General features: G+C 50.5%; 58 protein-coding genes. 18 read left to right on the plus strand and 40 right to left on the minus strand.

Translation table 11 applies throughout. The features are described from left to right. Positions 1–10 precede the first annotated feature (10 nt). Both I6E24_RS02860 and groL read left to right on the plus strand, forming a co-directional pair. On the plus strand, positions 11–283 hold the full coding sequence (locus tag I6E24_RS02860) for a co-chaperone GroES (RefSeq protein WP_154043459.1): 273 nt from the start codon (positions 11–13) through the stop codon (positions 281–283). Positions 284–319: 36 nt separating this feature from the next. Then, positions 320–1,957: a chaperonin GroEL gene (groL, locus tag I6E24_RS02865; protein ID WP_235326067.1), complete on the plus strand. Its 1,638-nt coding sequence runs from the start codon at positions 320–322 to the stop codon at positions 1,955–1,957. Between the two features lie 172 nt (positions 1,958–2,129). Here the strand turns inward: groL and I6E24_RS02870 are convergent, their stop codons facing one another. Continuing rightward, the gene (locus I6E24_RS02870) at positions 2,130–2,351 is read right to left on the minus strand and encodes a winged helix-turn-helix domain-containing protein (protein ID WP_235326069.1); all 222 of its coding nucleotides are present in this window, start codon (positions 2,349–2,351) and stop codon (positions 2,130–2,132) included. 1 nt (position 2,352) lies between these two features. Beyond that, complete coding sequence (locus tag I6E24_RS02875) at positions 2,353–2,580, minus strand: winged helix-turn-helix domain-containing protein (protein ID WP_204401657.1); 228 nt, start codon at positions 2,578–2,580, stop codon at positions 2,353–2,355. Positions 2,581–2,893: 313 nt separating this feature from the next. Here I6E24_RS02875 and I6E24_RS02880 point away from each other — a divergent pair, with 313 nt between their 5' ends. Continuing rightward, a complete protein-coding gene (locus I6E24_RS02880) occupies positions 2,894–4,423 on the plus strand; it encodes a Gfo/Idh/MocA family protein (RefSeq protein ID WP_235326071.1) in 1,530 nt (509 codons plus the stop codon). Between the two features lie 100 nt (positions 4,424–4,523). Then, positions 4,524–5,735 carry a glucose/galactose MFS transporter gene (gluP, locus tag I6E24_RS02885; protein WP_235326073.1) on the plus strand — a complete coding sequence of 404 codons (1,212 nt, stop codon included), beginning with the start codon at positions 4,524–4,526 and terminating at the stop codon, positions 5,733–5,735. 62 nt (positions 5,736–5,797) lie between these two features. On the opposite strand, the gene I6E24_RS02890 is transcribed toward gluP, so the two are convergent. Continuing rightward, the gene (locus tag I6E24_RS02890; protein WP_235326075.1) at positions 5,798–7,564 is read right to left on the minus strand and encodes a gamma-glutamyl-gamma-aminobutyrate hydrolase family protein; all 1,767 of its coding nucleotides are present in this window, start codon (positions 7,562–7,564) and stop codon (positions 5,798–5,800) included. A 79-nt stretch (positions 7,565–7,643) separates the two neighbouring features. On the opposite strand from I6E24_RS02890, the gene I6E24_RS02895 reads away from it, so the two are divergent. The 11 genes from I6E24_RS02895 to I6E24_RS02945 all read left to right on the plus strand — a co-directional run bounded on the left by I6E24_RS02895 (position 7,644) and on the right by I6E24_RS02945 (position 14,271). Continuing rightward, the gene (locus I6E24_RS02895) at positions 7,644–8,555 is read left to right on the plus strand and encodes a phosphate acyltransferase (protein WP_235326077.1); all 912 of its coding nucleotides are present in this window, start codon (positions 7,644–7,646) and stop codon (positions 8,553–8,555) included. 13 nt (positions 8,556–8,568) lie between these two features. Next, entirely contained in the window at positions 8,569–9,633 is a 1,065-nt protein-coding gene (gene buk / locus I6E24_RS02900; protein WP_235326079.1) for a butyrate kinase, read from the plus strand. 542 nt (positions 9,634–10,175) lie between these two features. After that, positions 10,176–10,424 (plus strand): hypothetical protein, encoded by a 249-nt coding sequence (locus I6E24_RS02905; RefSeq protein WP_235326081.1) that lies wholly within the window; start codon positions 10,176–10,178, stop codon positions 10,422–10,424. Between the two features lie 455 nt (positions 10,425–10,879). Beyond that, positions 10,880–11,263 carry a hypothetical protein gene (locus I6E24_RS02910; RefSeq protein ID WP_394800352.1) on the plus strand — a complete coding sequence of 128 codons (384 nt, stop codon included), beginning with the start codon at positions 10,880–10,882 and terminating at the stop codon, positions 11,261–11,263. A 22-nt stretch (positions 11,264–11,285) separates the two neighbouring features. Continuing rightward, positions 11,286–11,534 carry a DUF6926 domain-containing protein gene (locus I6E24_RS02915; RefSeq protein WP_235326085.1) on the plus strand — a complete coding sequence of 83 codons (249 nt, stop codon included), beginning with the start codon at positions 11,286–11,288 and terminating at the stop codon, positions 11,532–11,534. Positions 11,535–11,545: 11 nt separating this feature from the next. Further along, positions 11,546–11,971, plus strand: coding sequence for a PcfK-like family protein (locus tag I6E24_RS02920; RefSeq protein ID WP_235326087.1), 426 nt, complete (start codon positions 11,546–11,548; stop codon positions 11,969–11,971). A 2-nt stretch (positions 11,972–11,973) separates the two neighbouring features. Beyond that, the gene (locus I6E24_RS02925) at positions 11,974–13,251 is read left to right on the plus strand and encodes a PcfJ domain-containing protein (protein WP_235326089.1); all 1,278 of its coding nucleotides are present in this window, start codon (positions 11,974–11,976) and stop codon (positions 13,249–13,251) included. A gap of 27 nt (positions 13,252–13,278) precedes the next feature. After that, a complete protein-coding gene (locus I6E24_RS02930) occupies positions 13,279–13,536 on the plus strand; it encodes a hypothetical protein (protein ID WP_217718188.1) in 258 nt (85 codons plus the stop codon). Between the two features lie 11 nt (positions 13,537–13,547). Continuing rightward, positions 13,548–13,769: a DUF3873 domain-containing protein gene (locus I6E24_RS02935; RefSeq protein ID WP_087247986.1), complete on the plus strand. Its 222-nt coding sequence runs from the start codon at positions 13,548–13,550 to the stop codon at positions 13,767–13,769. Next, the gene (locus I6E24_RS02940; RefSeq protein ID WP_235326091.1) at positions 13,766–14,011 is read left to right on the plus strand and encodes a DUF6956 domain-containing protein; all 246 of its coding nucleotides are present in this window, start codon (positions 13,766–13,768) and stop codon (positions 14,009–14,011) included. Before I6E24_RS02935 ends, I6E24_RS02940 begins: the two co-directional genes overlap by 4 nt. Positions 14,012–14,064: 53 nt before the next feature. After that, positions 14,065–14,271 carry a hypothetical protein gene (locus I6E24_RS02945; protein ID WP_235326093.1) on the plus strand — a complete coding sequence of 69 codons (207 nt, stop codon included), beginning with the start codon at positions 14,065–14,067 and terminating at the stop codon, positions 14,269–14,271. A 172-nt stretch (positions 14,272–14,443) separates the two neighbouring features. On the opposite strand, the gene I6E24_RS02950 is transcribed toward I6E24_RS02945, so the two are convergent. From I6E24_RS02950 to I6E24_RS03040, 19 genes are all read right to left on the minus strand, one after another. Next, positions 14,444–14,965 carry a glycoside hydrolase family protein gene (locus tag I6E24_RS02950; RefSeq protein WP_072542212.1) on the minus strand — a complete coding sequence of 174 codons (522 nt, stop codon included), beginning with the start codon at positions 14,963–14,965 and terminating at the stop codon, positions 14,444–14,446. Beyond that, positions 14,962–15,453: a DUF3872 domain-containing protein gene (locus I6E24_RS02955; protein ID WP_235326095.1), complete on the minus strand. Its 492-nt coding sequence runs from the start codon at positions 15,451–15,453 to the stop codon at positions 14,962–14,964. The genes I6E24_RS02950 and I6E24_RS02955 overlap by 4 nt, the downstream gene beginning before the upstream one ends. A gap of 6 nt (positions 15,454–15,459) precedes the next feature. Next, positions 15,460–16,371 carry a toprim domain-containing protein gene (locus I6E24_RS02960; RefSeq protein WP_235326097.1) on the minus strand — a complete coding sequence of 304 codons (912 nt, stop codon included), beginning with the start codon at positions 16,369–16,371 and terminating at the stop codon, positions 15,460–15,462. A 3-nt stretch (positions 16,372–16,374) separates the two neighbouring features. After that, positions 16,375–16,932, minus strand: a complete 558-nt coding sequence (locus I6E24_RS02965; protein ID WP_087247980.1) for a conjugal transfer protein TraO — start codon at positions 16,930–16,932, stop codon at positions 16,375–16,377. Further along, positions 16,929–17,927 carry a conjugative transposon protein TraN gene (gene traN, locus I6E24_RS02970; RefSeq protein ID WP_262911874.1) on the minus strand — a complete coding sequence of 333 codons (999 nt, stop codon included), beginning with the start codon at positions 17,925–17,927 and terminating at the stop codon, positions 16,929–16,931. The genes I6E24_RS02965 and traN overlap by 4 nt, the downstream gene beginning before the upstream one ends. Positions 17,928–18,006: 79 nt before the next feature. Next, positions 18,007–19,335, minus strand: coding sequence for a conjugative transposon protein TraM (gene traM, locus I6E24_RS02975; RefSeq protein ID WP_235326098.1), 1,329 nt, complete (start codon positions 19,333–19,335; stop codon positions 18,007–18,009). Further along, a complete protein-coding gene (locus tag I6E24_RS02980) occupies positions 19,304–19,567 on the minus strand; it encodes a TraL conjugative transposon family protein (protein WP_235326145.1) in 264 nt (87 codons plus the stop codon). The genes traM and I6E24_RS02980 overlap by 32 nt, the downstream gene beginning before the upstream one ends. Before the next feature lie 16 nt (positions 19,568–19,583). Beyond that, a complete protein-coding gene (gene traK, locus I6E24_RS02985; RefSeq protein WP_235326100.1) occupies positions 19,584–20,207 on the minus strand; it encodes a conjugative transposon protein TraK in 624 nt (207 codons plus the stop codon). Between the two features lie 128 nt (positions 20,208–20,335). Further along, entirely contained in the window at positions 20,336–21,361 is a 1,026-nt protein-coding gene (gene traJ / locus I6E24_RS02990; RefSeq protein ID WP_072542206.1) for a conjugative transposon protein TraJ, read from the minus strand. A 3-nt stretch (positions 21,362–21,364) separates the two neighbouring features. Next, positions 21,365–22,003, minus strand: coding sequence for a DUF4141 domain-containing protein (locus I6E24_RS02995; RefSeq protein WP_235326147.1), 639 nt, complete (start codon positions 22,001–22,003; stop codon positions 21,365–21,367). Between the two features lie 39 nt (positions 22,004–22,042). Next, a complete protein-coding gene (locus I6E24_RS03000; RefSeq protein WP_072542205.1) occupies positions 22,043–22,453 on the minus strand; it encodes a DUF3876 domain-containing protein in 411 nt (136 codons plus the stop codon). 37 nt (positions 22,454–22,490) lie between these two features. Continuing rightward, entirely contained in the window at positions 22,491–25,001 is a 2,511-nt protein-coding gene (locus I6E24_RS03005) for a TraG family conjugative transposon ATPase (RefSeq protein ID WP_235326102.1), read from the minus strand. Next, a complete protein-coding gene (locus I6E24_RS03010; protein ID WP_235326104.1) occupies positions 24,998–25,333 on the minus strand; it encodes a DUF4133 domain-containing protein in 336 nt (111 codons plus the stop codon). Before I6E24_RS03010 ends, I6E24_RS03005 begins: the two co-directional genes overlap by 4 nt. A 42-nt stretch (positions 25,334–25,375) precedes the next feature. Further along, positions 25,376–25,687: a DUF4134 domain-containing protein gene (locus I6E24_RS03015; protein WP_072541323.1), complete on the minus strand. Its 312-nt coding sequence runs from the start codon at positions 25,685–25,687 to the stop codon at positions 25,376–25,378. A gap of 171 nt (positions 25,688–25,858) precedes the next feature. Beyond that, positions 25,859–26,575: a conjugal transfer protein TraD gene (locus I6E24_RS03020; protein WP_235326106.1), complete on the minus strand. Its 717-nt coding sequence runs from the start codon at positions 26,573–26,575 to the stop codon at positions 25,859–25,861. After that, positions 26,569–26,865: a DUF3408 domain-containing protein gene (locus tag I6E24_RS03025; RefSeq protein ID WP_072541325.1), complete on the minus strand. Its 297-nt coding sequence runs from the start codon at positions 26,863–26,865 to the stop codon at positions 26,569–26,571. Before I6E24_RS03025 ends, I6E24_RS03020 begins: the two co-directional genes overlap by 7 nt. A 17-nt stretch (positions 26,866–26,882) precedes the next feature. After that, a complete protein-coding gene (locus I6E24_RS03030) occupies positions 26,883–27,185 on the minus strand; it encodes a DUF3408 domain-containing protein (RefSeq protein WP_072541326.1) in 303 nt (100 codons plus the stop codon). A 20-nt stretch (positions 27,186–27,205) separates the two neighbouring features. Continuing rightward, complete coding sequence (locus tag I6E24_RS03035; RefSeq protein WP_072541327.1) at positions 27,206–27,616, minus strand: DUF3408 domain-containing protein; 411 nt, start codon at positions 27,614–27,616, stop codon at positions 27,206–27,208. Further along, on the minus strand, positions 27,609–28,382 hold the full coding sequence (locus I6E24_RS03040) for a ParA family protein (RefSeq protein WP_072541328.1): 774 nt from the start codon (positions 28,380–28,382) through the stop codon (positions 27,609–27,611). The genes I6E24_RS03035 and I6E24_RS03040 overlap by 8 nt, the downstream gene beginning before the upstream one ends. 727 nt (positions 28,383–29,109) lie before the next feature. On the opposite strand from I6E24_RS03040, the gene mobA reads away from it, so the two are divergent. The 3 genes from mobA to mobC all read left to right on the plus strand — a co-directional run bounded on the left by mobA (position 29,110) and on the right by mobC (position 32,922). Beyond that, complete coding sequence (mobA, locus tag I6E24_RS03045; protein ID WP_235326108.1) at positions 29,110–29,535, plus strand: conjugal transfer protein MobA; 426 nt, start codon at positions 29,110–29,112, stop codon at positions 29,533–29,535. Then, a complete protein-coding gene (gene mobB / locus I6E24_RS03050; protein WP_235326110.1) occupies positions 29,514–30,761 on the plus strand; it encodes a conjugal transfer protein MobB in 1,248 nt (415 codons plus the stop codon). Before mobA ends, mobB begins: the two co-directional genes overlap by 22 nt. Positions 30,762–30,912: 151 nt before the next feature. Beyond that, positions 30,913–32,922, plus strand: coding sequence for a conjugal transfer protein MobC (mobC, locus tag I6E24_RS03055; protein ID WP_235326112.1), 2,010 nt, complete (start codon positions 30,913–30,915; stop codon positions 32,920–32,922). Between the two features lie 34 nt (positions 32,923–32,956). On the opposite strand, the gene I6E24_RS03060 is transcribed toward mobC, so the two are convergent. From I6E24_RS03060 to I6E24_RS03140, 18 genes are all read right to left on the minus strand, one after another. Next, positions 32,957–33,721, minus strand: coding sequence for a hypothetical protein (locus tag I6E24_RS03060; protein WP_235326114.1), 765 nt, complete (start codon positions 33,719–33,721; stop codon positions 32,957–32,959). 108 nt (positions 33,722–33,829) lie between these two features. Beyond that, positions 33,830–34,435 carry a GNAT family N-acetyltransferase gene (locus I6E24_RS03065; protein ID WP_235326116.1) on the minus strand — a complete coding sequence of 202 codons (606 nt, stop codon included), beginning with the start codon at positions 34,433–34,435 and terminating at the stop codon, positions 33,830–33,832. A gap of 6 nt (positions 34,436–34,441) precedes the next feature. Further along, entirely contained in the window at positions 34,442–34,672 is a 231-nt protein-coding gene (locus I6E24_RS03070; RefSeq protein ID WP_235326118.1) for a hypothetical protein, read from the minus strand. Positions 34,673–34,710: 38 nt separating this feature from the next. Next, positions 34,711–35,337, minus strand: coding sequence for an RteC domain-containing protein (locus I6E24_RS03075; protein ID WP_235326120.1), 627 nt, complete (start codon positions 35,335–35,337; stop codon positions 34,711–34,713). A gap of 196 nt (positions 35,338–35,533) precedes the next feature. Beyond that, entirely contained in the window at positions 35,534–35,998 is a 465-nt protein-coding gene (locus tag I6E24_RS03080; protein ID WP_235326122.1) for a hypothetical protein, read from the minus strand. Positions 35,999–36,391: 393 nt separating this feature from the next. After that, positions 36,392–37,678: a sigma-54-dependent transcriptional regulator gene (locus tag I6E24_RS03085; RefSeq protein ID WP_235326124.1), complete on the minus strand. Its 1,287-nt coding sequence runs from the start codon at positions 37,676–37,678 to the stop codon at positions 36,392–36,394. Beyond that, a complete protein-coding gene (locus tag I6E24_RS03090) occupies positions 37,666–39,975 on the minus strand; it encodes a hybrid sensor histidine kinase/response regulator (protein WP_235326125.1) in 2,310 nt (769 codons plus the stop codon). Before I6E24_RS03090 ends, I6E24_RS03085 begins: the two co-directional genes overlap by 13 nt. Positions 39,976–40,011: 36 nt before the next feature. Beyond that, positions 40,012–40,476, minus strand: a complete 465-nt coding sequence (locus I6E24_RS03095) for an HU family DNA-binding protein (RefSeq protein ID WP_235326127.1) — start codon at positions 40,474–40,476, stop codon at positions 40,012–40,014. 108 nt (positions 40,477–40,584) lie between these two features. Then, on the minus strand, positions 40,585–42,147 hold the full coding sequence (locus tag I6E24_RS03100) for a M26 family metallopeptidase (RefSeq protein ID WP_235326129.1): 1,563 nt from the start codon (positions 42,145–42,147) through the stop codon (positions 40,585–40,587). Between the two features lie 16 nt (positions 42,148–42,163). After that, on the minus strand, positions 42,164–42,943 hold the full coding sequence (locus tag I6E24_RS03105; protein ID WP_235326131.1) for a fimbrillin family protein: 780 nt from the start codon (positions 42,941–42,943) through the stop codon (positions 42,164–42,166). Between the two features lie 181 nt (positions 42,944–43,124). Next, a complete protein-coding gene (locus tag I6E24_RS17335) occupies positions 43,125–43,385 on the minus strand; it encodes a PIN domain-containing protein (RefSeq protein ID WP_317218721.1) in 261 nt (86 codons plus the stop codon). Positions 43,386–43,390: 5 nt separating this feature from the next. After that, positions 43,391–43,525: a hypothetical protein gene (locus I6E24_RS17340; RefSeq protein ID WP_317218722.1), complete on the minus strand. Its 135-nt coding sequence runs from the start codon at positions 43,523–43,525 to the stop codon at positions 43,391–43,393. 14 nt (positions 43,526–43,539) lie between these two features. Continuing rightward, positions 43,540–43,761, minus strand: a complete 222-nt coding sequence (locus I6E24_RS03115; RefSeq protein ID WP_235326133.1) for a dephospho-CoA kinase — start codon at positions 43,759–43,761, stop codon at positions 43,540–43,542. Positions 43,762–43,911: 150 nt separating this feature from the next. Then, entirely contained in the window at positions 43,912–44,880 is a 969-nt protein-coding gene (locus tag I6E24_RS03120) for a fimbrillin family protein (protein WP_235326135.1), read from the minus strand. Between the two features lie 133 nt (positions 44,881–45,013). After that, positions 45,014–45,835 carry a fimbrillin family protein gene (locus tag I6E24_RS03125; RefSeq protein ID WP_235326137.1) on the minus strand — a complete coding sequence of 274 codons (822 nt, stop codon included), beginning with the start codon at positions 45,833–45,835 and terminating at the stop codon, positions 45,014–45,016. 226 nt (positions 45,836–46,061) lie between these two features. Next, a complete protein-coding gene (locus I6E24_RS03130) occupies positions 46,062–47,018 on the minus strand; it encodes a fimbrillin family protein (RefSeq protein WP_235326139.1) in 957 nt (318 codons plus the stop codon). A 53-nt stretch (positions 47,019–47,071) separates the two neighbouring features. Beyond that, a complete protein-coding gene (locus I6E24_RS03135) occupies positions 47,072–47,926 on the minus strand; it encodes a FimB/Mfa2 family fimbrial subunit (protein ID WP_235326141.1) in 855 nt (284 codons plus the stop codon). Between the two features lie 21 nt (positions 47,927–47,947). Beyond that, positions 47,948–48,861: M43 family zinc metalloprotease (locus tag I6E24_RS03140; RefSeq protein WP_262911875.1), on the minus strand; the 914-nt coding region annotated here is incomplete at its 5' end.

Consider the following 48,861-nt stretch of genomic DNA (forward strand, 5'->3'; position numbering starts at 1 on the left):
ATATACGATTATGACTATTAAACCATTAGCAGACAGAGTTCTGATCCTTCCTGCTCCGGCAGAAGAAAAAACTATAGGTGGTATCATCATTCCTGATACAGCAAAAGAAAAACCATTGCAGGGTAAAGTGATTGCAGTTGGTAACGGTACTAAAGATGAAGAAATGGTATTGAAAGTTAATGATACTGTTTTGTACGGAAAGTATTCTGGTACTGAAATCGAACATGAAGGTGTAAAATACCTGATGATGCGTCAGAGTGACGTTCTAGCTGTAGTGGAATAATATTAATAATCAACAATCTTAAAAATTTAGACAATTATGGCAAAAGATATTCTCTTCAACATCGACGCTCGCGATCAGTTGAAAAAAGGTGTAGACGAACTTGCTAACGCAGTGAAAGTAACACTTGGTCCTAAAGGACGTAACGTAATAATTGAAAAGAAATTCGGTGCTCCTCATATCACTAAAGACGGTGTGACAGTAGCAAAAGAAATAGAATTGGCAGACGCATTCCAGAACACAGGTGCACAGCTTGTAAAATCTGTAGCTTCAAAGACTGGTGATGATGCAGGTGACGGTACTACTACTGCAACTGTATTGGCTCAGGCTATCGTTGGTGTAGGTTTGAAGAACGTTACAGCAGGTGCTAACCCAATGGATTTGAAACGTGGTATCGACAAGGCTGTTGCTAAAGTTGTAGAATCTATCAAGTCACAGGCTGAAACTGTTGGTGACAACTATGACAAGATTGAACAGGTTGCTACTATTTCTGCTAACAATGACCCTGTTATCGGTAAACTTATTGCAGATGCTATGCGTAAGGTTTCTAAAGATGGTGTTATCACTATCGAAGAAGCTAAGGGTACTGACACTACAATCGGTGTAGTAGAAGGTATGCAGTTCGACCGCGGTTACTTGTCTGCTTACTTCGTAACTGATACAGAAAAAATGGAATGCGTAATGGAACATCCATACGTGTTGATTTACGATAAGAAGATTTCTAATCTTAAAGACTTCTTGCCTATCCTTGAACCTGCAGTTCAGAGCGGACGTCCTTTGTTGGTTATTGCAGAAGATGTTGACAGCGAAGCATTGACTACACTTGTAGTTAACCGTCTGCGCGGACAGTTGAAGATCTGTGCTGTAAAGGCTCCGGGCTTCGGTGACCGTCGTAAGGCAATGCTTGAAGATATCGCTGTATTGACAGGTGGTATCGTGATAAGCGAAGAAAAGGGCTTGAAACTTGAACAGGCTACTCTTGAAATGCTTGGTACTTGCGATAAGATTACAGTTTCTAAGGAAAATACTACTATCGTAAACGGTGCAGGAAACAAGGAACTTATTCAGGAACGTATCAACCAGATTAAGGCTGAAATCAAGAACTCTACTTCTGACTACGATAAGGAAAAACTTCAGGAACGTCTAGCTAAATTGTCAGGTGGTGTAGCAGTTCTTTATGTAGGTGCTGCCAGCGAGGTTGAAATGAAAGAAAAGAAAGACCGTGTTGACGATGCTTTGTGCGCAACCCGTGCCGCTATCGAAGAAGGTATCGTACCTGGAGGTGGTGTAACTTATATCCGTGCTATCGATGCATTGGAAGGCATGAAGGGTGACAATGCTGACGAAACAACAGGTATCGAAATCATCAAACGTGCTATTGAGGAACCTCTTCGCCAGATTGTAGCTAACGCAGGTAAGGAAGGTGCTGTAGTGGTACAGAAAGTACGTGAAGGTGAAGGTGACTTCGGTTACAATGCACGTACTGACGTTTACGAACATTTGCATGCTGCCGGTGTAGTAGATCCTGCAAAAGTAACTCGTGTTGCTCTTGAAAATGCAGCTTCAATAGCAGGTATGTTCTTGACTACTGAATGTGTAATTGTTGAAAAGAAAGAAGACAAACCTGAAATGCCAATGGGTGCTCCAGGAATGGGCGGCATGGGTGGCATGATGTAATCTTCCCCTTTTAATCACATAAAATATTGATATTAGACTCCTGTCGGACTGATGTTTGGCAGGAGTCTTATATTTAATATAACATATGCATTCTGGAGTAAAGACAAAAACAACGCATGAATTTCATAAAGATGTTATTCATGCGTTGTTTTTTATATTAGACAATATTGTCTTAAAAGTACAAATCTAGTGATAAATACAGATATTCCTTGTTGTCATCCTTATTCCTTTCAAAGAATATCTTGTCTTCCCTAGCCAGCCATCCTATGGCCAGATTAAGGTCTCTGTCGGACATACCGGAAACTGCTTTAAGCTTATCGTATTCCCAACGTTCGCCGTTGTTCAGTAGTTTCCATATAATACCGGCATTTTCTCCAATAATGTGTTTATCCATATTATCCAATAAAAAAATTCAGTTCTACGTAAAGTATGTTTCTTTTACCAACCTGGGTTTCCTCAATGTTGAGTTTCCCTTCTCTTGCCAGCCATCCTATGGCTGCATTTAATTCTCTGTCTGACAATCCAGAAGTTTTTTTGATCTCACTGTAAGACCATTTACGGTGTTCGCCATTAAGTAATTGCCATACTTCACCTGCGCATTTTCCTATACTTTGTACATCCATATCTTTAATTATTTAGGTTAAGAAATACAGTTATCGCACATAGTCCAATAAAAATAAAGTCATGCTTTTCCCCAAATATATGTTTTTTTTAAATATGTTGTAATCTTTATCTGATATTTTTTAGTACTATATAATAAAATAGTATGTTTTTGTCAACTATATTTCTATAATATTTACATTCTTGTTGATTTAAAACATTAGAACATTTGATAAAATATTACTACCTTTACACCCGAATTCGTTTCTGTAGGTGAACCCCTCCGTAACCTTGCGGAAATTTGTTTTATTAATGTGAGGGTTAAATTATAATACGATGAAAAAAATTTTATTCTTAATCTTGTGCGTGGCTTTTTGTGCCTGTACTACAGACACCAGTAAGGTTAATGTCAATGAACATGGAACCGAATGGAAATGGGATGGTGGTACCATTGTTGTGAAAACTCCTGAACGTGAATCCGGTCAAAAGAGTGTTTTAGGTCTTACAGCTCCTAAAATGGAAGTTGTCAGAGTTGGTTTTGTTGGATTGGGTATGCGTGGCCCTGGTGCTGTTGAGCGTTTCACTCACATACCGGGAACACACATTGTAGCCTTATGCGATTATGAAGCTTCGCGCGCTGAAGCTTGTCAAAAATATCTGAAGAATGCTTCTTTGCCTAAGGCAGAGATCTATTCAGGTGAAAAAGGATATGAGGAGTTGTGTAAAAGGGAAGATATTGATTTGGTTTATATAGCTACAGACTGGTTACATCATTTCCCTGTTGCTAAATGTGCTCTTGAAAATGGTAAGCACGTTGCTATTGAGGTTCCTTCTGCAATGAATCTTAATGAGTGTTGGAGTTTGGTGAACTTGAGCGAAAAATATCAGAAACACTGTATGATTCTTGAGAACTGCTGCTATGACTGGTTTGAAATGAATACATTGAACATGGCACAACAGGGAGTTTTCGGTGAGGTTATACGTGCTCAGGGTGCTTACATTCATGATTTAAGTCCATTCTGGGAGTATTACTGGAAGGACGGTGAGTCTGATAAGTTGGGATGGCGCTTGGATTATAATATGCGTCATCGTGGTGACGTTTACGCCACTCACGGACTTGGTCCTGTTGCTCAGGCTTTGGATATCCATCGTGGAGACAGAATGAAGACTCTTGTGGCAATGGATACTAAATCAGTAAACGGTAAGGCATGGGTGAAAGCTGCTGCTGATTCTGTATGTGAGAATTTCAGAAATGGAGACCACACTACTACTCTGATACGTACTGAGAACGGCAAGGTGATAGAAATCCAACATAATGTAATGACTCCTCAGCCATACAACAGACTTTATCAACTTACAGGTACAAAAGGTTTTGCAAACAAATATCCTATCGAAGGATATGCTGTTGGTGGTGATCAGCTTGAGGCTTCAGGCCTTCAACCGGAAGTTGATAATTTGAATGCCCATAGTTTCTTGCCTGAAAAGGAAATGAATGCTTTGGTAGATAAATACAGACATCCTATATTGAAAAAGTATGGTGAGATGGCTAAGGAAGTAGGTGGCCATGGAGGTATGGACTTCATTATGGATGCCCGTTTGGTTTACTGTCTGCAGAACGGTTTGCCGCTGGATATGGATGTTTACGACCTAGCAGAATGGTGTTGTCTTGCAGAACTTGGTGAGTTATCAATGGATAATAATTGTGCTCCTGTAGAGTTTCCGGATTTCACACGTGGTGACTGGAATAAGATTAATGGATACAGACATGCTTATGCTTCTCCTGAAGATGAGGCTGTTTCAATCGAAAAGGCTAAGGCTTATACAGCCAAGCTGAAAGAAGCCGGAGCAAAAGAGTGGGCAGAATAATCTGTAAAATTTTTAAATAAAATATATTTGGTGTAGGTCCCGTTATATTTTATGCGGAACCTACACTCGTTTTATTTCTTTACCTAAATAATATATCATTATGTCTTTCAATAGAAATAATACAATAATACCTTTGTCATTTATAGGAATAATGTTTTTTGCCATAGGTTTTGCTTTAGGTATAAATTCATTGCTTGTTCCTGTATTGCAGGGCTCTTTGGAGATATCCAATGCAGCTTCGTACCTGATAATTGCCGCTACTTTTATACCATTCCTTATATTTGGTTATCCCGCAGGATTGACAATAAAGGCTATAGGGTATAAGAAGACTATGTCATTGTCTTTTTTCATATTTGCAATTGCTTTTTATCTTTTTATTTTATCTGCCAATGACAGCAGTTTTACTTTGTTTCTTTTGGCTTCTTTTGTGAGTGGAGCAGCCAATGCCTATCTGCAGGCATCGGTAAATCCTTACATTACAATTCTTGGTCCTTTGGAGAGTGCTGCAAAGAGAATCAGTATTATGGGAATATGTAATAAGCTGGCCTGGCCTATTCCTTCAATATTCATTGTGTGGCTTATCGGTAAGGATGTCAGCGCTATCGGAATTTCCGACCTTGAGTCTCCATTTAGAATAATTATATTTGCTTTTATATTTCTTGGCATCATAGCGCTCTTGGCTCCATTGCCTGAAGTAAAGGCTGAAGGAGAAGATTCTTCATCATCCGAAACGGCAGATGATTCGTGCACTTCATCTAAAAGCTCCGTATTCCAATTCCCTCATCTGCTGTTAGGCTGTGTTGCATTGTTTCTATATGTAGGTGTTGAGACGGTATCACTGGGAACGCTTGTCGATTATGCTAATTCCATTGGCCTTTCAGGCGCTGCTAATTATGCTTGGATAGCACCTATAGGAATTGTTATCGGATATATCTGTGGTATAATTCTTATACCGCGTTATATAAATCAGGCTACAGCATTGAAAATCTGTTCTATTATTGCCATAGCGGGTTCATTGCTGGTTGTTATGACTCCTTCTCACATATCCATCTATTTTGTATCACTTATGGCATTGGGATGTTCTCTGATGTGGCCTGCTTTATGGCCTTTGGCAATAGCAGATCTTGGTCCTTTCACAAAGACTGGTTCTTCACTTCTTATAATGGCTATGTTTGGAGGAGCTGTAATACCGACCGTTTATGGATGGTTGAAGGATTCTTATGGTCCACAACAGGCATATTGGTTGTGCTTACCTTGTTTTTTGTTTATATTGTATTATGCAATGTATGGCTGTAAGATACGTACTAAGTAATTAATATTCAAAAAGCCTTTTGAAAACTCTTTGCAAACGGTTTTCAAAAGGCTTTTTTGATTTTATAAAGAAGAGTGTTTTTGAACTTCTTCCATTACGCGCAGGAAGTTGCCTCCCCATATTCTTCTGATGTCTTCTTCGTTATATCTTTCTTTCATCAGTCTTCGGGTAAAGTTAATCAGTTCTGAAGAATCATTGCAACCTATGATGCCGCCGTCACCATCGAAATCGGTTCCTATTCCCACGTGGTCTGTACCTGCCAGATTTACAATGTGATTAAGATGTTCTATTGCATCAAGGATATTAGCTTCGCGGTCAGAGCGGAGGAAACCGCTGTAAAGACAAACCTGTATCACTCCACCTTTGCGGGTAATGGCCTTTATCTGTTCGTCGGTCAGATTTCGTGGATGGTCACATAGCGAGCGGCATGACGAGTGTGAGCATACAACAGGCACCTGGCTTATCTCCAAAGTGTCGTAAAAACTTCTTTCACCGCTGTGTGACAGGTCTATCATCATTCCCGTGCGGTTCATTTCGCGTATAACATCTTCGCCGAACTTGCTTACACCGAGATTTTCGTCATTATATCTTGCCGAGCCGCATATGTTGTTGTTCCCGTTGTGGCATAGAGTCATATACACCACACCTCTCCTTCTGAAACGTTCCACGTTGGTGATGTCCTTGCCTATGGCATAACCGTTTTCTATACCGAGCATAATAGCTTTTTTACCTTCCATTTTCAGACGGTAGAGGTCTGACGGGGTATAGGCAATATCTACTGCCGTACAGTTTTCAGCCACCATTTTCTCCATTTCGTTCAGCAGTCTGTCAGCTTTTGCTGTCGCTGCAAGCAGAGCCTCGTCCGTACGTTCTTTCTGAGGAATGTATGCCACCATGATTGTGGCATCCTGTCTTCCTTCAGTCATTTTATGCAGGTCTACTTTTATCTTTTTGTCCCTAGTGGCAAAGTTTATTCCCTGACCGAAAAACATAGGGGTGTCGCAATGGGTATCTAGTGTCAGAATCCTCTGATGAATCCTTTTCGCTTCCTTGAATGATGATGATTCTTTTATCAGCCATTCAAATAGAGGCATCATACTTCTGTCCCCGTTAAGGATAAAACATTCCGGATGCCATTGAACTCCGAGCATCGATTTGTATTCAGTGCTTTCCACAGCTTCTATGATTCCGTCGTTTGAACGTGCACATACCCTGAATCCTGGAGCCGGTTCCTTGACTGCCTGGTGGTGGAAAGAATTTACGGGCAATACTGTTTGACCCATAATTTCGGCAAGCAGACTGTCTTCATCTATATTTACTGTGTGCGATGCGTATGATCTGTCAAGGTCTTGGCTGTGTTTTATCAGTTTGCCATCGGCCTGTGAGTAGATATCCTGATATAGAGTACCTCCCAATGCGGCAGTCATTGTCTGGATTCCTCTGCAAATACCGAGAACCGGAATCTGTCTGTCGGCAGCCATTTTCACAATCATCAGTTCCTGGCGGTCACGGTAAGGATTGATATTGTGGAGTTCCCTCACCGGGTCTTCTCCCAGAAATAGCGGATTGATATCTGCGCCTCCGCTGAGAAGTATTCCGTCTAAAGAATCAAGCAGATTTGGCAGAATGGTCAAGTCATCAGAAGGAGGGATAACCAGAGGAATACCTCCTGCTTCGTATATTGATTTGAAATATCCCGGAAACAATGATACGTTTCCATCGCTTACGTTGGCGGTAATGCCAATTATCGGACGTAGTTTGTCGGATGGCAATTTGCTATGCAAATAGTCATAATCAGCCTGTATATCGAATGTATTATACGTTTTCATACGTTAATCTTTATTATAACTCTGACAAATATACGGAAAAATCGGATTTATTTCGGATATTTGTTTAAAATAACACACTATGGAACCTGTAAGAACACTTTCCCAAATGGTAAACAGGCTGCGTTTAAGCAATAAGCGATGCAGGGTTGCCGTTGTCTGTCCTAATGATCCACACACCGAATATGTTATAATAAGAAGTCTGAGAGAAGAAATTGCCGAATATCTTTTGGTGACTGATGTTGATCACGTTGACATCTCGAATAGTCTTTATGCCGCATCTCCTGATTTTGTTCGTGTCTATACTGCTCCCAGTCCGGATGATGCAGCAGCCTTGGCTGTGGAACTAGTCCGTTCTGGTGAGGCTGATGTACTTATGAAAGGATTGATCAATACAGATAATCTTTTAAGGGCTGTTCTTCATAAGGAGAGAGGGTTGCTTCCTGCTGGTGGAGTCCTCAGTCATGTAGCAGTCGCTCAGATTCCGCTTTATCATAAATTATTGTTCTTTTCGGATGCAGCCGTAATTCCCAAACCTACATTAGACCAGTTCAGGGCCATGATAATGAACGATATCAAGATATGTAACAGACTTGGAATGGAGGAGCCGCGTGTCGCTCTTATACACTGTTCGGAGAAGGTGAATGCCAAATTTCCTCATACCATTTGTTATACTGAACTGAAAAAAGAGGCCTCGGAAGGTAAAATGGGTAAGGTTTACGTTGACGGTCCGATGGATGCCAAGACAGCTTGTGACGCTCATAGTGGAGAAATTAAAGGAATGTCATCACCGGTTATCGGCAATGCTGATGTTATGATATTCCCCAATATCGAGTCTGGAAATACCTTTTATAAAACACTATCCCTGTTTGGAGATGCCAACATGGCCGGAATGCTTACGGGTACTATTGCTCCGGTAGTTGTCCCATCGCGAAGCGATTCCGGTAATTCAAAATACTACAGTCTTGTACTGGCATGTCTGGCAGGAAAATAAATCTGATATTTATATGAAAATACTTGTAATTAATCCCGGATCAACATCAACCAAAGTTGCTGTTTATAATAATGAAAATCAGTTGTGGTTTGAAAGTATATATCATAAGGCTGATGAACTGTCACGGTTTTCACATGTAAGCGATCAGCATGATTTCAGAAAGGAAACCATTATCAATTCTTTGGAAGAGGCAGGTTTCAATCTTGAGTTTGATGCTGTGATAGGTCGTGGCGGATTGCTTAAACCTACCCAGGGGGGAGTCTATCTGGTTGATGAAAAGATTAAATACGATTTGATGCACTCACAAAAGGAACATGCTTCCAATCTTGCGGCATTAATAGCAGATGAGATTGCCAAAGAATGTAATTGTCCCGCATATATTGCCGATCCTGTGGTAACTGATGAAATGAATGATTTGGCACGATTTACAGGAATACCGGAAATATCCCGTATATCAATTTTTCATGCATTAAACAGTCGTGCTGTATCACGCAGATATGCTGAAAGCGTTGGAAGCAGATATGAGGATTTAAATCTTATAGTGGTACATTTGGGAGGGGGTATTTCAATTAGCGCACATTCTAATGGTAGGGTGATAGATGTGAATAACGCTCTTGATGGTGACGGCCCTTTCAGCCCAGAAAGAGCTGGCTCCATACCTACTAGGCAACTGGTTGATTTATGTTTTAGCTCTAAATATTCATATAATGAGATTCTAAAGAAGATAAATGGTCATGGAGGATTATATGCCCACCTTGGAACAACAGATGTAAGAAATATAGTGGCAGAAATTAAGTCTGGCAATACACATGCTGGTAATGTTATGCAAGCCATGGTATATAATATAGCAAAAACTATAGGTAGCATGCACATTGCCTTGAGACAGAAAACAGATGCTATTATACTTACTGGAGGTATGGCCCACGAAAATTATGTCGTGTCCGGAATATCCTCTTGGATAGACGGACTGGCTCCGGTAATAGTTATTCCGGGTGAGGACGAGATGGGGGCATTGGCCATGAATGCACTTGGCGCGTTACGTGGAGAACTGCCATTACAGGTGTATAATCCGAAATAGTTTGTCCTTCTTTTGTCATGTTTTGAGAGTTTTTCGTATCTTTATATAAGATAGCCTGCACCTCGGAATTAAAAGTCGAAAACTTTGTTTTCACTTTGTACTTCACTCGGTTTGTATTATCTTTGCCGAGGATAATTAAAAAAGCTGTATCTGATTGATACACAGAATGGAATTGAAGAGTGTGAGATTTTAGGTAACGATTTAGCGACATTCAGAACGCTCTGACTTGCTGCGGTTTACCTCATAGATTCAAACAACTCTTTCGTATTTGCAAAGATACATTTTTTATCCCATAGCACCAAATCATTACCTATTTTTTAGGGATATTGCCGTTACCTCGTTCTGAAAACGGCTTCCGGCTTGATGTGCGTAAGCCCATTTCAGAAACGGCACAAGCAAAGAAAAGCCCACGACGACCACAATGTCACAAGTGACACCGCCATCGTCGTGGGCACTTCTTTTATATGCTTGTGCAGAACGGACAAGTCCGTTTTATCCATTTTCTTTTTCTCGTCTTCTTTTGGCAGCCGAAATGCCGCCGGATGCAGGGCACGGCAAGCGTGAATCTGCACCTGCGACTATTTCCGGCTGTCATGTCTTCCCTGTCCTCAAACCGTCTTGCCATGCTTTTGCCAAACCGGGCATGGCAGACAAGACCGTTTGAAGACATGTGCCGTCGGCAGAAAACTTGCAACCGCAAGCCATGCACGCATGACAATGACGGTTGCAGGACTTCTGTCACGGCGGCAGGAAAGCGGGGCTTTCCCCTTGTCCGTTGCGCCGCCCTTTGAACTTCCCCGTGGCGCATTGCGCCATCCTCTATGCTTCCCCTTTTCCTTCCCGCCTCTCCAGCAAGTATGCCGATATTCCCATGCCGCCATTCCAGACGGCATCAGTGGGTCATTTTCGTTGCAGGGGCAAAGGTAAAGACGGGATTAGGAACACAAATTTTTTAGCCACAATCTCCACACTTCGCAAGCTCAGGTAGTATTCTGTCGAAAAAATTTGCTGAACCTACTCCCTAACCTTTGCATGGCCCCCGAAACGAAAACGACCGATGCGCGGTCGGAAGACGTCACAAGGAAACATCGGACATACGGAGAGGCGAAAAGAAAAAGGACTCGACCCGACCTCCCATCCGAGCAAGACAAGTAACAACAACTTAAAAATTGGAAGATATGAGAATGACATTGAACGACATCGGAAAGGCTTTGCGGAAAGTATTGTCCGCAGTAGCGAGAGCGGCATGGGGCATTACCCTTTGCGCAGGAGGTTTGGCGGTAGGCATCGCAGGGGAAATCCTATTGGGCGTGTTGAACTTCATGTTCGGCATCCTCACCGCACTACTTTCAATAGTGACAATTATTTGGACATTCATTTGGTTATTAACCCTTTAATTCATAAGGATATGGCGAAAAGAAACAGCAAGACGGCAGCGCAGCAATGCAGGTTTTACGAGGTGGACAACATCTTTGAGTATATGGTGGAAACGTACATTAACGGCAATTTCAGCACATTCCGAGAAATGTACAAGGAGTTGTGCAAGGATGCAAAAAAGGACTTCATTGACTTCCTTTTAAGCGAGGTAGAGCCAATCTATTGGAGAGAGATTTTGAAAGAAACCATTTGACAACCCATCAAAAGAGAACCTTATGAACAAGACAACGGAAAAGATACCCACATGGAGTTTGGGGTACATCATCAACGGTGACATGACGGGACTGACGGACGAGGAAATCCGCATGATTGACGAGTGGCAGAGCAAGTGGAACGTGCAGATTGTCTCACCCCTTACGGACGAAGAAGGCAACGCACAGCCCTATTTCTCACGTTATCCCCTTTTCGGACTTCCAGCCGAAGTGGAGGACTGCGACATACTTTACACGAATGACAACATCTAAAATCTGACGATATGAACAAGACAACAGACCATTTCAAGCGTACAATCCAAGCCTATTTGGAACAACGTGCAGCCGAGGACAAGCTGTTTGCGGCAAGTTACAGCAAACCGAACAAGAACATTGACGAGTGTGTAACCTATCTATTGCATTGGGCGAAAAGCCAATGTGACGGAGGCAACGCCATCGGCATGACAGGGGGTGAGGTCATATCCCAAGCGGTACACTATTTTGACGAGGACGACATCGAAGTCGGCAAGCCCCTGCAATGCCAAGTGATGGTATGCCACGACATGGAACTGACTGACGAGGAAAAGGCGGAAGCACGGCAGCAAGCCATCCGCCAATACCAAGCCGAAGAACTGCGCAAGTTGCAGAGCCGGAACAAGCAGACAGCGAAAAAAGAAACCCAAGTACAACCTTCATTATTTGACTTTTGATTATGAAACCTAAGAATAAATTCCAACGCAATATCGTAGAAGCGAGCAAGAACCTGCAACCCCTTACAAGCAAGCAGATACAATGGGGATTGGAGCACAGTATCAATCATGTCGGGCATAAATCCGCCAAGAAGATTGTAACCTGCACCAAATGCGGTCATCAATGGAAGTCGGACACGAAGCGCAAGCATGAGAAATGTCCGCACTGCGGCACAAGGCTGACGATACACGAGGGCAGGAAAAGGATTTTCAATGATTGTGGATATTTCACGGTGATAACAGCCTGCAAAGATTACCAAGTCGTAAGGTCTGTCATGGTAAAATGCTCGTTGAGAGTCGGCAAACCCGCAGAATATGAATGGGCGGAAGTTATGCAAAGGTGGATTGCCCCCAACGGGGAACATGTAACTTTCACAAGGTTGCGGCAAACGATGGGCACTTTATATTATGACTTGTGGCTGTTCTATACTCCGTTGGAATTGAGGAAAGAAAACCACATCTTCAATCTTGTCCATTCGGGGACTGTCTGTCCGTTCATGTCCGCTACCCATGAACTGAGAAAAAGGGGATTCAAAAAGTCCTTTTACGGTCAGTCACCTCTGAATTTCTTCCATACGCTATTGACAGACAACAGAATGGAAACCCTGCTAAAGACAGGACAGACCAAACTTTTGCGGCATTTCATGGAGCATCCCAAAGAGAATGTGGAAGATTATTGGCAGTCTATCCGTATTTGCAATAGAAACGGATATAAGGTACATGACGCCGTGACATGGTGTGACTACATTGATGCGCTGAAGTATTTGGGAAAGGATGTCAGAAACATGAAATATGTATGCCCTCAAAACCTATCCCGCGAGCATGACAAGGCGTGCAGAAAGGTGGTTGAAAGGGAATTGGAAAAGGAAATGAACGGCAACACTCCAAAATTCCTTTCAAAAGAACATTGCTACCTGCTTAGCAAAGGGAGATTTTTCGGATTGTCCTTTTCAGACGGTGTAATCTGCGTCAAAGTGATTGAGAGTGTCAAAGATATGATTTTGGAGGGCAGGGCGATGCACCATTGCGTGGGAAGATACCATACAAAGAAGGATTCCCTTATACTTTCCGCCACCATCAACGGAAAGCGGATTGAAACGGTAGAAGTGTCATTGTCACAGATGAAGGTGGTACAATGCAGAGGCGTATGCAACTCCAACACCGAATACCACGACCGCATCATCAAGTTGGTGGAGGACAATGCCGAGCAGATACGGCAGCGGATGAAGCAGGTGGCATAATCGTATAACAAACTAATAGTTAATGATATGGAAGTGAAAATAGAAAATATGGTTTTCGGATGGCACGAGGAGCTGCCCGAAATGTTCCTTGAACTGTTGAACACGCTTGTGCTGACAAAGAACGAGCAGGATGTAAGGGGTGTAATGGAGGTGTTCGCCCGAAAGGAACTTTTCAATGTCCTTTTCGCCTTTGGGTATGGCGCACACCATTTATGGGTGACGCAGAAGAAGGCATCCGACCCCGACCAATGTTTGGAGAACAGATTACTGATTGTTGAATTTTAATTGATAAGGCTATGACAACGAGAATGACCATTAACGGAGTAAGCACCTGCCAAGCGGCAGGAACGGAGAAATACGAGAGTTTCCAAATGAGTATCGGCAGGAAAAGGCGCACTTTCGTGCAATACGACTACCGCCATACGGACGGAGAGTTGTTCTCCTGCGTGAAGCCCACGCTGGACGAGTGCAGGCGGTTACGTGACGAATGGATTAAAACGAAGGAGGACAGGCTATGACAGCAGGCTATGACACGCTGATTGTGACATTCAGCGACCCCATTTGTGTGTTGGACAGAATGTTTGCCGATGCGGACGCATGGGGAACTGACACCCTCAAAGGAAGGGTGGAGGACTATGAAAGTACGAGGTTTACGCAAATAAACGAGCATACGGCAGTCATCACTTCCGAATACAACATGCCCTGCGTAAAGGAATGGCTCACACACTGTACGACTATCGCTGATATGAGAGAATTTTGAGTGCGTGGCGGTGGAAACCACCGCCCACACTTACCATTAAAAGAGAAAGCATCATGAAATACTATTTTATACTGACAGACGGCAAGGACGCATGGATGCAGTTCGTTTACCTCCCTACGGGAGATTATGTGTCCGGCTATATCCGTGACCTGCGGAGCGTGGGAATATCCGTGCATGACTATGACCTTTGGACAAAGGACACACGCCCCATTGCCGAGCGTACCCTTGAACGCATACAGAAGCGGATGGTGGCAGGATGACCCTTTGGCGGGTGGCAGGAATTGCCGCCCGCTACTTTCTTTCATGAGCAGGACAGGCGGATAAGAAAGTAGCAAAGAAACCGTTACTTTCCATCTTCGATAATATGGAAAAATCCGATGAAGCCACAAAAGGCACCATCGGATTTTGTTTGTTGTACAGCCAACCATAGCCTCACGGCTCATACAGCAGCAGGAACTCCATTTTGCGCCGCCGCTCTATCGAGCGGACGGGCTTGCCCTTGTACCGGCAGTAGGCTGTGTATTCACGGAAAATGTCCCTGTTTCCGGCTTCCAGCTTGCGGACAAGCCCGCTTTTCGGATGCCCTCCATGACCGAGCAGCACCCCTTGCCCCACGTTGTAGCTCAGGACGGTCAGGAGCAAGGCGTCTTTTCCATACTTGCGGAACAGCCTGTAACGCACCGCCAAATCCTTGCGGAGCAGGGCTTCCGCTTCCGCCTCCGTCATGCCGTAGGACAGCTTCTCGTTCGGCAGCCTGCGGTGTCCGTAGCCGTAATACGGGTAGTCGGAACGGTCATGCAGCCCCTCATATTTCTTCACCAGTTCAACGGCTATGTCCGCTTTCGGGTGGCTGTTGAACAGCGCCAGCAGCCGTGCCGTTTCCTCCGTATCCTGTGCCGGCAGGCTGCCACAGAGGACAGCCGCCAGCAGCAGGAGCAACGCCTTGCGCATCATCGGCTGACGTTCAAGGTGTCCGACACCGCCACATCCGCATCCGAGTCATTGTTGAACTCGACTTCCCACTCGAAGGCATTGCCGAAGTTGTCCTCCACCGTGATGGTCAGGCTCTGCGACTCGTCGCACTCCGAGGTGTAATACAGGCGGAATTTCTCGTTCTCCAGCAGGTAGCGGTCATTGGGCAGGAATACCAGGCCGTTGTCCAGCTTCAGCGTGCCTTCGCCGTCAAACTGGAAGTAGCGGATGGTATAGACCGCCCCGTCAAACTCGCCCTCACGCACCAGCTCGCAGCGTATCTCCGCCGTTTCGCCCTGCGCCAGTTCTTTCGGCACGGGCATGGTCTCCACCGTGAACGGGTAGGCTTGCGTCACATCCAAGTCATCATCGCAGGAAGTGAAGCCTATGGAGAGCATACCCACACAGAGGGCAGCAAAGGTTCTTACTATGTTTCTTTTCGCTTTTTGGTTCAATTTATTCATGTTCATAATCTGTTATAGTCTGATGGATTTGTTTTTCTTTTCGTTCTCGCTTTGAGCCTGCCTTTCGGCAAGCACCCTTTGCAGGTGCTCGTTCAAGTCCTTGCACCCGTCATAAATGCCGGAGCAGTTCGATACCCTTCCGCCGTAACGTGCAAGCAAAGCCCCCAGCGTCCGCCGCCCGGCTTCGTCATTGTCAAGGTAGCACTTTATCTGTCCGTAACCGTCCAGATGGCGGTACGCCCTCGCCACGTTGGACACCGAGTTGAGCACGAGGTGGTCTTCCTTGCCGCCGATGCCCAGCGCACGGGCGGAGAGGTAGTCCATGAAGCCCTCGTACACGTTGCAGGACGCCGAGCCGACCGACAACAGGGTCACGTCCTTCGGCGGCACGCAGCCCTTGAAAAACGGGTTGCGTATCTCGTAGCCGCCGCCTTCGTTGCCGAAAGCCACGGCGAAATACCGCTTGCCGTGCGTGGAGTAGCGTATCTCCTTGCAGTTCGCTATGGCGACGGCGGACGGTATGCCCCTCTCTTGCAGGTAATGGAGCAGCGCCCGATTCTGCAAAGGCAGCACCTTCACATCCTCGAAGCTGTGTCCGTCGGAACGGTGCGTATCAACGGCTTTTTGCGGTCCATAGTCCTGTGCCGGCATACCCGCCACTTCCGCCACATACCTCGCTTGCGTGAGGAAGTCGCCCGTCTTGATGAACTCGCCTGCCAATGCGAAGATGTTGCCGCCCTTGCCCTCGCCGAAGTCAAACCAGAGATTCTTCTCCGGGTTCACCTTGAAGGAAGGCGTCTTCTCCTCCCGGTACGGCGACCTGTACCAAATTGCATTGGCACGCCTTTGAACCGGGTGATGCCCCAGCCGGGCGAGGAAGTCCTCTATCGGAAACCGTTTCATTCCTTCTATGTCCATAGGCATCCGTCAGTTGATGATGAACTTGACACCTATCCCGTACTCCGTATGGCACACGCCCATGCTGCCGCCCCAGAGGAAACGTTCCCTGAGCGAAGCCGTCAGCGCGATGAAGTCCGCGAGGTACACCTCCATGTCCAGCGTGGCGGCGCAGCCATAGACAAAGGCATCCCCGTTGTTCAGCCTTGCCCCGTCGTACAGCGTCTTTTCGCCCCAGTTTACCGTTTCGTACCCGGCAAGGGCTGACGCGCCCGCATAGAGGAACACCACCTTTTTCGCGTCCGACAGGAAGTTGTAGTAGAAACCGCCCTCCGCCGTGAACTGCGCCGCAGGGATGGTCGTACTCCTATAATCATGGTTGGTTTGCAGATATTCCACCCCGTACACCCACTTGTTCCCGCCTTTCGCGTAGCTTGACAAAGTGGCTCCCAGCACATAGCCGTCCGCCCCGTTCAGCCCGGCTTTCAGTTCGATGCCCCGCATCTTCGGCAGGCACCGCTGGGCTTCCGCCCGTCCCATGAAAAGGACGGACAGAAGCGTTACAAGGAAAAGGACTCTCGCTTTCATCGCACACGCAGCTCATTGATGGTTTCAGCCTGTACCAAGTCCTCGTTCTCCACGGTAAACGTCTGGTGGCGTCCGCCGTCCTTCTCGTTCATCTCCACCACGAGCTGCTTGCCGTCGGGGATGGTGAACTTCGGAAGGCAGAACACCGTGCGTTCGGACTGCTTCCCGGCTACACGGACGGCGTAGTTGTAGGCGCGGAGCGGGAACAGCACCTGCTCCTGCATGGCGGTACGTTTCGCCACCTTCTTGTCCACAATCTTGAACGTGATGTAGTCCACGTCAAACGGCACGTTGCTCTGGTTCTTGATTTCCGTGTGGAAATACAGCAGGTCATTGTGGACATAAATCCCTTTCAGCAGGTACTGGATGCCGAAACGCTTGCAGCCGATGTGCTTCACCTTGCGCTTGTCCTCCTTGTGCAGCGACTTCATGATGAGGTGTACCAGCATCGGGCTTTCGCTGCCTAATTCCTTCAGGTAGATTTCCTGCGCGTTGTTCGGTCGGTTCACTGTGCTGCCGTCGTGGATAAAGTCCTTCATCTCCACGTTCAGGATAAGCGGCTCGTCGGCGTATTTCACATTAAAGGTATAAAAGCTGCCATCCTCCGTGATGACGCTCATGTTCGTCTCGCTGCGGAAGTCCCTGACCGTCGCCTTCACGCGGATGACGTTCTCCGCGCCGTCCGCCTTGCCCGCTATCAGGTTGGGCGAACCCAGGTCCACGTAGCGCACCGCCGCCGGAAACAGGATGTGGACGGTCTTGTCATACGTGACTTCCAGACCGTGCGGCGGTATCATGCGGTCGAACATCAGCTTCTTCGTCAGACCGTGGTACAGGTCGCCGTCCTCCTCCGTCTGCGGATAGACGTCCTTCGCCAGTTCCAGCCCGTCCTCCTTGGCGGTGGCGGTGCTGTCGTTCGTCACTCCCTGCGCGTAGGTCGCACAGGCGATGCCCATCAGCAGGGCAAACATTGTCATTACTTTCTTGATACTCATTTTACGTTGGATTTAGTGGTAAATAAAAATTGGTTTGTTGATTATTTTTTCTTTTTTCGCCTTTATGTTTTTGGACTGTTCATTCCTTTTCTTGGTAGAGCAATACCCTGTACCCTGACTTCAGATGCACCTTGACCGTGCGCATCCTTTTCGAGATGTACTGCGAGATGCCCTGTATCGCCCCGCGACCCAGATCGGAGGCGAGCTGCGCCCCCGCGTCGGTCGATATGTTGATGCTGCTGCCGAGCGAGCTGCCCATGTTGGCCCCGATTTCCTTTGCCGCGTCTATCTCCATCGAGCCGGGTATGAAGATGCCCGCCTGCCCGTCGCTGTCGTACACCTCCAGTTTCACCGGGATGATGCTTCCCCCGTGTTCCAGCGAGGTGATGCCGATGCCGAGCCTTTCGCCCTGCAACCGTGCCGCGCCCACAAGGAGCGTGTTCCGGGGAATGACGCGCCCCGACACGCGCATCGGATCCAGCAGCCGGAGCTTCACCGTCTGCCCGTCCGTGAGGGTCTGGTCGCCCTGCACGCAGGCGGCGATGGTGTTCTTTTCCGAGGCTTCCGCCGTGCCGATGGCGGTGTGGAAACCGTAGTTCCGTTCACCCGCGTAGTCAGCGATAAAAGCCGAGTCTGTCATGGGCTGCGGCAAGGCGGACACCACTGCCGGACGCACCCCGCTTACCGGTTCCGCCTTCATGCTCCTTTCGTCAGCCTTGGCGGATGTTTCCGTCCCTTCGGGCTGTGCGCTCTGCCCGGCATTGCTCTTCCCGTTCTGGTACTTCGCCGCCAGTTCGTAGGACTTTTCCAAGAGCGCGACCTGTTCCTCCATCGAGGACGGCTTGCCCTCCTGCGCCATCAGCATGGCTTCCAGTTTGTCGATGCGTTCCCGAAGCTCCTCCTTTTCCCGGTCCTCCTTCGGCGGCTCGTAGAACGTGCCCAGCGAAGTGTTCAGCCGCTCGTAGGCAGCAGCGGAGGTGCGTATGCCCGCCTGTTGCTTATCGGCACGCTCATTTTCGGACGGTTCCGTCTGCGTCAGGCGGTAGTCGTCCGATGCAGCCGCCGTGTCCGGCTTTTCCGCGCCGTCGTGCCAGAACGAGGACAGGTCGCCCACCATGCCCCGGCGTTCCTTCTGCCGGTTCTCCAACTGTAACTGCTCGTAGGCTTTCGCCTTGTCACCGATGATTTTCGAGTCTTCGGGCAGGGGCATGTCCGTGTTGAATCCCTGACCCTGCTTTGCCTTCTCCCTGTCCTCGGAGGACGGTGCGAAGATGAGCCACATGCAGCCCAGGAACAGCAGTCCCATCAGCGGATAGACCAGCATCTTCTTGCGTTGCTGCCGCTGCTGTTCGGTCAGCGGCTTCTTCTCTTTCGTTTCATTCTTCTTCTGTTCCTTTTCCATATACATTATTATATAGGTTCATATTCTCCTGCATCGGCAGGTCCAATTTCTCGATGTGCCGTATCTCCATTGCCCCGTTCCCCTTGCCGAAACCGGCGATGGCGGTGACGGTCATGTACAGGCAGAGCGAGGCGAAAGCGGCAAATGCCGTGAGGACTATCCCCAGACGCGCCTTCGGCGGCAGGGCTTCCAGTTTCCTGCGTACCCCGCCTTTCAAGCCTTCAATCAGAGTTTTCATCTTTCCCATACGCGCATCATCTTTCTATGGTCCGGATGTCCTTGTTCTCCAGCACCGTGAAGCCCTCGATGGTAAAGCCGTTGGGGTTGTCGTCCGAGCGGCTCGCGTTGAGCAGGCGGCAGGCGGTCACGAGCGTGCGTTCCGTCACGTTGCTCTCGCGGATAATCATCTGTCTTGCGTATGTCCTCGCCTCGTAGGGGTAACGGTTAAAGTTGCACACCACGCTGTCCACCTGAAGCACCTGGTTGATGTTGCCGGCGATGATGCGGTTGTAGAAGCCCTTTTCGGCGAAGTCGGCGTAGTAGTTGTACGCGCTCTTGTCCGCCAGGAGCAGGGCACGCTTCACGTTGTGCTCTATCGCGCTTTTCTCCGGCGAGAGCGTGAAGAACAGTTCATGGAAACGGCGCACGTGTTCCCTCGCTTCCGCCGGACGGTTCTGCGACAGGTCCTGCGAGAGTGCGAGCATCAGGCTCTTGCCCCCGTCGAGGACATATATCTTCTTCCGCTGTGCCTCGGCAAAGCGGAAGGCGCACACCACCGAGCAGACCACCACGAGGGCGCAGGCTGCCGTATAGACGATGCCGAACAGACGTATCTGCCGGAAACTCGTCTCGATGTTCTTTAGTGATTTGAATTCCATTTTCTTTTCGTCTTTCTTTTTCTGTTTGTAAAATCATGTTTCGGTATCCTTTTCCCGAAGTGACACTTCGGGGGAGGTCAAAGTGGCACATAGGCAACCCCAAAGTGCCACTTCAACCGTTCCGGCTGTTACCTCTTGAACACCTTTCCAGCCGTTCCCTTGATGAGCTTCCCGGCACGCCCCGCCACGTTTCCTGCGGCTGCACCTGCCACGCTGCCGCCCAAAGCCCCGGCGGTCCCGATGTTCTTGTTGTAGCTGCCGATGCCGCCTCCGGCTTGGATAATCCAGCCCGCCACCGTCGGTATGGTGAAATAACCCACGATGCCGATGATAAGGAATACGATGTACACCCCGTCGCTTGCATCCAGCGAAAAGTTTGGGTCGGTCTGCATACGCTCGATGTCCTGCTGGAGCATCAGAATCTGGATTTTCGCCAGTATGGTGCTGAACAGGTCGGACACCGGAAGCCAGAGGTAAATCTGTATGTAGCGGCTGAACCACGCCGAGAGTGTCGAGTGGAAGCCGTCCCACACGGAGAAGGCGAAGGCTATCGGTCCCAAGATGCTGAGCACTACGAGGAAGAACGTCCGTAGCGTGTCGATGATGAGTGCGGCTGCGGCGAACATCAGTTCAAGCAGTTCGCGGAACCAGTCACGCACGCTTTTCTTGATGTTGTACGCCGCCCGGTCCATGTACATCCCCGTCATCGTCACGAGATCCGAGGGCGACCAGCCCAGCTCGTCCAGCTGCCGGTCAAACTCCTCATCCGAGGCGAGGTAGGCGGTTTCCGGGTTGCGCATCAGCGCCTCGTACTCCAGTTTGTCCTTCTGCTCCCGGTACTCGTTCATGTCGAAGGTCTGCTCTTCGAGAATCCCGTGTACGCCCTGCACGATGGGACTCAGCACGCTGTTCATCGTGCCCAATACGATGGTCGGGAAGAACAGGATGCACAGACCTAATGCAAAAGGTCTCAGCAGCGGGTACACGTCTATCGCTTCGGCTCGTGCAAGCGACTGCCATACGCGCATCGCCACGTAGAACAGTGCGCCCAGCCCGGCAAGCCCTTTCGCCACGCCCGTCATGTCCGCGCAAAGCGGCATCATCTCGTCGTAGAGCGAAAGGAGTATCTGGTGAAGGTTGTCGAACTCTCCCATAGGCTACCAGTACCTTTCGTTAGCCGTTCCGTACAGCGACATCACCCGGTCCATGTCGTTCTTCTTTCTTGCCCGCAGGTAGCTCACCGAGATGGTCTTGCCCGTGTAGTAGCGCACGAGGTTGCGGTAGTTCATCAGGCTGCGGTAGGCGTTGTCGATGATTGCCAGCCGTTCCGCGTCCGAGAGCGACATCCCTGTGACGTTCACCACGTTCTTCAGGTCTTGCAGCACGTCCGAGCTTTCGTCTATCAGCATGGCGTAGCCCGACGAGATGGCGGCAAGCTCCTCCGGCGTGTAGTTCTCGTCCGAGAGCATACGCTGGTAGTTGTCCACGTATATCTCCGAGATTTCCATCACCAGCCCTATGCTTTTCGATACTTTCACGCCGCCCTTCACCACGTCATGCACGGATTTCAGCGCGTCGTAATACTTCTTTCCCTGCTGGAAAATCTTTTGCGTTTCCAGAAAGCCGTTCAGGGTGTTCGCCTTCGTGCCCGCCGTCTCCACCATCTCCTTGGCGGAGTTGATGATGCTCTGGGCGAGGTTGCCGGGGTCGGACACCACCCACTGGGCGTTTGCCGTGCCCGCACCCGTGAGGCACAGGCAGACCGCTATCAGCGGCATTTTCAGTTTTTGTCTCATTCTCATTCACGTTGGATTTAGTGGTTCGTTGTCTTTTCATTATTCTTCTTTCTTTTCACCGTCCGAAGCGTCCTCCATATTTACCCGGATGTAGTCGCCGTTCGGCGAGAAGGTCAGCACGTCCGTTTCCTCGTTGTACGCCACGTCGATGCGAAAGCCCGTGTTCATGTAGAGGTTGCCGTTCTCCTCCCGCTGGAGCAGGTAGGTTTCCGGCTTCAGCCTGCGGCGCACGCCCGACCGTCGGAACAGCGTCACCTTGTAGTGTTCACCCTCCTTGTACACCAGTATGTCGGGTCCCGCCTCCGCACTCTGCCAGTTGCCGCAAATCTTCTCGCGGACGTCTTCGTTTTCCTTCATTACCGTTTCGCAGGCTTGCAGCATCAGCGATGCCAAGCCAATCAGACCGCCGCAAAGCAGCAGCCGTTGTGTCTTTGTCAGTTCAATGTTCATTTTCTGTTTCAATTTTTAATGTCGTTGAATAATCTGTTTACTGTTTTTCTTCTTTCCGCCTTTCCGCTATCTGCCGTATGGCGGCTTCCATGTCGCCGCCCAGCCTCTCCGCCAGTTCGCGGACTTCCATCTTCTCCGTTTCCTCCGTCGTGTAGGCGAGGTACTCGTGCATGGACACCTCCGTGGCGTACACCGCCGACTGTGTGCCGCCCAGCCCTATCCATACCTCCTTGTACCGTCTGGACGGGTCGTTGGACTGGTTGATGGAGAGTATCTGTGACTTCTCCTTTTCCGTCAGCCCCAACAGACCCTGTATCTGGTCAAAGCGGTTCATAAACTTCCGTTGGTCGAGCAGTATCTTGCAGTCCGAGTTGTTGATGATGCTTTCCTTCACGATGGGCGACGAGATGATGTCGTCCACCTCCTGCGTCACCACAATCGCCTCGCCGAAGTATTTTCTGACCGTCTTGTACATATAGCGCAGATAATCAGCCATGTTCGCCGAAGAAAGAGCCTTCCAAGCCTCCTCCACGATGAGCTGTTTCCGGACGCCTTTCAGCCTCCGCATCTTGTTGATAAATGCTTCCATGATGATAATCGTAACCACAGGAAAAAGCTCGGCATTATCCTTCACCGAATCAATTTCGAAGACCACGAACCGCTTGTGCAGCAGGTCGATGTTCTCCGTGGAGTTGAGCAGGAAGTCGTACCGTCCGCCCCGGTAATACTGCCGGAGCGTGGTCAGGAAGTTGTCGATGTTGAAGTCCGTCTTCGCCACCTTGATGTAGCGTTCCTCCATCTCCTTGCGGTACACGTCCCGCATGTACTCGTAGAACGAGTTGAACGACGGCACGATGCTCCTGTCCTGCTGGATTTTCAGGATGTAGGCGTTCACCGCGCTGCCCAGCTCCGCCGACTCCGTTTTCGTGGCGGGTTCGTTCTCGCTTTTCCACAGGGTAAGCAGCAGCGTCTTGATGCTGTCCTTCTTCTCCACGTCGAACACCCCGTCGTCCGTGTAGAACGGGTTGAACGAGATGGGCTTTTCCTCCGTGTAGGTGAAGTAGATGCCGTCCTTTCCTTTGGTCTTGCGGTGTATCATCTCGCACAGCCCTTGGTAGGAATTGCCCGTGTCCACCAATACCACATGGGAGCCTTGCTCAAAGTATTGGCGGACAAGGTGGTTCATGAAGAACGACTTGCCGCTGCCCGAAGGACCCAGCACGAACTTGTTTCGGTTCGTCGTCACGCCCCGCTTCATCGGCAGGTCGGAAATGTCGATGTGCAGCGGCTTGCCGCTGATACGGTCCGCCATGCGGATGCCGAAGGCGGAGGGCGAGTCCTTGTAGTTGGTCTCGCCGGCGAAGAGGCACACCGCCTGCCCGATGAACGTGTGGAACGCTTCTTCCGCCGGGAAGTCGGCGGCGTTGCCGGGGATGCCCGCCCAGAACAGCGTCGGGCAGTCCGTCGTGTTGTGGCGCGGCACGCAGCCCATTGAAGCCAGCTGGCTGCCCACATCGTTCTTGATGCGTTTCAGTTCCTCCGCGTCGTCGCTCCACGCCATCACGTTGAAGTGGGCGCGGACGGACTTCAGCCCCTGCGAGTGCGCTTCGTTTAGGTATTCCTCCACCCACTCACGGTTGATGGCGTTCTGGCGGCTGTACCGCGAGAGCGACTGCATGTTCCTCGCCGTTTTCTCGAAGCGGCGCAGCTCCTCGTCGCTGTTGCCGATGAAAACGTACTGGTTGTAGATATGGTTGCAGGGAAGCAGCAGGCCCACGGGAGCGGCGAACGACAGGCGGCAGTCCGAGCGGTCGGTGGAGAGCCGTTCGTAACGGCAGTCCGTCGCCACCGCAGCGGGCAGGTCTTCCGTGTCCGACAGGGTGTGCAGGCACAGCCGGTTGTCGCCGATGCGCATCTCCCTTGCCGTCATTTCCATGTCCTCCAGACAGTCCACATTGCCCGGCGAGAGCGCGAAGTACCTGCCTATAATGCCCGTTTCCTTTTCCGTGCCCGTAAGCTCGTCATCGGAGAGCCGGCGCAGCCGGATGTGCCCCGAATCGTTCAGGATACGCGCGAACTGCTCCACCGCCTCAATGAACTTCACCGCCGTTTCCTTGTCCTGCATCTCCTTCGGCACGATGTGCCCCCGGCACAGGGTGTTCCAGTTGCTCTGCTGTCTCATGCGCTCCTTCGTCGTCTTCGTCAGGAACAGGTAGCACTTGTGGTGCAGGAACGGGCGCTCGTTGAAGTGCATCTCGTAGCTGCGGGCGAGGAAGCCCATGCCCTCCCTGCCTGTGTCGGGGCGGTACCGCTCCTTCACGTACCAGTCCTGCTTGTGCAGCACCGAGTAGTCGGGCAGCACCTTTATCGCCTTGCACCACGTGGCATGGATGGCCTCGTACTCCTCCGCCGTGACGGTATAGACCTCCGGCAGTTCCACCTCGAAGGCGGCGGTAATGTCCGCGTCCTTCGAGACGATGCAGCCGTGCTCCACCGAGAGCAGCGGAAAGCGGCTTTCCAGCGTGGTGGCTTTCATTACATTTCTCATACGTTTCTTCCTTTCTTTTTTTTTCGTCTTAACAGATTGGACACCCGTCTGCGGTGGAGCACATGGCGGGGGCGCATCCGTGCCGCGCCCAGCTTCATCAGCCCGTGTTCGCCGTACTTCGCGTTCAGGCGGAACGTGAGCCAGACGGTGGCGGAAGCAGACACCACACCGAAGCCGATGCAGAGCCACTGGCCCGCGCCTGCCATGTACAGGATGACAAAGAGGACGAAGGCGGCAAGCAGCCCGCCTGCGAAGATGAACAGGTATTGCGCCTTTAGTCCCTTGAACTCCACCGGACGGCCTATGCCCTTGTTGATAGGGTATTCAGCCATTGTCCTTACACCTTATTATATATGTATGGGAATGTACGTTTATTAAAGGAAGAACGAACGGAGAATCGTCGCGCTCACAATCAGGAAGATGCACGCCCCGAACCAGCTTGCTGCGGTCTTCGAGGTGTCGGGGTCGCCGGCGCTGAACTTGCCATATACCTTGATGCCCCCGATAAGCCCGACGACAGCGCCGATGGCGTAGATGAGTTTCGTCGCCGGGTCAAAGTATGAAGTGACCATGCTGGTGGCTTCGGTGATGCCCGCCATGCCGTTGCCTTGTGCGGACGCTGAGATGTTTGCAGCCAGCAGAAGGGCTGCGAGAATGATTTGTTTTTTCTTCAATGTCTTTGTCATAATCGTTTCTTTTTTGTGCCTCCGGGTTGGATAGTCCCTTTGGCGGTTGATACTTGTTTTACTTCTTGCGGCTTTGGATGAAGCCGGCTTGTGGATTTAGTGGTTCGGTGGCAAGCCGAAGTTTAGCCGTAGTCGATTTTCTTTTTTCGCATCATTGTTTCGTTTTACTTGTTATACAAAATCACGGATATTGAAATCCTCAATATTGTCCGGCACGTTTGGGACTGTAGTCCGTACCGCCGTCGGGGTCGGTTCCTTCCGTATGGTGGCGGAAACGCTGTCCATATAGAAGTCCATCAGTTCGTTCAGTTTCCTGCGGGTCGCTTCCGAACTCTTTTCTATCATCGCGAACAGCTCGTTACCCTTCATGTCGCAGAACACCATCCCGGCGTGGCGGCGTTCCTCCATTGTGGCTGCCGGTTTCTTTACCGTCCGCATGGCAAGGTCGATGTCCTCGAAGGTGAAGCCGCTTGCCTCATGGGGTTCGCCATCGTAATCCTCATTCCCGTCATATTCTGCCATGTCCGACACGCGGCTGTCGTTGAATGTTTCATCAAGTTCGTCATCGGGCACTTGGCGTGACGGCTTGTTTTCCGGTGCTTGTCCTCCGTCGGTATCCGTTTCATCGGCAAAGGTAACGTCCTTTTCTTCCACCGCCTCGGCTTCCACGGAAGTGGCAGCTTCCGGCACTGTGGTGTCCTTTTCTGTCCCAATCCAGTCCGATATTTTGAACTTGCTCCTGCCCACGACATCGGGCGGCGGTTCCTGCCGTTTCCGGTCTGTGTTTTCTTGACTGCCGGCCTTCTGCCGTTCCTGCTGCTCCCATGTCAGATAGAAAAGTATCCACAGGTTGCACATCATCATCAGGACAATCAGGAACGTCACCATCGGCTTATCGTTATCTGTTCGACCATCCCGTGGCTCTTCTTCCCATGCAGGGTTTCCAGTTCAGCCCTGTGCTGTTCAAGGTGTTCGGTGACAATGCTGTCTATGTAACCGGATATGGTTGTCCCTTGCCCTCCCGCCATGCCTACGATCCGCTTGACGGCTTCATGGTTCTCGCGGCTGATGTACACCGCCTTCTGTGCGGTTCCTTCCGGCCTGCGCCCGTTGAGGTACTTGCCCGCATAGGCTTCTTCCTTTCCCTTGCGTCTGAAAATGTTGATGTTCAGTTTCATGATTATTTTCTTTTGAGTTAGAAAATCGGTTTGCTTAATTCATACAGTTTGGTCATCTCATCCTTGTGGCTTGCGAAATGCTCTGCCAGTACATTGTCTATGTAACCGGATAACGTAATCTTGTTCTTCCCGATAATATGGACAATATGTTGTATCCGCTCGTGGTGTTCGTCACGGATATAAGCTGTCTTACATGTGCGGGCGGTAAAGTCCGCACTCTTCAGGTATGTATAGATGTAGTTTTTTACTTTTTCCACCTCACTCGCATCTTGCGCGATACCTGTTCCTGAATTTTTTTTCTTGTCTATTTTTCTTTCCATTGTCATTTTTGTTTTTAATGTTAATAAACGTCTTCATAATTCTTTTTGTAGAGCCTGCGTATCACTTCCTCTTTCTCGCGGAAATGTTGTTCCAACACACGGTCCACATAGACTGACAGCGAAATCCCGTTTTTCCCGATGACCTGTACGATGCGCTGTATCCGCTCATGGTAATTCTTACGGATATAGGCAGTCTTGCCTGAACATATGGGAGTTTTCGGCGCATGTAGGAAGAGTTCCATATATTCCTCTTCCTGTATGGTTTCTTCCTTTTTCGCCTTTATTGACGGTTTCTCCGTTGGTCTTGTCACCTTGTCTGGGGCATTTTCATCCGTTCCAGCATTTTCAGGGGCGGCGGACGTGGGCATTTCTGGACGGAACGAGTCCAGAAACTTGCCGGGATCAATATCGACATCAAGTTTTTTAGCCATGCGTCGGGCGCTTTACGATACCGAGTATTTCTTCCGCAAGGTCATCGATGCCGCTACCTTTCGCCAGTGCTTTGTCTGGTGGCAGCAGCGTGGAACGGAAAAACGGGCGGTCGCCTTCTTCCGAACCTTCCTTGCGGAAACGCTTGCTGTCCGGCAGGCTTGTCTTCAGCGTTTCCAACCCCATCCCGGCAATCACTTTGTCATAGATGTCGTACAGGTCGGTTTTCTCGCGTTTGTCCACCATATTCCACAACAGTCGGATACCTTTGATGTTCGACTTGCCAGTGGTGATCAGCGTGTCATTGATAATGCTTGCATACTTCAGCGAACTTTCCATGATGAATCGGTCGGCGGCTATAGGACAGAAAATGTAATCCATGGTCGCCACCGTCTTGATTAATCCGAGGTTGTTCACCGTACCCGTCAGGTCGAAAAAGATGAAATCGGGCGGTGTCGCCGACTCAATGAAGGGCTTGACCGTTTCTATCGCATTGTCGGGTCGGCTGCCCACAATCGGGTAGGCACGTTTGCCGATGCGCTTGAACTGGTCATATGCCAGCTTGCGCAGGTACGGGTTGCGCTCGATGTTCTTCAGGTCACGCTCGCGCATGTCCTTAATGCTGAACTGGGGAAAGTCGCAGTCCACGACTACCACGTCGTACCCTTTCACGTAATACAGGTAACTCGCCATCAGTACGGTGAGTGTCGTTTTGCCGGCTCCTCCCTTCTGGGTGGAGAAGGCGATGAACAAAGGTTCTTTTTTCATTCTTCTTTTTTTAATTGTTAGACATCGGTTTATTGCAGGTCGGCATATATGCCATTTCGCAGACTTGTTCATTTGCACATTTGCGGCTTTGCTTGTATGCTCATGAGGTTACTCGCTTGCTTGCAATCTAATGTGCCTGCTTGCGTTTCCGCCTGTACGCTTGCGTGCCGGCAGGCAGGCACACAGGCAGGAGGGCAGACAGGTGCAAGGATTTGCACATTTGCGGATATGCCTGTACGGAAATAGGCAGGCTTGCCGACCTTTCTGCCTGCAAAGTAAAGGGCATTTTTCCATATCCGTATCGTTTTGGAGTTTGGTGGCAGCTTCTGGCAGCAAGTGGTAGGGAGTGGCTTCGTTCTTGTCACGTTTTCAAGGGCTTAAACGCCCTACCTTTGCACCCAAGCGGCAGGGCAATGCTCCCGGCGCGTACCGCAGCCCCCGGCTCCGTCCTTCTTTTGGGCAGCCGGAGGGTATCGGGCGACCGATACCTTTATGGGATTGTTATAACAGGTATATCCCCAATCCGTCTGCTACGGATTTTTGTGTCCTCTAAGACACAGCAAGGTATGTTTCGAGTTACCCGAAACCTTGCGGGTTACTCCCGCAAGCCTTGCCCCTGAAAGGGGAAGGGGCTTCCTCTCCGAAGTCGGGAAGCCTGTTTTCCTGCCTGCGGTATGTATGCCGGAAGCTGCGCTTATGCCGTGAAACCACTAAATCCATAGTAATAATGAACAGAGAACGTAAGAAGGGGGGAAGACACCCCAAGTTGGAAAAGAAAACGCACCATGTGATGCTGCGTTTCAACGACGAGGAATGGCTCAGGTTCCTCGCCATGTACGAACAGACGGAGGTGAAGGCAAAGGCGGTGTTCGCCAAGGCACGCATCTTCGGCGGGGAGTTCCGTGTGTTCCGGGAGGACAGGACGCTGGTGGAATACTACGCCAAGCTGTCTTCATTCCATGCGCAGTACCGCATGATAGGCAACAACTACAACCAGACCGTCAAGGAGCTGCGCTGCCATTTCTCCGAGAAAAAGGCGATGGCATTGCTCTACCGGCTGGAGCGATGCACGAAGGAACTGGCGGCATTGACCCGCCAAATCGTGGAACTGACAAAGGATTTCGAGGAACGATGGTTGCAAAAATCAGTTTAGGGAAATCGTTGTTCGGGGCACTGGCGTACAACGGGGAGAAGATTAACAAGGAACAGGGCAAACTGCTCGGCACGAACAAAATTTTCGACGGCTGTTCCGGCAGGATGGACATCAGCCGCGCCATGCAGGACTTCTCGCGCTACCTCTCGCCCCACGTGAGGACGGAGAAGCCCGTCATGCACGTATCGCTCAACCCGCATCCCGATGACCGCCTGACGGACATGGAACTGGAGAACATCGCGCGTGAGTACATGGAACGGATGGGGTTCGGCGAACAGCCGTACATCATCTACAAACACGAGGACATCGACCGCCACCACCTGCACATCGTGACCATCCGCGTGGATGATAACGGCAGGTGCATCAGCGACCGCTACAACTTCCGCAGGAGCAGGGAGATTACCCGTGAGCTGGAACACAAGTACGGTCTGCACCCCGCCGACCGCAGGCAGCACCGCCATGACAACCCCTTGCGGAAAGTGGATGCTTCGCAGGGCGACGTGAAGCGTCAGGTGGCGAACACCGCCAAGGCGGTCATGGCGACCTACAAGTTCCAGACGATGGGCGAATACCGCGCCCTGCTCTCCCTCTACAACGTCACGGTGGAGGAAGCCCGCGGCATGGCGGGCGGACGGGAATATCACGGGCTGGTCTATGCCGCCACCGACGATGCCGGGAACAGGGTGGGCAATCCTTTCAAGGCATCCCGTATCGGGAAGTCCGTCGGCTATGAAGCCGTGCTGCGCAGGTTTGAATTTTCCAAAGGGCAGATCCGCGACAAGCGTCTGGCGGACAGGACGCGCAAGACCGTCGCCGCCGCGCTCGCCCGGACCTACCGTAAGGAGGAGTTCATCGGCTTGCTTCATGCAAAGGGCGTGGATGTGGTGTTCCGCCACACGGATGAGGGGCGCATATACGGGGCGACCTTCATCGACCACCGCACGGGCTGCGTGCTGAACGGCTCGCGCTTGGGCTGGGAGTTTTCCGCCAACGCCTTGCAGGAGCATTTCACCCTGCCGTATGCCGGCACTCCGCCGATACCGTTCACCATTACGGAGGACGAACCGCAGCAGGAAGCCCGTACCTATGTGGAACACGACGAGGGACACTCCACCGGCTTGGGGCTGCTCGGTGGCGATGCGTCGGGCGCACAGGCGGAAGAAGCCGCCTTCGAGCGTGACCTCAAACGCAGGAAGAAGAAACGCCGCAAGGGTTTGGGGCTGTAATTTATCCCTCCGCAGGGCATAGGGGATGAGGTCGGACTTCATCCTACATCAAGTCCGGCCTCATGTACCATGAAGTCTGGGGTGATGTATGCTTCACCTCCGTACCGTGCCTTGCGGAGATATTGTTCAACTTAAAAACAGAAACAGATTTATGTCACAACAGGAAGACGATTTGAGGGCATTGGCGAAAATCATGGATTTTCTGCGTGCCGTAAGCATTTTACTGGTGGTCATTCACCTCTATTGGTATTGTTACGAAGCCGTAAGGCTGTGGGGCATCGACATCGGTGTGGTGGACAGGGTGCTGGTGAACTTCGACCGTACTGCAGGGCTGTTCCGCTCCATCCTTTATACGAAACTTTTTGCGTTGGTGCTGCTGGCACTCTCGTGTCTGGGCACGAAGGGGGTCAAGGAGGAAAAAATCACGTGGGCAAGGATTTGGACGGTGCTTGCAGCAGGGCTGGTGCTGTTTTTTCTGAACTGGTGGATATTGTCCCTGCCGTTGCCCGTAGAGGCAAACGCGGCATTGTACACCGCCACCGTTGCGGCGGGCTATGTCTGCCTGCTGATGTCCGGCACATGGATGAGTCGCCTTCTGCGCACCAACCTCATGGAAGACGTGTTCAACGTGGAGAACGAGAGCTTCATGCAGGAAACGCGGCTCATCGAGAACGAGTATTCGGTGAACCTGCCCACACGCTTCTATTACAGGAAGAAGTGGAACAACGGATATATCAACGTAGTAAACCCGTTCCGTGCGTCCATCGTACTGGGCACACCGGGCAGCGGAAAGTCGTATGCCGTGGTAAACAGTTTTATCAAACAACAGATTGAGAAAGGTTATTCAATGTATATCTATGATTTCAAATTCAGCGACTTATCGACTATTGCCTACAACCACCTGATGAACCACCCGGAGGGATATAAGGTCAAGCCGAAGTTCTACGTGATAAACTTCGACGACCCGCGCCGCAGCCACCGCTGCAATCCCATTCACCCGGATTTCATGGAGGACATCACCGATGCCTACGAGAGTGCCTACACGATAATGCTCAATTTGAACAAGACTTGGGTGCAAAAACAGGGCGACTTTTTCGTTGAGTCACCGATTATATTGTTCGCTGCCGTGATATGGTTTTTGCGCATCTACAAGGACGGTAAGTATTGCACTTTTCCCCATGCCATCGAGCTGCTTAATCGCCGTTACGAGGATGTGTTTCCTATTTTGACCAGCTACCCGGAGTTGGAGAATTATCTTTCCCCGTTCATGGACGCTTGGCAGGGCGGCGCGATGGAACAGCTTGCCGGACAGATAGCCTCGGCGAAGATACCGCTCTCGCGCATGATTTCGCCCCAGCTCTATTGGGTCATGTCCGACAGCGAGTTTACGCTGGATATTAACAATCCCGATGAGCCGAAAATCCTCTGTGTCGGTAACAATCCCGACCGTCAGAACATCTACGGCGCGGCATTGGGCTTGTACAATTCACGCATCGTGAAGCTCATCAACAAAAAGGGCAAGCTGAAGTCGGCGGTGATTATTGACGAGCTGCCCACCATTTACTTCAAGGGGCTGGACAACCTTATCGCCACCGCCCGAAGCAATAAGGTGGCGGTCTGCCTCGGTTTTCAGGACTTCTCACAGTTGAAGCGCGACTACGGCGACAAGGAAGCCGCCGTAGTGATGAACACGGTGGGCAACATCTTCTCCGGTCAGGTGGTGGGCGAAACCGCCAAGACCCTTTCGGAGCGTTTCGGCAAAATCTTGCAGAAGCGGCAGAGCATCACCATCAACCGCGAGGACAAGTCCACCTCTATCAACACGCAGATGGAAAGCCTTATCCCGGCGAGCAAGATTTCCACACTCACGCAGGGCATGTTCGTCGGCGCGGTGGCGGACAACTTCAATGAGCGCATCGAGCAGAAGATTTTTCACTGTGAGATTGTAGTAGATGCCGATAAAGTGAAGCGTGAGGAACAGGCTTACAAGCCCATCCCCGTCATCACGGACTTCACCGACGCCGACGGCAACGACCGCATGAAAGAGATGATTCAGGAGAACTACAACCGCATCCGTGCCGAGGTGCGGCAGATTGTCGCCGACGAGTTGCAGCGCATCCAGTCCGACCCCGAACTGCAACATCTGTTGCAGAACAAGTAATGCACCACAGGCGAAAAGAGGAAAAGGTAAAATATTATTCAACCTTTTCCTCATTTTCTTTAAGAGGTATGTGGACAGGCGTCGATGGATATTCTCCTTTTCTCAACATTTCTACTAATGAGTTACGAGAAATTCCAAATGAGTCTGAAATATAATGTAAGTGTGGCTGACTCCCTTGTAGCCCCGCCTCTTGTCCTTTAAGTCCTTTAAATGTTTGCAAGAAACAATGCCAATGTTCATCATTGTCTAATATTCTTGCAATCAATACGTCGGCTTGTTCTACAACTTGTTTCATCTGCCCTTCAGTTAAAGTTGTTTTTCCATAATATTCCACTGTACCATCTTCTTTAACATGAATAAATTTAGGAAGTTCATCTTTATTTACAGATGACGGGTCTCCTTGATAGTGATAATGGCTAAAACTATATCCTTTATTTTCAGCTTGTGCAAAAAGTGCCCCTAATTGGTCATATGTAAGATTTGCTCCCTTTAGTAATTTAATTTGCTCCTTCTTTTTCATAGGTTTTTCCAAAATTTCAGTAAAGCACGTAGGAATTTCTTTGTGAGCAAATGAATCAAAATTTTGATTAGCAAACTCCTTGGCTTTTTGCATAATATAATTAGAATCATATGATGTTACAAAGCCTAAATAATGACGAACCATTTCTGATAAAACATTATATATGGATTTTGTATGAAAAGAAACCATACATTCACGAAAACTAACATTTTCTACCTCGTCCATAGAATTTGCTATTAACGATTTATCTTCTTCTTGTTGGTAAATTTCCATTGCCATAGCTATATATCATTTTAATATAAATATCATCATAAATGAAAAATGCCCCCAAAAAGTTAGTTATCTTTAACTTTTATGGGAGGCTTATTATCTGTTGCTTTTGTCTTGTTATTCGGTGCGCAGCAGTATCAGGTCGAAATACATCAGCCGGGTGTGCATGGGCTGCATGGCTGTTCCCTCTTTCGCCGTCCGCCTGCCGTGCAGGAACGTCCATTCCTCTTCCTCCGTGGCGAACAGGAACTTGAAGCCGTTGCGCAGGTAAAAGTCAAAGACCTTGGGACGGTTCAGTGCGTCCACCACTACATAACGGCATCCTGTCTTGTTCAGCGGCTCGATGAACCACGACTTGATGGCGTCCAGCAGTTCGTCGCCTATGTGCAGTCCCTTATAGTCCTCGCTGACGGCAAGCTGCCCTACCAGCACCGCAGGGTATTGCGGGCGGCGTTTCTCGTTGGGTATGTTGCGGTTGAGCTTGTTGCGGCGGCTGTTCGGGAGCAGGTCGGCACGGATGCTCGAATTGGCTACGGTGAAAGCGCCGACAATACACCGTTTTTCCTGTTCCACGAAACAGTAGGACTTGCCCAATAGCTGGTAGGCGTAATCGGCATACTCTTTCGTGAAGAACTCGGTTATGTCCCCGTCCTTGCACGAGAAGCCGCCGCACTCACGCAGTACTTCCTCATTCAGTTCGCAGAACTCGCAACGCTCCAACATACAGCCTTATCCCTCCCGATACAGTTTGGAGCGCTTCAGAATGGAGCGCATTTTCGCCACCTGCTTCGTGAAGTCTATGGAACCGCGCCTTTCCTTGGCGTTGCGGTCGGCTTCCTCCACGAAACGTGCCGCAGCCTTGCCGCGAAGCACCGGGATGGGTTTGATTTCTATTGCCATAATATATAGTCTTTTGATTTCCCTGCAAAGGTACGGCTTTTCCGCGAGAAAACCTAACATCTTCACGTATATTGCGTTATGTGGGGCGAAACGTCTTTTCATCTCCTCATCCGCTCCCGTTCCTCGTCCAACAGCATCCGCTTGTTCACCTTCTCCGCAGCCCGGTCGAGGAAATAGGTGCGGCTCTCGCTCTTGCGCATCTTGATGTCGTTGTATATGTTGTAACAGCCTTTCGCCTGTACGCCGAACACCTTGTAGCAGTAGGAAGCTATCTCTTTCAGCGATGCTTCACCGCCGTTTATACAGCCCATCTCGCTGATGCCATAGATAAGTTCCACGAGGTCGGACGCCTTGCCCGTCCACCGCATGGGCGGGGCATCGGCAGGCGTATCGTCTTTCTTTTCATCTTTGGAGGGGATGGAGGATAGTGGCGGCACTTGGTTATGTGGCATGGAAATGTGTTTCAGCATCTTGCGCACGAAGGCGAGGGCTTTGCGCACGTACACGCTGTGGTGGGTGCCCGTATCTTGCAGGGCTTTGTGGTATTGCAGTTCCGTTTCCGCATAGCTCAACGCGGGCAGCGGATGGCAGGGGCTTGCAGCTCCCGTACAGAGCGAAATGACCGTTGCCACGAACTCGTTGTATGCCGCACTCAGCCCGTTGCGGCTTTCGGGGTTGTCTATCAGGCGGAAGAACTCCGTTTCTGTCAATATGAGATGTTCCATTTGCTTTCAGTTTTATGTTGTTACACTTGGGTTGAAGTGTGCGCACATAAAACTATCGGGCAAACGGCAGTCCAACGGATGGGATTTTTTGCGGCTTGTTTTGCAAGTCGCTGATAAACAGCAGACATATTTGATAAAAATAAATTGGAATACCCGAATTCAGTCTTTCGGATGTGTTCAGAAATTGAACACGTGTTCATAATCTGAACACTCTTTTGAGCAGGGAGGTGTTCACTTTCTGAACAGTCGCACCCTCATTCTTGCGGTACACGGCTTTCAGCGAACCGTCCTTGTATGTCTTTGTCTCGTCCCGCATCCATTCGCTTTCAGGCAAATCTCCAAGGAACAGGCGGCAGCCGTTCCCGGCAATGACGGGTATCGTGCAGAGGATGATTTCATCCAGCAGGTGCATCCTTGCCATGCCGTTAATGATGCTTGCGGTAGCGGTGTTGGCTTCTATGAAACAGGTGGTGTCGGACTTGTCAAGCACCAACGTGGTAAGGGAAGTGTATTCGGAGAGCGGACGGGCGGTTTCTTTCATTCCGGCAATGCCGAATCTGTCCGGCGTGTCGGTTTTGGCAAGCCATTGCTGCGCTTTCCCTGAACTGTCCGCAAGGCATCCGTCCATCGTGAGGACGGCGAATAATATGACTTTTCCCATCGGTCTCTTTTTTAGTGGTTGCGACCGAAAGCCGTCATACGAAAATAGCGTGCAAATCACACTACTTTCTGGTGACGGCTCTGGACTGCCTCTACGGAATGTACGTGACTGCACGCTATGCCGAGGCATAGCATAAGCATCACGCAATCGCCTTCCATAGTTCCAATTGTCCAGATTTTCACCAGATGCGCCTTGCGGTCTTATTCTATACTATATTTTCATCGGACGGATTTTTTTTACTTTCCGCACCCGACTTTTCTCAAATGTTGCTACAAAGGTAATGCAAGTTGAGGGCAGAACAAAACAAATCCATTGTTTTTTATGCCGAAACGCCGCTTACCTTATCGAAAGGTAGCCTTTTTCCTGTAATTCCTTTCATTTTTTCACAGTTTTCTATTCTATCCCGTATGCTTTCAGCTTGTTGTACAGCGTGGTGCGCCCGATGCCGAGCAATGCTGCCGCCAACTTGCGGTTGCCCTTTGCCTGTTCCAGCGCATGGATGATTTGTTTCTTCTCCATGTCGTTCAAAGCCAGCGAAGCGTCATCCGCCATTGGCATTTCATCGAACTCCAACGTGTCTGCCATGACCGTATCGCCTTCGGTATGCAGCACCGCCATGCGCACGACCCGTTTCAGTTCCCTCACGTTGCCGCCCCATGCATAGGCGAGCAGTTGTTTTCTTGCTTCCGCGTCAAAGCCTTTCACCTGCCGGTCAAGTTCCTCATTGGAGAGTTTCAGGAAGAAATCAGCCAAAGGCATGATGTCCTCACGGCACTCGCGCAGCGGCGGTATGTTCAATGTGTATTCCTTTATCCGATGGAACAAATCCTGACGGAAATGCTTTTCGGCGATGGCTGCCTGCAAGTCCTCGTTGGTGGCGGCGATGATGCGCACGTCAGCCCGCTTGTCCTTGCTGCCTCCCGTGGCTCTGTACCGTTTGGCTTCCAACGCCCGGAGCAGCATCTGTTGCACTTCCGGTGGAAGGTTACCTATCTCGTCGAGGAACAATGTGCCTCCTGCGGCTTCTTCCCAGAATCCCTGTTTCTTGCTTTCGGCTCCCGTAAACGCCCCTTTCTCATGCCCGAACAGGGAGGATGCGGCAAGTTCCTTTGAAAGCAGCCCGCAGTCCACAGCGACAAAGGGCCCCGCCGACCGTTTGCTCATCGTATGTATTTTCTCGGCGATGTGTTCCTTTCCCGTTCCGCTTTCGCCTAATATCAATACGCTCATGTTGGTTGGGGCGACCAGCCTTATCTTGCGGTCTATTTCCCGGAAAGCCGTGCTCTGCCGCTCATGGATGGGCGTATCGTGCCGCTCCATCCTTTTCCGCAAGGTTTTCAGGAGCGGGAAGAGGTTGGCTTCAATCAGCTTTTTCGGGATGTAGTCTTCCGCGCCCTGCTTCATTGACCGGACGGCGGTGGGCACCTCGTCATAGTCGGTCATGACGATGTAGGGATTGTTCCTGCCCTGTTTCCGCAGTTCTTCCAGCAGACTGATACCGTCACCGTCATTCAAGCGCAGGTCAGCCAGAATGATGTCATCTTCCCTCATCTTGGCAAACAGCTTCCGTGCGCCGTTGCAGGTGGAGGTGCTGACGCTTGGGTATCCCTTGCTTTCCAGCAGGCGGCATACAAAGTCGGAATAGATGATGTTGTCCTCCACTACGATTATTCTGCCCATCGTTCCGCCTCCTTCCTTGCCGAATCAACAATCAGTCTGCCCTGTGCCAGTACCGCGTTTACGGCAGATTGCACCTTTTCATCCGGTATGTCCTCCTTGTGGATTACCTCATACAATGCCGCCAACGGTTGCTCCGCCTTTATCAGCATCCACGAGCTTCTCAGGTGATGTACCCAGTTATCCAATGCTTCCATGTCCCCCGCTTCCGCCGCCTTGCGCACTTCGTCCATGTCGGATTGTGTAGTGGCCGCCAGCTTTTCCAACGTGCGCCGCTTGTCGCCGAAGGCAAGCAGGGATGACAGGTCTATGCTGTTTGCTTTGTTCCGTTTGATGCAGCTTTCCGTCACCGCCAGCAGTTCGTCTATGGAATAGGGCTTGTACAGCACGGCGGCAAAGCCTTTGCCCGTCAGTTCTTCTTTCTCCACATAGCCTGCGGCGGTGGCTGCCACGACGGGAATGGTCTGCGAATTGCCTATTTCCGATGTGCGCAGCAGTTCCAGCACCTCGTAGCCGTTCACCTCCGGCATTTTCAGGTCGGTTATCAACAGGTCATAATCTTTTGTGCGCATCAGGTCTGTCAGTTCTCCTGCTGTCTGGCAAGTGTCGCACTCCACACCGTTTTGTCTGTACATCTCTTTCATCATGTCCAGCAGCATCCCGTTGTTGTCTATCGCCAGTACGGAGCAGCCGGACAGCGTGGAATGTCCGGCGTTTGTCTTTTCGCCGGCCGCCATTTCTTCCGCCTTTGCCAACGGCAGGCTGACGGTGAAGCGGCTTCCCTTGCCCGGCTCGCTTTCTACCGTGATATTTCCTTTCAACAGCTTTACCGTGTCGGCTACGATGGCAAGCCCCAGCCCGAAGCCGTCCTCCGTCACGGCGTTGCCCAACCGCTCAAACGGGATGAATATCCGCGCCTGTTGTTCTCCGGTCATGCCCGTGCCGGTGTCTTCCACCGTCAAGGTAAATATGCCGTTCTTGTAGCCGGTGCTTAATGTGACTGTACCGCTTCGGGTGAACTTGATGGCGTTGGAGAGCAGGTTGCCGCCAATGCTTATAATCCGGTTCCTGTCGCCGCTTACAATCTCGTCCGTTTCACTTTCTGTCTTGAAGTTGAGTCCTTTATTCTTCGCCAATGTTGCAAACTCCGTTTCCAATGTTTCGGCGATGGAGCGCAGTTTGAAAGGCTTGACGCTTGGCGTTTCCTTGCCGCTGTCCAGCCGGAAATACACCAGGAGGTTGTTTATCATTCCCGCCATGCGCCCGGCGGCATCCCCGATGGTCTGTGCGTGGCGCATACGGTTGTCTGCCTCCGTGTCGTTCAGCAGCAGTTCGGCGTTGCCGCCGATGACGGTCAGGGGAGTGCGCAGTTCGTGGGTGACGTTCTGGATAAGGTTGCGCCGAAGCCTGATTAGTTTTTCATTCGCATCGTTGCTCTTCTGCAATTCGCCGATGAGCTTTTCTCGCTTTTTCTTTTCGTTCGCGCTGTGTTTCAGTTCTCTATGGATGGTGAGATAAGAAAGGAACAGCAGGATGATGGCAGCAGAGATGGTCGCCGTGAACAGCCTGACGGACAACGCCTGTGCCTCGGCTATCTTCCGCTCCTTCTGCACGAAAGCCTCCTGCGCCTGCCCGTCAAGTTCGGTTATCAGCCGGTTCAGCTCGGCGTTCAGCCTCCTGCCCAGCGTGCGCAGGCTGTCGGTGTATGCCTCCATTTCCGCCGTCCGTTCCTGCTGCATGGCTATCAGGCTGTCGCTGAACTGGTGCAGTTCCTTGGCGGACGGCAGTATCTGCACGGTCTTCTTGCCGCCAAAAGCCCCAGCGATGCCTTTCTTTTTCTGCGTCACGGTGCGTACACGGGTGGCACGTTTCGCCACTTCGGGCAGATGGTTCACCAGCAGGCTGTCTGCCTTGTCCTGACGGGCGAAAGTTTCCATAAGGTGCAGCAGGTGGGCTTCTTTTTCCACCAAGAGGGCGCAGAGCGTGTCTATCTGCGCCGGATGCACGAAATCCTTGCAGCGGGGCTTCATGGCTTGCAGCAGGCTGTCCGTCCGCAGCCGCCGGGTGCGGTAGTGCCGGTAGTCCGCCTCTTCCCAGCCGATGACGCCTTCGCCCAATGTGGCGAGGGTGATGATGTTGCGTTGGGCGACGGTGATGTCACGCCTTATCTCCTGTATTTCGCCTGTTTCGGCTTCTATCTCACGCATCCGTCCACGTTCATGCACCAAAATGGCGGCCATGCTACAGATGACCGCCACCAAGACCAGATACCCGGCAAGAATTTTTGTCTGTAATCTCATCCTCTGTTTTTATTCATTGCTCCTTTCGCTGAAAAATTACCCCAACGGATTCTCCGTTACATCCTCGTCATCCTCATCCTGTGCCGGGTCGCTGTCCTCCGTGTCGGGCGAAAGCTCGATCCATTCCAATTGGTCGCTGTCCACGAGGGCGCGGGTGTAGGTGCCGTTGGCAAGGCGGGTGCGTTCGGGGATGAACTCCACTCGGACGGCTTTCACCTGCTTCTCGAAGTCGAAGTCTTCGAGGGTGTCCACGCCCACGGTGTCGAGCACGTAGCGGAAGTAGCCGAGGCCTTTGATGTGGACGCTCTTGCCTTGCGCCATGCGGGTGTGCATTACGCCCGCGATGTCACCCAAGACGGCCTGGACATCGGAGTTGCTCACTGTGGAAATCTTCGCCAAATCCTTGGCGATGGTTTCCGTTTCTACAGGTTTGCCCTGGACTACGGCACGGGGGTAATATACACCCTGCTGTTTGTTGTACGATTTTTTGTAGAATGGCATAGCTTCTTCTGTTTTTAAGTCGTTACTAATTATGTCGTTTTCTCAATACGCCGAATTGAGGCGGGCAATATGCCGTATTGTGCTCGTCAATTCGGCGTATTGAGAATGTCAGTTCGTTGACTTTATCACAGGCAGATTATTTGCACCCATTTCATATTGATAATTATACCCTGCTTCTTGCAAAGCATTGTTCATGTCTGTAATCGCAGAAGACCAATCGTTATTCGTTATCTGCGTGCCATAGCCATTATCATTTCCTGCACTGAAATAGCAAGCTGTGAGCTGAGAATAATCTGTTCCTACTATCCCTCCAACGGTCATGTTACTGTTCCCTGTAACAGTCCCGGTGTTGCAACAACCTATCAGGCTGCCGTCCCAAACCACTCCGACAATTCCACCCACCCTTTCTAATCCAGTAATATCCGCAGAATTGCTACAAGCCACTATGCGCGGCGCGCCATACAAGCAAACGCCAGCCAAACCTCCGGCATCAAATTCACTTGTTATTGTTCCACCTATTATGTGGCAATTTTCTATCGTTCCGTAATTTACGCCAGCAATTCCACCGCATACTTGTCCTGAAACTGACATATTGCAATCTTTGAGTTTCACGTTCTTTACTACGCCACTGGTCCCAATCATTCCGAAGAGTCCGGCTATATAATCTGATAAATTAAATTTAAGTTCAGATATAGTATGCCCGTCCCCATCAAATGTTCCCAAGAATTGATTACCATTACCGTGTTCGTCAACCGTTGTTATCGGTGTCCATGATTCAGTTAATGTAATATCCGCGCCGAGTTTGAAGTGTTCAGTTATATTTTGGTTGTCTTGGCTTTTCGTCGAAAGAGAGGTAAGCTGGGTGGCGTTTAACAATACATACGGATATGCTTCGCTTCCATCCCCCAATGAATTATAATTAGAAGCCTGTTCAGATGTAGGTATGGCATCTGCCGCAAAACTTTGTCCGCTGGCTGATGCGCGGCTTAATGCCTTGTTGTAAAGCTCCGTTGGCGTGGATGCGGAATATTGCGCCGTCACCTGCAAGTTGCTGCTTGTCGTCCACGTGCCGTATAGATAGGCATTGCCCTTGCTATCCGTGGTCAGGGTGTAATTGTTGCTTCCTGAAGTTGTACTGCCTGCCGGGGTAAAGTCTGTAAGCGACACACTTAGCTGCGTGCTTGAGGTAGAGGCGATACGCAGGCGGCTATATTCGCGTGATGTGAAAGTGATGTTGGGCGAACTGTTGCTTGTAGCCATGATGCACTCGTCAAGCCCGGCTTGCTCTCCGTCGCGAAGCGCCAATGTGCCATCGTTTGTTGTGCTCCATTGATAAGCGGGGGCATACCATGCGGTCACGGTGTAGCTGGCGTAGGTTTGCTTCAAGGTGGGCGTAGTTATCCATGTGCTACCGTCATAACTCATAACGGCATATTGCGGTTTATCACTACTACAAGTTACGCTGACCAGCAGTTGGTCGCCAGCCTCCCATGCCGACTTGCCGCCTGCATCAGTTGTGCCAATGGCACGTGTTGCCGCATCTTCACCGAAAGCGGGGAAGTCACCTACAGTGAGGGTCAGTATGCCTGTTTGTATCGCATTGTTTTCTATGTCGTTGGTACAAGCCGCAAGCAGGATAGCCATGCTTATGATATAAAGTAGATTTTTCATCGTTATTCCTCCTTCCTCAGTTTAAGTCTGTTTCGTCATCCCATCCCGGCAGTACGTTTGTTGATGCAGGGGTCAGCGTCAGTTCCTTGTCTGTGACGGTAAGGTCAAATGAGTATGCGTTGCCACTGGTCAACATTTGGTTGCTGGTAGCCGTCATGTCCATCCCGTTCACCTTCAGTTTGAGTGTAAAACCGTTATCGCTGGGTGCTATGATAGCGGTGTAGGTATTACTGCTTTCTTCGTAAGCGATAACATCCGTAGCATTGCCTGTTCCAGTCACTGTGTCATCGCTTCTGGTCACATTGGGATAGGACGTAATTTTGAAATCGGAAATGGCTGGCATCGTGTTTCCATAGTCACTCCAACTGGTAATGGTGACGGCGACTTTGCACAGCCTATGCACCAATGCCAGCGAAAGGTTGGTGCCGTTAAGTTGTTGGCTTGAAGCGGTAGTCATATAGTCCGCCTCAGCAATGCCCGCACTTTGGTTAGTTGGGATAGTGAACGATGTCAGCGTTGCCGTTGCTGGATAACAGGCTTCCACGGTGGCTGGCAATGTGACATTGAATGTGGTCCATGATGCTCCATTGATGTATGTCAAAGTCCTGGTCGTCGGAGAGGTACTGCCATAACCCATCACATATAGATTTATCGCATCACCATTCTGCCATGTCCACGTGTCACCATCAGCGGTGGCACGTGTGCTGATGCTCACTTGTACCTCTTGCGGTTCTCCGCCAGGCACGGTAGCATCTTCTTCGTTGCTGCACGCCGCAAAAAGGGGCATGAAAACCACTAATGCGAAGCCTTTTATCAAGCTGTAATGTCTTGTTGTCATTCTTCTTTATGTTTTATATTGTTAAAATTCTTCATTCTTCGTGCTTCATTTTCAACGGAATTGGAAAACAAGCGTCCCGCCCTCCTCCTTGCGGGGAGAGGGGCGGGACGAAACAATGGGGATATGTCTGTTGAATCGGTTAAAGTCCGGCAAGTTCTTCCATAAACCGATTCAGGCGAATCACGTTCACTTTAGGAAAGGGTATGGTTTCCAATATCCGGAAGTGGGTATCCTCGCTGACAATGTAATCGGCACCTGCCACTATGGCACAATCCACAAACTTGTTGTCATCAGGGTCTTGCTCAATAAGACGGAAGCGGAAATGCGGAGTAAAGAACCGCGTGAACGGGCTGCGTATGATGGCATTGACGATATTGTGGGCGACGGCTGCATTTGCCACGCGCTCTATGATTTCTCCTCATATTCATCCACAATGTCATCGGTCACACACAGCTCGTATTTTCCTTCACGAAACGCCTGCCATGCCGCACGGTAGGGACTATGTACCGACAGCATTTGCACCAAACAATTAGTGTCCAATACCACCAGCCTTTTCATTGTTTGTAAGGGGTACGGTAATGGGCATTGCCCAGTTCTTTCAAGGTCTGTTCATTCCATTGTCCGGACTGCCACAGCTTTTCCATTTCCTCGTCGGCACGGCGGGCATAAAACTCGGATACGGCATGTTTCAGTGCATCCAGTTCCTCATCGCTTCGGACATTCGCCATGATGTCGAGCATCTCCAATTGCGCTTTGTTGAATATAGTTCGTTCCATAATCAGCTTCATTTCAATTTGTCACTTGGCAAAATTACGAAATTTATCCGAAACCTGTATGTACTTCCCATTATTTCGTTTGTTTTCCAACCTGTCAAAGAACGCTTTATATTTTCTTCTCCCCTCCACGGAGGGGTTGGGGGAGGCTTTTTATTCTGTTGTCAAGTCATAGTTGCCACCGTTGCCCCAATCGCTTACAGTGATATTATTAACCCACACTCCGCTCTCTTTTGTGATAGTTACCTCATAGGTATAGGAATGGCCTGCTTTCCAAACAATGTCCTTTGATGCATAACACGAATATTCCCTCCTATTATTAATGACAAGATAGTATTCATTCTCCTTCACTGTTTGCGGAATGACAAGTGCGGCGAAACTGGCGAGGGAAGTTTCGTTTCCGTCGGATGCAAGGGGCTGTGGACCGAGGCTGTAGGCCGTGATAGTCCCCCTTGTGCTTCCCGGTGTCCAGTTGAGATAATTCTCGCTTATGTTGTCCGTACTCACTGTGCCATTCATAACAATATTGTTCATTTCTCCTACCGTCACACTGACGTCATCACTTTCGTACACAGGACCTACATTGCGGACATGCACCACCACTTTTGCCACTTGATGGTAGAATTTAAGGGCAATTTCCTGCCCTCCGCTTACCCTTCCCTGCGCAAATAGCAAGTCGCTATTCGCATAATTGTCGTCAGTTCCTTGATTTCTTTGCACAGGCCATGAGTCTGGATGCACTTTGCTGTCGTCGCCATAATGCCAGGCACGGACAAGTTTGGTCTCGGTGTCGCTTAGCCAAGAAGATTGCTCGCCGCTCGTAAAGGTCAGTTTGCCATCGGTACCGGCTGTGTAAATTCCTCTCTTGGCTTGCGTCCAGTCGGGAGTTGTCGTATTGTCGTAATTGTCTATCACCTCTACAATGACGGTTTCCGTGCCTTCCCAACTGTTATCGGGAGTTGCCCGCGTGCCGGTTGTCGCATCCGCCATAACAGCAGTCAGCACCAACGGCTCGCCGTTTTCCGCAGGGCTTGTTTCGGTAAGGTCGTCATGCGAACAGGCGGATAGAATGCCTGCCAGCAAAAGGAGAATCATCCGTTTCAAGTCTGATAGTCGGTTCATATTACATATATATTTTATGTTCTGTCTTTGTGCCACCGGCGGCTGCGAAACCGCCAGCTACACCTGTTTGTTCAGGCATATCTCCGTGCTTGCGCAAGATGCACGGGATGGCTGTTGTTTCTTTTCACTGGAATCAGTTGATTATAATATTATCACCTCCACCGTTCGTCCAATCTTGTATTGTGCCGGAACTGATTACCAAGCCTGTCTTCTGAATGGAAATGTCGTAGCTGTAAGATGTGGATGCAGCGAATGCAGGGGTCAGTGTACCCGTGTAGGTCTGCCCGTCGATGGTAGCACTAAAGGTCAGGCTGGCTCCTGTTTGCGGATAGAGTATCAGGCTGCATGTTCCGATGTTATTAGTATAAGTAATGTAGTCGGTTATTTCCCAATTATCTGTCGCATTTCCTGTCGCTTCCGCTGTTCCGTCCTCCGTGTTGAACGTACCGCTGTGCTTGATACCACTCAAGGAGTACGCGCCGCCTTCTACATCATTTGCCGAGAAGCCTGCATCGGTATCTGTCGTGATGTTCAGCACAAGGCGTGTCATCATGTGCTTGAAGCGGGCATCAGTGGTTCCATTATCTGTGTTGTTGAATTTTACAGTGGGGCTGTTCTTGCTTGCCGTTGCACCCGTTGCGAACATGAAGTCGAAGTTCTTTTGGTCGCTTTGGTTATCGGTTCTTACATCCGTTATTGTCACTTCTCCGTTGTTTTCTTGACTGTCTTCATCAAAAGGATAGTAAGCGCGGAAATATACCGTTTCGTCCGCATCTTGGAAGAAGATGCCTGATGACGAGCCGCCAGAGTGCGTGAAGTTGCCGTCGCCAGCGGTGGTAACATAGTGCATGTTGGTGTATTGGGTGAGCGTGGGTGTTCCGTCTGTTGGTGTATAGACCGACACGCCGATGGCATCGTTGGCTTCCCATGATTGCCCGAACGCACGTGTCAGCACGTCGTTGATGCCTGCGGTGATTTGCGCCGCTACTGGGCCATCATTTGCGCCCATGTTCTCATCGTCACTGCTGCAAGCCGCGAAAGATAATGCGGTTGCCGCGAGGAATAAATACTTAGTTCCTTTCATCTTTATCGTTGTATATTTGGTTATTGTTCAAAATCTTTGTTTGTTTTATGTTTTGCCTTCGTCCAGCCAAGGCTATGTCTCCGTCCAGTCAAGGCAATCAGTCGGCATTCACGTTACCACCGTTTGCCTCATCCCATCCTTGGATGGTGCAGCCGTCCACGGTGATGTCGGTCTTGTGCAGGGTCACGCTGAGGTTATACTGCCGTCCGGCTACCCATTCGTTCTTCGCGTCCGTATCGCCGGCATCGACATTGGCGGCAGTGAAGTCAAGCGTCGCGCTGAACGACTGCATACCCGTAAGGGTTGCCGTGATGGGCAACGGGCTACTGAACTCCTGCGGGAAGAGGATGAGCGTGTAGGAAACGGATTCTGCTGTGGCATTGGGTACGAAAGGCGCATTGTAGCCTGTTTCAGAGGTGTTTCCGGCAAATGTCCAGCCCGTCGCCAAGTCATCGGCGGTCGAGGTTGTCCCGTCCGTCACGTTGAACGTGCCGCTGTACTTGAAGCCGCCAAGCGACAGCACGGCATCCTGCACTTCCTGATAGCTCACGTCATTGCCTTTCTGGATGGTCAGCACGAGCTTCGCCATCTTGTGTGCGAAAATGAACTGCACGTTGGGGCTTGCCTTGCTACCCGTCTGCCGCGACCAAAGGAAGTCGAAGTCGCTTTGCGAAGCCTGCGCCCGTGTGTCGGCGGTAATGGTAGTTGCATCTGCTGCAAGGTTGGCCCACGGGTAATAGGCGGTAAAGGTCACGGAGTTGTCATCCTGATAGTAGATTTCATTGCCCTGAGTGCCTACGGTGAAGTTGCCGTTCCCACCTGTGGTTACGTACTGTACGTTAGTGTAGGTCGTACTGCCCGATGTGCCGCTGATGCCGATGGCATCGCCTGCCTCCCATGTCTGGTCGAATGCGCGGGTATTCACCTGTCCGTCGATGGCAGCGGTGAACGTGGCTTGGGACGACCCGGTGTCAATCACGTTGTTCTCGTCGTTGTTGCACGCCGTCAGCACTGCGGCTGCCAGCGTTGCCATGAAAATGATTTTTGCTTTCATCTTATTAAATTGTGTAATTTTGGGGTTATATTTCTTTATTCCTAATCTCTCCATCAATGCGCGTCCGCATTGCCTCCGTCCGCCTGCTGCCAACCGTCTATGCTGCCGGCAAAGCCTCCCTCCACGGGAGTGCGCAAGTTGCCTGTCAAGGCAAAGGGTTCGGTACTGCCGTTGAACCCGGCAAGGACTTCCGTCAGGTCGCTCTCAATGGACTGCGTGTCGCCGTTGCTGAAAGTCAGCAGGATGCTTAGCGTTTGCGCATCACCCATGATGCCCAGCAGACGCAGGTCTGCCGACACCTTGTCACCGCTGCGCGTGAACGTAGGTCGTGTGCTGACCGCCTCGCCGTAGAGCGTTTCGTTGCGCAAGTCGTATGCTTCCGCCACGCCGCTGAGCGTACCCGTTATGGCAGCGATGCGCTCCGGGTCGCCCTCGGTCACGGTCAGCTCGATGTGCAGGTCGCGCACCCGTTGCGTCACGTCAAGGTTCATGCGTAAGGTGTCATCCGCCATGACTGTTATCCGCTCCGTGCCCGAATAGAGATAGTCCGGCAGGGGATTGATGAAGTCGGTGAGGGCGCGTACCGTGCCGTCTGTCCGCTCCACACGGGCGATGCCGTCCGTCACGGTGAACCCCTGCGGCGTGTTGTAGGCCAGCACGGTGTACTCGCCGGGAGGCAGCGGGTCGGAAACGGTGTAGCGGCCTTCCTTGCCGTCGGCGGTCGTGCCGTCAATCTCTACCGTATAGTCTTCCCCGCTTGCGCCCTGCGGCAGGTCGATTGACACTGCCACTATGCCCTTGTCCGGATGCGGCGTGTCGTGCAGCTCGTCCTTCACGCATCCGCCCAGAGAGAACAGCAGGGCCGTCGCCAGAATCGTTGTCGTATATTTCCTTTTTCTTGTTTTCATATCCGCAGGATGTTTTTCAGTTTACCGTACCGGCTTGTCCCCGAAGCGGTGCGGCTGCCCGGCGGAGCGTACCGCAGGCGTATCTTCCTTGCCCGCCTCGCCCGGAATGAGGTAGGCGTGCTTCAGGGTGTACTGGATGCGCTCCACCTGGTCGGGCGTGATGCCGGCCATGAAGCCATACTCGTAATCCATGATGTTGTCGGAGAAGAAGATTTCTCCTGTTGCGGCATCCGTGCGCGTATATTCGATGTTGCCCTGCGTGGCCTCCAGATAAGCGTCCCGGTCGTACCAAGGCGTATCTTCGCAGTAGTCGTCTCCCTCGATATAGACATGTTCCAATCCAAGGAAATGTCCTGCCTCATGGGCGAACGACTTCACATCGTTGGCCATCGTCATCGCCCGGGTATTCAGGAATATGCCTGAGACAACACCGGGCTGGTACGGCGTTTCGCATCCCTCCATCATCTCGTCTTCATCGAAGTAGGGGAAAAACGAGAACCCGGCGAATATGCTGTACTCGTCCTCGTACACATTATTGATCGGGCTGACCCACACATTGAGCGCATGCTCATTGTCCCATATATACCGGTCGTCAAGCTCGACGTTCGCGTAGTCTATCTCCACGGCCTCCTTCTCGTGGACGATGCCGGGAGTTTCAAGCGGCGTACCGTCGGGCGCGGTGGTGGCGGCCACAAAGCGCACGCCGGTCTCTGTCTGCCCGGGGAGGTTGAAATAGTTGCTATATACATAATTGGCATAGTCCAGCTGTTCCCTCACCATCCAGTCCTTGACCGGATAGTTGCCTTCAGCATCCGGAAAGAGGTGGAAGATGACGGGTATCTCGTAGGCGTCGGGGTTCTCCGCCACCGGTGCTGTGAGGCTGGAGCGGATTTCAACCGTGTTGGAATAGTACTCCGCCTTGTTTGTCTGCACAT

Source organism: Bacteroides caecigallinarum, from assembly GCF_021530995.1.
Lineage (GTDB): Bacteria > Bacteroidota > Bacteroidia > Bacteroidales > Bacteroidaceae > Phocaeicola > Phocaeicola faecigallinarum.

Coding starts and splice junctions, on each gene's coding strand:
- I6E24_RS02860 (WP_154043459.1), top strand. CDS start 11: ATGACTATTAAACCATTAGCAGACAGAGTTCTGATCCTTCCTGCTCCG.
- groL (WP_235326067.1), top strand. CDS start 320: ATGGCAAAAGATATTCTCTTCAACATCGACGCTCGCGATCAGTTGAAA.
- I6E24_RS02870 (WP_235326069.1), bottom strand. CDS start 2,351: ATGGATAAACACATTATTGGAGAAAATGCCGGTATTATATGGAAACTA.
- I6E24_RS02875 (WP_204401657.1), bottom strand. CDS start 2,580: ATGGATGTACAAAGTATAGGAAAATGCGCAGGTGAAGTATGGCAATTA.
- I6E24_RS02880 (WP_235326071.1), top strand. CDS start 2,894: ATGAAAAAAATTTTATTCTTAATCTTGTGCGTGGCTTTTTGTGCCTGT.
- gluP (WP_235326073.1), top strand. CDS start 4,524: ATGTCTTTCAATAGAAATAATACAATAATACCTTTGTCATTTATAGGA.
- I6E24_RS02890 (WP_235326075.1), bottom strand. CDS start 7,564: ATGAAAACGTATAATACATTCGATATACAGGCTGATTATGACTATTTG.
- I6E24_RS02895 (WP_235326077.1), top strand. CDS start 7,644: ATGGAACCTGTAAGAACACTTTCCCAAATGGTAAACAGGCTGCGTTTA.
- buk (WP_235326079.1), top strand. CDS start 8,569: ATGAAAATACTTGTAATTAATCCCGGATCAACATCAACCAAAGTTGCT.
- I6E24_RS02905 (WP_235326081.1), top strand. CDS start 10,176: ATGCAGGGCACGGCAAGCGTGAATCTGCACCTGCGACTATTTCCGGCT.
- I6E24_RS02910 (WP_394800352.1), top strand. CDS start 10,880: ATGGGGCATTACCCTTTGCGCAGGAGGTTTGGCGGTAGGCATCGCAGG.
- I6E24_RS02915 (WP_235326085.1), top strand. CDS start 11,286: ATGAACAAGACAACGGAAAAGATACCCACATGGAGTTTGGGGTACATC.
- I6E24_RS02920 (WP_235326087.1), top strand. CDS start 11,546: ATGAACAAGACAACAGACCATTTCAAGCGTACAATCCAAGCCTATTTG.
- I6E24_RS02925 (WP_235326089.1), top strand. CDS start 11,974: ATGAAACCTAAGAATAAATTCCAACGCAATATCGTAGAAGCGAGCAAG.
- I6E24_RS02930 (WP_217718188.1), top strand. CDS start 13,279: ATGGAAGTGAAAATAGAAAATATGGTTTTCGGATGGCACGAGGAGCTG.
- I6E24_RS02935 (WP_087247986.1), top strand. CDS start 13,548: ATGACAACGAGAATGACCATTAACGGAGTAAGCACCTGCCAAGCGGCA.
- I6E24_RS02940 (WP_235326091.1), top strand. CDS start 13,766: ATGACAGCAGGCTATGACACGCTGATTGTGACATTCAGCGACCCCATT.
- I6E24_RS02945 (WP_235326093.1), top strand. CDS start 14,065: ATGAAATACTATTTTATACTGACAGACGGCAAGGACGCATGGATGCAG.
- I6E24_RS02950 (WP_072542212.1), bottom strand. CDS start 14,965: ATGATGCGCAAGGCGTTGCTCCTGCTGCTGGCGGCTGTCCTCTGTGGC.
- I6E24_RS02955 (WP_235326095.1), bottom strand. CDS start 15,453: ATGAACATGAATAAATTGAACCAAAAAGCGAAAAGAAACATAGTAAGA.
- I6E24_RS02960 (WP_235326097.1), bottom strand. CDS start 16,371: ATGCCTATGGACATAGAAGGAATGAAACGGTTTCCGATAGAGGACTTC.
- I6E24_RS02965 (WP_087247980.1), bottom strand. CDS start 16,932: ATGAAAGCGAGAGTCCTTTTCCTTGTAACGCTTCTGTCCGTCCTTTTC.
- traN (WP_262911874.1), bottom strand. CDS start 17,927: ATGAGTATCAAGAAAGTAATGACAATGTTTGCCCTGCTGATGGGCATC.
- traM (WP_235326098.1), bottom strand. CDS start 19,335: ATGTATATGGAAAAGGAACAGAAGAAGAATGAAACGAAAGAGAAGAAG.
- I6E24_RS02980 (WP_235326145.1), bottom strand. CDS start 19,567: ATGAAAACTCTGATTGAAGGCTTGAAAGGCGGGGTACGCAGGAAACTG.
- traK (WP_235326100.1), bottom strand. CDS start 20,207: ATGGAATTCAAATCACTAAAGAACATCGAGACGAGTTTCCGGCAGATA.
- traJ (WP_072542206.1), bottom strand. CDS start 21,361: ATGGGAGAGTTCGACAACCTTCACCAGATACTCCTTTCGCTCTACGAC.
- I6E24_RS02995 (WP_235326147.1), bottom strand. CDS start 22,003: ATGAGACAAAAACTGAAAATGCCGCTGATAGCGGTCTGCCTGTGCCTC.
- I6E24_RS03000 (WP_072542205.1), bottom strand. CDS start 22,453: ATGAACATTGAACTGACAAAGACACAACGGCTGCTGCTTTGCGGCGGT.
- I6E24_RS03005 (WP_235326102.1), bottom strand. CDS start 25,001: ATGAGAAATGTAATGAAAGCCACCACGCTGGAAAGCCGCTTTCCGCTG.
- I6E24_RS03010 (WP_235326104.1), bottom strand. CDS start 25,333: ATGGCTGAATACCCTATCAACAAGGGCATAGGCCGTCCGGTGGAGTTC.
- I6E24_RS03015 (WP_072541323.1), bottom strand. CDS start 25,687: ATGACAAAGACATTGAAGAAAAAACAAATCATTCTCGCAGCCCTTCTG.
- I6E24_RS03020 (WP_235326106.1), bottom strand. CDS start 26,575: ATGGTGACGTTCCTGATTGTCCTGATGATGATGTGCAACCTGTGGATA.
- I6E24_RS03025 (WP_072541325.1), bottom strand. CDS start 26,865: ATGAAACTGAACATCAACATTTTCAGACGCAAGGGAAAGGAAGAAGCC.
- I6E24_RS03030 (WP_072541326.1), bottom strand. CDS start 27,185: ATGGAAAGAAAAATAGACAAGAAAAAAAATTCAGGAACAGGTATCGCG.
- I6E24_RS03035 (WP_072541327.1), bottom strand. CDS start 27,616: ATGGCTAAAAAACTTGATGTCGATATTGATCCCGGCAAGTTTCTGGAC.
- I6E24_RS03040 (WP_072541328.1), bottom strand. CDS start 28,382: ATGAAAAAAGAACCTTTGTTCATCGCCTTCTCCACCCAGAAGGGAGGA.
- mobA (WP_235326108.1), top strand. CDS start 29,110: ATGAACAGAGAACGTAAGAAGGGGGGAAGACACCCCAAGTTGGAAAAG.
- mobB (WP_235326110.1), top strand. CDS start 29,514: ATGGTTGCAAAAATCAGTTTAGGGAAATCGTTGTTCGGGGCACTGGCG.
- mobC (WP_235326112.1), top strand. CDS start 30,913: ATGTCACAACAGGAAGACGATTTGAGGGCATTGGCGAAAATCATGGAT.
- I6E24_RS03060 (WP_235326114.1), bottom strand. CDS start 33,721: ATGGCAATGGAAATTTACCAACAAGAAGAAGATAAATCGTTAATAGCA.
- I6E24_RS03065 (WP_235326116.1), bottom strand. CDS start 34,435: ATGTTGGAGCGTTGCGAGTTCTGCGAACTGAATGAGGAAGTACTGCGT.
- I6E24_RS03070 (WP_235326118.1), bottom strand. CDS start 34,672: ATGTTAGGTTTTCTCGCGGAAAAGCCGTACCTTTGCAGGGAAATCAAA.
- I6E24_RS03075 (WP_235326120.1), bottom strand. CDS start 35,337: ATGGAACATCTCATATTGACAGAAACGGAGTTCTTCCGCCTGATAGAC.
- I6E24_RS03080 (WP_235326122.1), bottom strand. CDS start 35,998: ATGGGAAAAGTCATATTATTCGCCGTCCTCACGATGGACGGATGCCTT.
- I6E24_RS03085 (WP_235326124.1), bottom strand. CDS start 37,678: ATGGGCAGAATAATCGTAGTGGAGGACAACATCATCTATTCCGACTTT.
- I6E24_RS03090 (WP_235326125.1), bottom strand. CDS start 39,975: ATGAGATTACAGACAAAAATTCTTGCCGGGTATCTGGTCTTGGTGGCG.
- I6E24_RS03095 (WP_235326127.1), bottom strand. CDS start 40,476: ATGCCATTCTACAAAAAATCGTACAACAAACAGCAGGGTGTATATTAC.
- I6E24_RS03100 (WP_235326129.1), bottom strand. CDS start 42,147: ATGAAAAATCTACTTTATATCATAAGCATGGCTATCCTGCTTGCGGCT.
- I6E24_RS03115 (WP_235326133.1), bottom strand. CDS start 43,761: ATGGAACGAACTATATTCAACAAAGCGCAATTGGAGATGCTCGACATC.
- I6E24_RS03120 (WP_235326135.1), bottom strand. CDS start 44,880: ATGAACCGACTATCAGACTTGAAACGGATGATTCTCCTTTTGCTGGCA.
- I6E24_RS03130 (WP_235326139.1), bottom strand. CDS start 47,018: ATGAAAGCAAAAATCATTTTCATGGCAACGCTGGCAGCCGCAGTGCTG.
- I6E24_RS03135 (WP_235326141.1), bottom strand. CDS start 47,926: ATGAAAACAAGAAAAAGGAAATATACGACAACGATTCTGGCGACGGCC.